The organism is Mycolicibacterium parafortuitum, assembly GCF_002086815.1.
Taxonomy (GTDB): Bacteria; Actinomycetota; Actinomycetes; order Mycobacteriales; family Mycobacteriaceae; genus Mycobacterium; species Mycobacterium parafortuitum.
Window position 1 is genome coordinate 1 of record NZ_MVID01000026.1, and the last position, 57,671, is coordinate 57,671.

Below are 57,671 nucleotides of genomic sequence, written 5' to 3' on the forward strand. Positions count from 1 at the left end.
AACAGCCACCCCGGCACACCCCCCACCGACTCCGATGGTGACGGCTACAGCGACGACGACGAGAACGCCGCCGGCACCGACCCCTGGAACTCCGGCAACTACCCCGGCTCAGCCGACTGGTACTACGGCGACTCCGACGGCGACGGCTACACCGACGACCAGGAATACCTCGCCGGCACCGACCCCAACAACTCCTGGAACTACCCCGGCTCAGGCGGACCCAACTACACCGACTCCGACAACGACGGCTACACCGACGGCGACGAAAACACCGCCGGCACCAACCCCTACGACAACACCAACTACCCCGGATCCACCCCACCCGACAACGACGGCGACGGCTACAGCGACACCGACGAAACCCTCGCCGGAACCGACCCCAACGACTCCGGCAGCTATCCGGGCGCTCCCGACTACACGGATACCGACGGCGACGGCTACACCGACAGCGACGAGAACGGGACCGGCACCGACCCCACCGACGCGTCCAACTATCCCGGCTCTCCCCCACCCGGAAGTGACGACAACCCGACCGGCCCGGTGGCGGAAGAGCCATTGCCTGGCCCCGATCCGACGGACGGATCGAGCGATCCACCCCCGCCTGGTCCAGCCGATCCCACCAGTGCGGACCCGAGCGATAACGACGGCGTTGACGAGGTCCCGGACGGCCCAGCACCGCAGGATCCGACGGACACCCCGGCCGACCCGTCAGAGGATCCGGTCACGGCGCCGGAAGACTCCGAGGAGTCCCCGCCCAGCTTCTTCGAAAGCCTTGCCGCCTCGTTCCGGGAGGCCGTGACGCGCACCGTCGCGTGGGTTTCGAGCCTGGTGTCGATGTTCCTCAGCCTGTTCGGCATACGGTCGGGCACGGGAAGCTGGTGGAACTGACGGCACGGTGGCTCCGCGGAGCTAGGTGCGCACCCGCATCCACGGCCCGGCGAGGTCCGCGATCCAGGCTTCGGCCGCGATCGGGTCCGCCGGCGGTCCACCGAGCAGCACCAACTCGTCGATTCCGGCGTCGGCCAGCCGAACCGCGTCGGCGGGTACCGGGTCCTGCAGCGACACCGCCAGGCGAAGTTCTGTCGGATCCCGTCCGGCCTCGCGGCACAACGACCGCAGCGTCGCCGCCCGCGACGCCGCCTCTTCGACATCGGCCAGGTTGAAGCCGTACCAGCCGTCGCCCCACTGCGCGACATGACGCAGCGCGGCATCCGAATTGCCGCCCAGCACGATGGGGATCGACCGGCCGCGCGGTTTCGGGTTCACCCTGATCCGGTCGAAGGACACGAACTCCCCGTCGAATGAGGCGACGTCGTCGCGCCAGACCGTCCGCATCGCCGCGACGTACTCGGCCAGGCGGCGCCCGCGGCCCTCGAACGGCACCCCGAGCGCGTCGTACTCCTCGCGGGACCATCCCACCCCGACGCCCAACGAGAGCCGACCGCCCGTCAGGCGGTCCAGTGACGCGGCCTGTTTTGCGGTGATGACCGGATTGCGTTCAGGCAGCAGTAACACGCCCGTGGCCAGGCCGATGCGATTGGTCGCCGCCGCGGCGAAACTCAACGCGATCAGCGGATCCAGCCAATCCACCTGCGGCGAGATCGCGATCTTGCCGTCGTCGCTGTAGGGATAGTGGGACTCCACGTCGTCGACCATCACGACGTGCTCGCCCACCCACAGCGTCGCGAAACCGGAACGCTCGGCGGCTGCGGCGACGGCGTCGATCACGGTGCGCTGGGCGCCCGCGGCGATGCCGAGTCCGTGCAGACCGAGCCTGATCATCCGGCGATCATGGCAGGCCTGACGATCATCCTGAGCGACGAACGGGTTGCGGTACGGCAACGGTCCTTCGCCTCGGCGCTGGCAGGGCACAGCCTGGCCATCCCCGCAGCGTGACCAGGGACGGTGGTTAGGCTGTGCCGCATGGCTGCTGAGATCGTGCCCATCGGGCTGACGCTGACCAAGGGCGACGTCTACACGCTGTGGGCGCCGCGGTGGCGCGCGGACGGCGACGAGTGGGAGGCCTTCCTCGGTAAGGACGAGGACCTCTACGTGCTCGAATCGGTCGCTGACCTGGCCGCATTCGTCCGCACCAACAAGGACAACGACCTGGTCGACCATCCGGCGTGGGAGAAGCTGACCCAGGCCAACGCGCACCGGTTGTCCCCGACGCCGGACCACACCCACGATCTGGTGGTCCTGGAAGAGCTGCTGGCACAGAAGCCGTCGGAGGACGGTGTGCGCGCCCTCCACGGCGCGCTCGCGGTGGTGTCGTCGATCGGGTCGGTGTGCGAGCTGCCCGCGGTCACCAAGTTCTTCAACGGCAACCCGGTGCTGGGCACCGTCGGCGGCGGCGTGGAGGTGTTCTCCGGGCGGGCCGGCCGCAAGCGCTGGGCCGAGATCGAGAAGATCATCGCGAAGGGCTGGGACAACGTCATCGCGGCCCTCGACGAGGTCATCACCACCCCGGAGGTCGACAAGGCCGCGTCCGAGAAGGCCCAGGCCGAACTGGACGCCGACGCACCGGAGCTCGACGACGAGCTGGTGATCGACGACATCGTCGACACCCCGGAGGAGTCCGACGAGCTTGCCGCCCAGGCCGAGACGAAGGTGCTCGGCAGCGACAAGGACTTCTGGGAGCGGGTCGGCATCGACCCGATCCGCATCATGATGACGGGCGGCACCTACTTCACGCTGCGCTGCTATTTCGACGACCGGCCCATCTTCCTGGGCCGCAACGGCCGGGTCAGTGTGTTCCCGTCCGAGCGTGCGCTCGCCCGTTACCTCGCCGACGAGCACGACCACGACCTGTCTGATCTGGCCACCTATGACGACATCCGCACCGCCGCCACGGACGGGTCGCTGAACGTCGAGGTCACCGACGAGAACGTCTACGTGCTCACCGACATCGTCGACGACCTCGCCGAAGGCCCGGATGCGCTGGACCACGATCAGATCGAGCTCGCGGTCGAGTTGCTGCGCGACATCGGTGACTACTCCGAGGAGACCACCGTCGACACCAAGCTGGCGCCCACCACCGCGCTGGGCCGGGTCATCGGCCATGTTCTCGAACCCGACAAGGTCGCGCGTCCGAGCGCTCCGTTCGCCGAGGCGGTGGCGCAGTGGGAGTCGCTGGAGCGTTTCGTGGAGTCCCGCCTGCGCAGCGAGTCCTGACGTCAAAGCTCTCGGGTCAGCGCGGCGTGTGCAGCCGCCGCATCGAACCGAGGACCAGCCTGTCGGCGGCCAACTCGTAGGCCTGCGCCGTCGAGAGGGACTCGACCGAGTGCAGCATCCGCTTGATCTCGGTGTGTACCCGCGGCTCGGCCGCCAGCAGCGTCTGCACCTTGTCCTCGATCACGGCATCGAGTGCTGCGACATCGTCGACGACCTCGTTGAGCAGCCCGATTCGTACCGCGTCGTCACCGGAGATGCTCGCTCCGCTGGCGGTCAACCAGAACGCCGCGCGCCGGCCGACCATGTGGGGCAGCCACGCCAGCACCAGCGCCGGGGCGAGGTTGATGCGAACCTCCGGGAAGCTCAGCCGCGCCGCACGGGTGCCCACGGCGACGTCGCACAGGGCGGCCAGCCCGACGCCGAATCCTGCGGCGTCGCCCTGCACCCGGGCCACCGTGACCAGACGCGTCGCCGCGAGCGCATCGTTGACGGCGATGAGCCGGCGGACCTCACCGGGCAGGTCGTCGGGAGTTGCCGCCGTGCGCTCCCGTCCCGCGCAGAACGTGTCGCCGTCGGCGGCCAACACCATCACGTGAGCGCCGTCGGGGGGTGAGGTCAGCACCTCGGCGAGCGCATCGCACATCGCCATCGTCATCAGGTTGCCGTCTGCTCCGTCCAACGTGACTCTGAGGACGGCGCCGTCGAGGTCGAACCTCAGTCCCTCGACCCGGGATGGTTCCTGCGTGATCGTCATTCAGTTGAGCCTTTCCAGTGCGATGCCGCCGTACCAGTCCACGTCGTCGGGCGCGGTGCGCACCGTGACGGCACGTACATGGCTGAAATCGTTGAACGATTCCCAGCCGCCTTCCCGCCCGTGCCCGCTGTCGCGCACGCCGCCCCACGGCGAGCACGGATCGAGCCGGTGGTGGTCGTTGATCCAAACGATGCCGTGCTCGAGCCGCGACGCGACCCGGTGCGCCCGGGCGACGTCCCTGGTCCAGATCGACGATCCCAATCCGTAGGGCGAATCGTTGGCGATGGCGATGGCATCGGCCTCGTCGGCGAACGGAATCACCACCAGCACAGGCCCGAAGATCTCCTCGCGCGCCACCCGCATCTGGTTGGTCACGTTCGACAGCACGGTCGGCGCGACGAAATAGCCGTCCAGTCCCGGGACCTGAGGAACGGTCCCGCCGGTCGCCAGCGTCGCTCCTTCGGATACGCCGATTTCGACGTAGTTCAGGATGCGCTGTCGGGCCCGTTCGGAGATCACCGGTCCCAGCTGCGTCTCGGGCTGGCTCGGATCTCCGATGCGGATACGCTCGGCCTGAGCCGCCAGGGCAGCGACGAAGTCGTCGTAGATGTTCTCCTGCACCAGGATCCGGGTGCCGGCGATGCAGGTCTGGCCCGCACCGACGAATCCCCCGAATGCCGCACCACGCGCGGAGACCTCGACCGGCACGTCGTCGAACACCAGTACCGGCGTCTTGCCGCCCAGTTCGACGGTGGATTTGGCGAACCGCGACGCCGTCGCCACCGAGATGCTGCGCCCCACCTCGGTTCCGCCGGTGAACACCACCTTGTCGACGAGCGGGTGTTCGGCCAGACCGGCACCGGTGACAGGTCCGAGACCGGGGATGACGTTGAACACACCGGGCGGCACACCGGCCTCCAACGCGAGCTCGCCGATCAGCAGCGCCGTCAGCGGCGTCTGCTCGGATGGCTTGAGCACCACGCTGTTTCCGGTCGCCAACGCCGGCGCAACGCTCTTGGAGGCGATCATCAGCGGGTGGTTGAACGAGGACAGGGTCGCGACGACACCGAGCGGGAACCGTGAGGTGTATGCGTGGTACTGCCCTGACATCGGCACCACCGCGTCGCGGCTGGCGAGCAGCAGCGCGGCGTTGTACCGGTACCACTCCGGGAGCCGGGTGATCTGTGCCTTCGTCTCGGTGATGGGACGGCCGTTGTTGTCGGTCTCCAGGCGGTAGAGCTTGTGCATGTCACGCTCGAGCAGGTCGCCGAACCTGTTGAGTATGCGGGCCCGCTGGTGGATCGGCATGTGCGACCAGACCCCGGAATCGAACGCCGCACGCGCGGACCGGACCGCGTGGTCGGTGTCCTGCGCGTCGGCGCTGTGGCAGCGGGCGAAGACGTGACCGGTCGCCGGGTTGACCAGTTCGAGCACCTCACCGCCGCCCGCTCGTACCTCGCCGTCGATCAGCAGGCCGTGGACATGGTCGCCGTTGACGGCGAGGTTCGACCCAGCGGTGGTCACAACCGTTTCAGACATGAGACTTCTTTCGTTCAGGGCGGGATCAGGCACTTGCGGCGACGGAGTGCTGTTGTCGCGCAGTGGATTCGAGATCCTCGAAGCGACGAAGGATGGACGACTCCAGCACGGCCACCTCGGTGTTGGACGCTTTGCGCGGGCGAGGAAGGTCCACCGCGATGTCCTCGTGGATGGTGCCGCCCGGGGCGAGCATCAGGATGCGGTCCGACAGTTCGGCGGCCTCGCTGACGTCGTGGGTGACGAACACGACCGTCTTGCGGGTCTGGGCCCACAACTCCTGTAGGTGCTCCCGAAGGCCACGGGCGGTGATGGCGTCGAGATGGCTGAAGGGTTCGTCCATCAGCAGCACGTCCGGCTCGATCGACAGCGCACGGGCGATGCCGACGCGCTGCTGTTGGCCACCGGAGAGCTGGCCCGGCCACTTCTTCTCGGCGTGCCCGAGACCGACGCGCTTGAGGGCCTCGTGAACCCGGTCCGCGGCGGCGGCGTCGCGGACCTTCTGTACGTACATCAGGTTGTCGAAGATCGACCGCCACGGCAGCAGCCGGGGCTCCTGGAAGACGTAGGCGAGCTTGGCCTGCTGGCCGGGGGCGCCGACGGTCACGGTGCCCGAGGTCGCGGTCTCGATGCCGGCGATGATGTTGAGCAGCGTCGTCTTACCGCAGCCCGACGGACCGACGAGGGAGACGAACGAACGGTCGGCGATCTCGAAATTGATGTGGTTGATGACCGTCTGCGGGCCGGTGGGGGTGGTGAACACCTTGAGCAGGTCGGTCACGGTGACGTTGGCCATGAGTTCTCCTTGATTGGGTCGAGGGTCAGGCGGCGGCCGCGGCGGGATCCTTGGCAGCCGAATCGCCGTCACGCCAACGGAAGGCGCGTCGGGACAGCCGCTCGAGGAGGACCCGGTCGGTCAGCACCATGAACAGGATGAAGAAGGCGATCCACGCCACGAAGCCTGGAAGCTGATTGGCGTCATACCAGTAACGGGCGCGGTGGCCGACGCCGTCGGCGGATCCGAACCACTCCGAGAGCAGCAGTCCGTTCCAGCCCGACATCACCCCGAACCGGATGCCGGCGACGACATATCCGGTGACGGCGGGCAGGACGGTGTGCCGCAGCCGGCGCGCAGGGGACACGTCGTAGGACTCCGACATGTCGAGCAGCTCGGGCGGCACCGATCTGGCACCGGCCGCGACGTTGACGACGATGAACGGCACCGCCGAGAGCACCACCGTCACGATCGGTGCGGTGTCGGAGAAACCGAACCACATGGCGCACAACAGCGCCCAGATCACAGCGGGAATCGCCAGGCCGACGAGGTTGACGTCGCCGAACAGATTGTCGAAGATCCGCGACGAGCCGATGGCGATACCGATCGCCAGGCCGAGCACGATGGAGATCAGCATCGCGATCGCGAAGCGCTGCATGCTGATCGCGAAATTGAAGAAGAACTCCCCTCGTTCGATCTCGGCGATCGCGGCGCTGACGACGGGACCCGGCCCGGGGATGCGTTCGCTGACCATCCCGAACACCTGCCAGGCCAATAGGAACACCACGGCGGCAGCCACGCTGGCACCGAGTGGTCCTGTCAGCCAATGGGTCCCGGACCTGCGGTCACTTCCTGCGCTTTGACGATGCGTCACGGGTGCACTCATGTCAGCGCCCCCCTCTCCATGCGAAGAACCGGCGTTCCAAACCGGCGAGGAACACTCGCTCGATCAGCAGGATGAAGATCACGAAGAACCCGGTCCAGGCGAGCACACCGGCCACCGAGAACTCCTGATAGGACTGGCGGATCATGAACCCGATGCCGCTGCGTCCACCGAACACCTCGGTCAGCGCCTCGACCTTCCAGGCCATGGCGAAGCCGTACCGCAACGCGGCGAACAGGAACGGCATCACCGACGGCAGGAACACCGATCGGGTGATCTCACCACGGCCGATCCCGTAGACGGCGCTCATGTCCACCAGGCGCCGATCCACCTCTTCGACGCCCTGGGCGACGTTGAGCGCCACGTAGGGCAACGCGACGAACGCGACGACGACGACCGGACCGATGGCGCCGATGCCGAACAGGATGAGCGCGAACACCGCGAAGGCAAGTCCGGGAACGTTGCCCAGCACCAGCAGCGGCTGTTGCCAGAAGTACTTCTGGTAGCGCACCCGGCCCATCAGCAATCCCAGCGGAACACCGAACACCGTGCCGATCGCGAACCCGAGCGCGATCTTGACGATGCTGGAGCCGAATTGGACGAACGCGGTGCCGTCGGCGGCCAGGTGCCACATCTCGGCGCCCACGGTCCACGGTGCCGGCAACACGTACTCGGTGAACAACACCAGCGAGCAGAACGACCAGACGGCGAGCAGGAAGCCGTAGCCGACGAGCGGCAGACCCACCCGGCGCAGCACAGCCGAGCCGGGCCGGGCGGGCGCCACGTGGTCAGCCTGCGGAGCGCTCTCGGGGCCGGCGGGCTTGTGCGTGGTCACGGTCACGAAGCGCCACCGCCCTCAGAGGGGCGGAACTTCGGCAGGGCCTGGTCCTGCTCCATGAACCCGGTCTCCTTGAGCAGCGTGAACACCTGAGATTCGTTGTCCGCCCACGTCTGATCGAACCGGATGTCGCGGACGAACCAGTCGTGGTCACCGACGTAGTTCTGGACGAACGCGATGTCCTCGGGGGACTCGACCGCGAAGTGCTGCGGGTAGGTCTCGATGATCTTGGCGTTGTTGGCCTCCCATTCGCTGAGGCCGCGCTGCCACACGTCGAGGAAGAACTCGACCTTGTCGGGATTCTCCTGCGCCCATTCCGAACCGGCGAGGAACACGTTGATCATCGGGCCCTCGTGGTCTTCGACGACCAGCTCGCTGTACATGTCCGACGACGCCTTGCCGTCGTAGAGGACCTTCAGTTCGCCGCTGCGCAGGCCGGGGGTCGCAAACTCGGGCAGGCACACGCATGCCGCGACTTCGCCCCGTTCGACCAGATCCGCCTGTTGCTGCGGATCCGACACGATGATGTTGTAATCCCCTCCACCGGAACGGAAGTCGACGTCGTGGAGCTTCTTGGCGTATGCGCCCCACACCAGCGTCGCCGAAACGGCGGTGAACGCGGAGATGTCCTGCCCCTTGAGGTCGGCCAGGGTGTTGGCCGGGTTGTCCGCGCGGGCGATGATGACGCTGCGGTCCATGTTGTACTTGCCGATGACGACGGTGTCGCGGCCGGTCTCCTGCTCGATCACCGGAACCTCGTAGGACGCCGAGGAGACGATGTCGGCGTGCCCGCCGGCGAAGACACCGAACTCGTCCCAGGTCGAGGAGGCCTCGATCTTGATGCCGGATTCCTCCTCCATCTCGGCGAGGATCCCCTGGTCGGTGATGTAGTCCCACACCGGATCCGGGGCGAAGGTGAACCGGATGACTCCACCTTCACCGCCGCCTGAGTCGGGCCGGGAGACGCACCCGGACATCGCGACCGCGGTGGTTGCGGCGATCAATGCCGCCGTCAGCCGACGTCCCAAACCGTTCACGATTTCGTTCCCTTCACTTGGGCGCCCCGCGGCTTCGTCGCCGAGGGTGCGGGCTCTTGGTGACCGCGCTCGTGGAAACTGATGACGTCATCAGCACCGGTCGCAGTCGGGTTCTCCAGCAGGTAGGACAGGATGAAGTCGTGTGAGGTGGCCAGGTGCTCGCGCGTCAGGGACGCGGCCAGCGCCGCATCGCCGCTCTCCACCGCGCTGAGAATCGCCGCGTGTTCGGCGTGCAGATGCTCGGTCTGACCGATGACTTCCAGATGCATGTACAGGTAGCGATCGGTGAGCCGACGCAGCTGCTCGACCAACTCGATCATGCGCGGCCGGCTGGCCCGCTTGTAGACCGAGGCATGGAACTCTGCGTTGGCCGCCAGCCAGATCGGCGCTTCGTTGCTCGACTCCATCAGCTGCATCTGCTTGCGCATCGACAGGATGTCGGCCCGGCCGACGTTGGGCACGGCGATCTGGGTGGCCAACGGTTCGATGGCCTCACGCAGCTCGTAGAGCTCCTGGAGTTCGGGCACCGACATCCCGGTGACGATGGCCGTCGCCTTCGAGGTCGGATGGAGCAGACCCTCGCCCGCGAGTAGCTGGATCGCGTCGCGCACCGGGATCCTGCTCACCCCGAACCGCTCCGCGATGCTCAGCTGCGACAGCCGCGACCCGGGGGCCACCTGTCCGTGGAGGATCTCGGTCCTCAACACAGCCGCGATGCGACTCGCCGCACTTTCGTATGCCATTTGGCCTCCATGTCTACGTATGGACATGAATGTATACATTTGAATGTGTGGCGTCAATCACCAAGCGAGGTTCGTGCGAGGCAGACCACACCCGGGCTCACCGCGCGACGCGCGCGGATGCTGGTGGGTGCGGGCGTTACCGCGTCAGCCGACGAGGACCACGTAGCGCGGCTTGATCACCTCGTCGATGATCGCCAAGCGCTCGGGGAACGAGATGAAGGCCGACTTCATCGCGTTGATCGTGAACCGCTCCAGATCGCTCCATCCGTAGCCGAACGTCTCGACCAGACGCGCCATCTCCATGCTCATCGTGGTGTCGCTCATCAACCGGTTGTCGGTGTTGACGGTGACGCGGAACCGCAGCCGGGCCAGCCGGTCGAACGGGTGCGCGGCGATGCTCTCCACCGCCCCGGTCTGCACGTTGGAGCTCGGGCACATCTCGAACGGAACCCGCTTGTCCCGCAACAGGGATGCGAGCCGGCCGAGCTTGGGTTCGCCGTCGGGGCCGATCTCGATGTCGTCGACGATGCGGACCCCGTGCCCGAGCCGATCGGCGCCGCAGAACGCGATCGCCTCGTGGATCGACGGCAACCCGAACGCCTCCCCGGCGTGGATCGTGAAGCGCGCGTTGTTACTTCGCATGTACTCGAACGCATCCAGGTGCCGGGTGGGCGGGTAACCGGCCTCGGCGCCGGCGATGTCGAAGCCGACGACGCCCTTGTCCCGGAACCGGATCGCCAACTCGGCGATCTCGCGTGACCGTGCCGCATGGCGCATGGCGGTGACCAGGCAGCGCACCGTGATCGCGCGCCCGGCGGCGGCCGCGGCCTTCTCGCCGTCGGCGAACCCGGCCAGCACCGCGTCAACGACGGCGTCCAGTGACAGCCCTTCGTTGATGTGCAGTTCGGGTGCGAAGCGCACCTCGGCGTAGACGACGTTGTCGTCGGCGAGGTCTTCGACGGCCTCACGGGCCACGCGGTGCAGCGCGTCGGGGGTCTGCATGACGCCGACGGTGTGCGCGAACGGCTCCAGGTAGCGCACCAGCGACCCGCTGTGCGCGGCGGTGCGGAAGAAGGTCGCCAGCTCGTCGGCGTCATCGGCGGGCAGGTCGTCGTAGCCGTACTGCTGGGCCAGTTCGAGCACTGTGGCCGGGCGCAGCCCGCCGTCGAGGTGGTCGTGCAGCAGCGCCTTGGGCGCGCGTCGGATGTTCTCCAGCGTCAACGGCGTGGGCACGGCGCAACCTCCTACATGCTGATGCGGTCGATGATCATTGGGCGCGTGGGCGGTGGCTCGTCCCCGACGCTCCACGCGCCGTCGAGTTCTGCCGCGGCGGCGGGGAGGCGCTGCGGGGTTTCGGTGTAAAGCGTGAAGAGCGGCTCACCGGCTGCGACGGGCTCGCCGGGCTTGCGATGGATCCGGAGCCCGGCGCCGGCCTGCACCTGCTCGCCCGGCATCGTGCGGCCCGCCCCGAGTCGCCACACCGCCAGACCCACCGCCATCGCGTCGATGTCTCCCATCGTGCCACCGCGCGGTGCCCGCACGGTCTCGATGTGCGTACCGATAGGCAAACGCTCAGCCAACAGCGAGTCCACGTCCCCGCCCTGCGCGGCGACCAGGTCACGGAACCGGTCCATCGCGGTCCCGTCCCGCAGCGTCTGCGCCGGGTCCACCCCGTCCAAGCCGGCGACGTCACACATCTCGCGGGCCAGTGCCAGCGTCAGTTCGACGACGTCGTCGGGCCCCCCGCCTTCGAGCACCTCGAGGGATTCGACGACCTCGATGGCGTTGCCCACGGTGCGGCCCAGCGGCGCGTGCATGTCGGTGAGCAGCGCGCGGGTGCGCACCCCGTGTTCTTCGCCGAGTTCGACCATCGTGCGGGCCAGCTCCCGCGACTCGGCCTCGGTGTCCAGGAACGCCCCGGAGCCGACCTTCGAGTCGAGCACCAGCGCGCGGGTGCCTTCGGCGATCTTCTTGCTCATCACCGAGCTCGCGATCAGCGGCAGCGACTCCGTGGTCGCGGTCACATCGCGTAGCGCGTAGATCTTGCGGTCGGCGGGCGCGAGTTCCCCGGCGGCGAAGATCGCCGCTCCCAGGTCGCAGAGTTGTTGGCGGATCTGGGCTTTGGTGAGCTCGGCGGTGAATCCGGGGATGGACTCCAGTTTGTCCAGCGTGCCGCCGGTGTGGCCGAGTCCGCGCCCGGCCGCTTGGGGCACCGCACCGCCGCAGGCCATCACGATCGGCACCAGCGGGATGGTGATCTTGTCGCCGACGCCACCGGTGGAGTGCTTGTCCACCAGCGCGAGCGGCTTGCCATCTCGGCGCAGGTCGGTGAAGTCGAGGCGCTCCCCCGAGTCGATCATCGCCGCGGTCCACCGTGCGATCTCACCGCTGGTCATGCCGCGCAGGAAGATCGCCATCAGCAGCGCCGACATCTGCGCGTCGGCGATCCGGCCGTGGGTGTAGGCGTCGATGACCCAGTCGATGGCCTCATCGGACAGCACGCCGCCGTCGCGTTTGACCCGGATGACCGACGGAGCATCGAGATGCGACCCAGATACCGCGGCGTCGAAGCTCACGGCTTCTCCTCCACCGTGTGAGCCCGGCGGTCAAGATCATCGGGCCCGAACGCATCTGGCAGCAGTTCCCGCAGCGGGCGGGGCCCGCGCGGATGGTCGATCAGCAGGTCCCCGCCGCCGTGTTCGAGCAGCACCTGCCGGCAGCGTCCGCACGGCATCAGCACCGCCCCATCGGGGCCCACGCACGACAGTGCGACCAGGCGTCCCCCGCCGGTGGAATGTAGGGCGCAGACCACCGCGCACTCGGCACAGAGACCTAGACCATATGAGACATTTTCCACATTGCATCCGGTGATCACCCGACGGTCGTCGACGAGGGCCGCGGCCCCCACCCGGAACCTCGAATACGGCGCATAAGCGTGCCCCGAGGCATCAATCGCCTTGCGCCGCAACAAATTCCAGTCGATCTCAGTGGTCATCGGCCGCCACCCGAGTTGAGTCTGAATGCATTCCGAACACCTCGTCCCGTGACCCGAAGTCCCAGATAGGGCACCCTAACTTCTACTCTGGAAGACGGGCATACCGCCTCACGCTAGTTCGTTCAAGGGTACGAAGGGCACTAGAGTCGCCCCGAGGTTTTGGGGCTCCGGTAAGCAGGGCCGAGCTCCAGGCGTCCACCGATGGCGTTGGAGGGTCACATGAGTACGGCGACACCAGCCGATACCGATATACCGGCACCGCGATCAAAGCCGACGCGCCGCCGCACGTTCTACCGCGGCGACCCAGGCATGTGGTCGTGGCTGCTTCACCGCATCTCCGGTGCGACGATCTTCTTCTTCCTGTTCGTCCACGTGCTCGACACCGCGCTCGTCCGGGTCAGCCCGCAGGCTTACAACGAGGTCATCGAGACCTACAAGACCCCGATCGTCGGCCTGATGGAGATCGGCCTCGTCGCGGCCGTGCTCTACCACGCGCTCAACGGCATCCGGATCATCCTGATCGACTTCTGGTCGGAGGGTCCGCGGCATCAGCGCAAGATGCTGTGGGGCATCGCGGGGATCTTCATCGTTTTGTTCATCGCAGCCCTGGGAGTGATCGGCATGCACATGGCGGAGAGGTTCTTCTGATGGCAGAGAACCCCTACGACCACATCTCCGACCGCGGTGGGCCCGCGCCGGTCATGCAGCGCAGCTTCGACCGTCCGGCAGGTCTGGACAACCCGCGCGCCCCGCGCCGCGCCGGCGGGATGCCGAACTTCGAGAAGTACGCCTGGCTGTTCATGCGGTTCTCGGGCATCGTGCTGGTCTTTCTCGCACTCGGGCACCTCTTCATCATGCTGATGTGGGAAAACGGCGTGTACCGCATCGACTTCAACTACGTCGCCGAGCGCTGGTCGTCGCCGTTCTGGCAGACCTGGGATCTGCTGCTGCTGTGGCTGGCCCAGCTGCACGGCGGTAACGGGATGCGCACGATCATCGCCGACTACACGCGCAAGGACTCCACGAAGTTCTGGCTGAACACGCTGCTGGCGCTGTCGATGGCGTTCACGCTGGTCCTCGGGACCTACGTGCTCCTGACGTTCGACGCGTCGATTTCCTGAAACGGAGAAGCCCAATGATTGTTGAACACCGCTACGACGTCGTCATCGTCGGCGCAGGTGGAGCGGGCATGCGGGCGGCGGTCGAAGCCGGTCCCCGCGTCCGTACCGCGGTCCTGACCAAGCTCTACCCGACGCGCTCGCACACCGGTGCCGCGCAGGGCGGCATGTGCGCCGCGCTGGCAAACGTCGAGGAAGACAACTGGGAGTGGCACACCTTCGACACCGTCAAGGGTGGTGACTACCTCGCCGACCAGGACGCCGTCGAGATCATGGCCAAGGAGGCCATCGACGCGGTGCTCGACCTGGAGAAGATGGGGATGCCGTTCAACCGCACCCCCGAGGGCCGCATCGACCAGCGCCGTTTCGGCGGGCACACCCGCGACCACGGCAAGGCCCCGGTGCGCCGCGCGTGCTACGCCGCCGACCGCACCGGCCACATGATCCTGCAGACGCTGTACCAAAACTGCGTCAAGCACGACGTCGAGTTCTTCAACGAGTACTACGCGCTCGACATCACGCTGACCGAGACGCCCTCGGGCCCGGTCGCCACCGGCGTCGTCGCCTACGAGCTCGCCACCGGTGACATCCACATCTTCCACGCCAAGGCGATCGTGTTCGCCACCGGCGGCTCGGGCCGGATGTACAAGACCACGTCGAACGCGCACACGCTGACCGGCGACGGCCTCGGCATCATCTTCCGCAAGGGACTTCCCTTGGAGGACATGGAGTTCCACCAGTTCCACCCGACAGGCCTGGCCGGCCTCGGCATCCTGATCTCCGAGGCCGTGCGCGGCGAGGGCGGGCGTCTGCTCAACGGCGACGGCGAGCGGTTCATGGAGCGCTACGCCCCGACCATCGTCGACCTCGCGCCCCGCGACATCGTCGCCCGCTCGATGGTGCTGGAGGTCCTCGAAGGCCGCGGCGCCGGGCCGAACAAGGACTACGTCTACATCGACGTGCGCCACCTCGGCGAGGACGTGCTCGAAGCCAAGCTCCCCGACATCACCGAGTTCGCCCGCACCTACCTCGGTGTGGACCCGGTCAAGGAACTCGTGCCGGTGTACCCGACGTGCCACTACGTCATGGGCGGCATCCCGACCACCGTCAACGGTCAGGTGCTCTCGGACAACACCACCGTCGTCCCCGGCCTGTACGCCGCCGGCGAATGCGCGTGCGTGTCGGTGCACGGCGCCAACCGGCTGGGCACCAACTCGCTGCTCGACATCAACGTGTTCGGCCGCCGCGCCGGCATCGCCGCGGCGAACTACGCCCTCGGACACGACTTCGTCGACCTGCCGGAGAACCCGGCCGGGATGGTCGTCGACTGGGTCGGTGACATCCTCTCCGAGCACGGCAACGAGCGTGTCGCCGACATCCGCGGCGCGCTGCAGCAGTCGATGGACAACAACGCCGCGGTGTTCCGCACCGAGGAGACCCTCAAGCAGGCGCTGACCGACATCCACGCGCTCAAGGAGCGCTACTCGCGGATCACGGTGCAGGACAAGGGCAAGCGCTACAACAGCGACCTGCTCGAGGCCATCGAGCTGGGCTTCCTGCTCGAGCTCGCCGAGGTCACCGTCGTCGGTGCGCTCAACCGCAAGGAATCCCGCGGCGGACACGCCCGCGAGGACTACCCGAACCGCGACGACACCAACTACATGCGCCACACCATGGCCTACAAGGAAGGTTCGGACCTTCTGAGTGACATCCGCCTGGACTACAAACCCGTCGTCATGACGCGTTACGAGCCGATGGAACGGAAGTACTGATGAGCGCGCCTGTTCTGGACAAGCAAGACACTCCCCCCGTGCCCGACGGCGCGGTCATGGTCACGCTGAAGATCGCCCGGTTCAACCCGGAGTCCCCGGACGACGCGGGCTGGCAGAGCTTCCGGGTGCCGTGCCTGCCGTCGGACCGGCTGCTGAACCTGCTGCACTACGTGAAGTGGTACCTGGACGGCACGTTGACGTTCCGCCGCTCCTGCGCGCACGGCGTGTGCGGTTCGGACGCGATGCGGATCAACGGCGTGAACCGGCTGGCGTGCAAGGTGCTGATGCGCGACATGCTGCCGAAGAACCCGAACAAGCAGCTGACCATCACGATCGAACCGATCCGCGGCCTGCCCGTGGAAAAGGACCTGGTCGTGGACATGGAGCCGTTCTTCGACGCGTACCGCGCGGTCAAGCCGTACCTGATCACCAGCGGCAATCAGCCGACGCGCGAACGGATTCAGAGCCAGACCGACCGCGCCCGCTACGACGACACCACCAAGTGCATCCTGTGCGCGTGCTGCACCACGTCGTGCCCGGTGTACTGGAGCGAGGGGTCCTACTTCGGGCCGGCCGCGATCGTCAACGCCCACCGGTTCATCTTCGACTCGCGTGACGAGGCCGCCGCCGAGCGCCTCGACATCCTCAACGACGTCGACGGGGTGTGGCGCTGCCGCACCACCTTCAACTGCACCGAGGCCTGCCCGCGCGGCATCGAGGTCACCAAGGCGATCCAGGAAGTCAAGCGCGCGTTGATGTTCGCGCGCTAGAGCCCGCGGATCGTCAGGCGCCCGCCGGGCTCAGGTCCAGTTGCGCACCGACGGCGCGTAGCCGCTGGGTTTGTCACCGACCTTGATGCCGGGGTTGATGAGCTGCTCCTGGTAGCCCGGCGTAAACATCCTGTACAGCGACGTCGGAGGAATCGCGCCGGCCTCGTCGAGTGATACCCGCAGTTCCGCAGGGATCTCGACGTCCAGGGCCTGCATTGTCGATGTCAGTTGCGCCGCGCTGCTGGCACCCACGATCGCCGACGCGATACCCGGCTGGGTGGCCACCCAGTTGACCGCCACCTGGGCCATGGACACCCCGAGTTTGTCGGCGGTCTCGGCCAGCGGGGTGAGCACCTGCCAGCTGCGCTCGGTGAGTTCGAGTGCCGCCGTACCGGTCACACTCAATCGTCCCGACCCCGCGGCCCCCTGGTCGGAAGCGTGGTACTTACCGCTGAGAAAGCCCTGTGCGAGCGGACTCCACGCGGTGACACCGAGACCCAGGGTCTGCCCCATCGGCACATGCTCGGTCTCGATCGCCCGATCGATCAGTGAGTAAGGGAGCTGGACGTTGATCAAGGGCCGCAGGTGGTTGGCGGTGGCGAACGTCTGAGCTGCGGCCGCGAACCACGCCGGGGTGTCAGAGATTCCGGGATAACGGATCTTGCCGGCGCGCGCCAGATCGTCGAAGGTCTGCATCACCTCCGCGATCGGTGTCAGCCGGTCCCACGTGTGCAACAGGTAGAGGTCGACGTAATCGGTGCGCAGTCTGCGCAATGAGTCCTCCAGCGCGCGCACCATGAACTTGCGGCCGTTCCCGCCGCCGTTCGGGTCCCCCTGGTACATCGCATTGGTGAATTTCGTCGTCAGCACCACGCTGTCCCGCGCGCCGGTCTCGGCGAGCAGCTGACCGAGAATGGTCTCGCTCTCCCCGTCGGTGTAGAAGTCCGCCGTGTCGATGAAGTTTCCGCCGGCGTCCAGATAAGTCCGCAGGATCGGCCGGGACTCGTCGAGCGTCTTCCCATACGGCGCGTGGTAGCCGCGCGTGCCGAAATTCATCGTTCCCAGCGCGAGCCTGCTGACCCGCAAACCCGAACGGCCGAGAAGGTAGTACTCGTCAATCGCCATCATCAAGCTCCTTGTGTCTCGTCTGCACTGTCAACGCCTCGGCGGACGGACTCATTCACAAGTCTGCGATCGACGCCCGCTGAAGCGGCCGTGCCCGTCCGGCGTTTACAGGCGCATGGGAACCTATGTGCTCGTCCACGGAGCCAGTCATGACGGCAGCGCGTTCGACGAGGTCGTCGATCGGCTGCAGCGGCTGGGCCACAATGCTTACGCTCCAACTGTTGCCGGGCACGGCAAGAACGCAGAACGCGACGTCGGCCTCGCCGCGGCCACCGCATCGGTCGTTGAGCAGATCGTGGCGCACGAGCTCGACGACTTCGTGCTCCTCGGTCACAGCTGGGGTGGCGTTGTCATCGCCAAGGTCGCCGAAGCCCTGCCAGAGCGCATCCGTCGGTTGATCTTCTTCAGTGCCATGGTTCTTCGAGACGGTGAGTGTGCGATGGACGTGTGGCCGCCGCAGAACCGCGGTCTCATCACAGACCTCGCCGCCGCGTCGACCGACAACAGCGTGATGTTGCCGTTCCCGTTCTTCCGCGACGCGTTCATGAACGACGCCGACCTCGCCACAGCCCGCAGCGTCTACGACAAGCTGTCCCCTGAGCCGTACCGGCTGCTCTCCGAGAATGTCGATCTGAGTCGCTTCGAAACCCTCGACATCCCGCGCAGCTGGCTGATGGGTACGGAGGACATCGTCATGCCACCCGGCGAGTGGGGTTGGCATCCGCGGATGTCGAGCCGGCTCGGCCTGTACCGGCTCGTGCAGATGCCCGGCGGTCACGAGTTGATGTACACGAACCCTGCGGGACTGGCCGCGAAGATCGTCGAGGCCGGACGCGACTGAGTCGGCCGGCGAAGGAAAACCACCGCGGGCCGCGTTGTCGTCTGTACAGCTATCGAGAGGATCCCACGTGCTCACTCGTCGCGCCTTCGCCGCAGGCATCGGACTCGCCGTCGCGGCCACATCCCCCAGTGTGCCCGGGGCAGGACCTCCGCGGGCCCCGGCCGCCCCGTCGTCGTTCGCCAGTCTCAAGAACGTCGAGGCGGGTGATCTGAGTATCGGGTACGCCGAGGACGGTGCCGCCGACGGACCCGCGGTGATCCTGCTGCACGGCTGGCCCTACGACATCCACAGTTACGCCGACGTCGCCCCGCTGCTGGTCGCCAGGGGCTACCGGATCCTGGTCCCGTACCTGCGCGGATACGGCAGCACGGTGTTCCGCTCAGTGGACACGATGCGCACCGGCCAGCAGGCCGCACTGGCGCAGGACGTCGTCGACTTCATGGACGCGCTCGGAATCGACCGTGCGGTGATCGGCGGAGTCGATTGGGGGGCAAGGTCGGCCGACATCGTGGCGGCATTGTGGCCGGAGCGATGCAAGGCGCTGGTGTCGGTCAGCGGATACCTGATCGTGAATCTGTCGGCCAACCAGCGCCCCCTGCCACCGGCCGCCGAGCACGGGTGGTGGTACCAGTACTACTTCGCGACCGAACGCGGCGCGCACGGGTACACCGCGCACACCCGCGATTTCAACAAGTTGATCTGGCGGGAGGCCTCCCCGTCGTGGAATTTCAGCGACGCCACCTACGACCGGACCGCCGATGCCTTCGCCAACCCCGATCATGTCGCGGTCGTGATCCACAACTACCGCTGGCGGCTGAGCCTGGCCCCCGGCGCGCCCCGCTACGACGATCTCGAGCGCCGTCTCGCCGCCAGTCCGCCGATCACCGTCCCCGCGATCACGATCGGCAGCGACTTCGACGGTCCGAACAAGAACGGGGCCGCGTATCGATCGATGTTCACCGGACCGTATGCGCACCGGGTGCTCGACGGCATCGGGCACGATGTTCCCCAGGAAGCACCCAGGGAGTTCGCCGACGCCGTCATCGCGGCGGACCGATTGTGAAGGGGTTGATTTCGTGTCGATACTATCCCGGCCGCCGGTCGCCGACGCGATCGCCCGGTTGTTCTCTCGCGCAGTCGATCCCGCGCCACGTCCAGAGGTGACATTCCCCGACGTTCCCGGCGATCGCACCACCGGCATCGTCACCACCCGTCACGGTCCGGCACCGGTGACGGTCTACCGGCCGCCGGAGAACGTCGGCCGTGCCGCGGTGTACGTCAACGTGCACGGCGGTGGTTTCGTGGTCGGCCATCCCGAGCAGGACGATCCGTGGTGCCGGTATCTGGCCGCGCGGGCCGGGGTCGTCGTCGTCAACGTCGACTACGTGCTGGCGCCGGGACACCGGTTTCCGGCCGCAGCACAGCAGCTCCTCGACGTCGCCCGGTGGGCCGCCGACCCCGGACGGGACTGGGACGGCGGCCGGCTCTGCATCGGCGGCCAGAGCGCCGGGGGCAACCTGTCGGCCGCCGTCTGCCGGATGGCACTGGACGAGGGTGGGCCGCCGATAGCACTGCAGGTGCTGCACTACGCCCCGTTGGATCTGGTGACACCGACCTCGAGGAAGTCGTCGCCTCTGGGTAGCCGCGCGATCCTCAAACCGTGGATGGGTGAGGTGTTCGACTCGGCGTACATCCCGGCGCGCGGCGACCGCTCGCACCGGTTGGCGTCGCCCGCCTGGGGTTCGAATGCCGACGGCATCGACGGCATCGCGCCCGCCCTTGTCATCACCGCCCAGTACGACCGCTTGCGAGACGAAGGTGTGCGCTACGCGGCGAAGCTCGCCGACGCCGGTTCGCTGGTGCACCACTACGACGTCGAAGGCGTCGATCACGGCTACAACATCATGAGCGGCGACGTCGAGGTGACGCGGCGCATGTACGACGTCATCGTCGCAGCGGTACGGCGGGCCACGACGCCTGGTCCCTGAGTCTGCGGCCGGCCTCAGGTGCGAATGGATGCAGAAGGGCAGCGTTTCGCAGATGATGGAGGGATGGCCACCGACGGGCTGCTGGGCCGCCACGTCGAATGCGAGGTGCTCGACCACATTCTCGGCGATATCCGGGAAGGGCTGAGCCGCACACTGGTCCTTCATGGCGAGCCGGGCATAGGCAAGACGGCACTGCTCGGCTATTTCGGCGCTCAGGCGGCCGGTTGCCGGGTCATTTCCGTGGTGGGCGTCGAATCCGAGATGGAACTGGCCTATGCCGCATTGCAACAGCTGTGCGCGCCGATGCTCGACGGTCTCGCCTCGTTGCCGGCCCCGCAGCGCGCGGCGTTGACCACTGCCCTCGGCATCGGCGTCGGACCGGTGCCGGACCGATTGCTCCTCGGACTGGCAGTCCTGGCGTTGTTCGCCGATGCCGCCGCCGAACGACCACTGGTGCTGCTCGTCGACGATCTGCAGTGGGTGGACGAGTCTTCGGTCGCGGTACTGGCGTTCGTGGCACGCCGATTGGCCGCGGAATCCATCGCGTTGGTGATGGCCAGCAGGGTGTTGCGACCCGACACCGCTACTCTTCCGACGCTGGAGGTGCGTGGCATCAAGCCCGCAGAGGCTCGCGCACTGCTCGATTCCGCGCTGCTCGGACCGCTGGACGCCGAGGTCCGAGATCAGCTGATCGCCGAGACCCGAGGCAACCCGTTGGCCCTGCTCCAGCTACCGCAGCGGCTGTCGGTGCTGGAGTTGGCGGGCGGCTTCGGCCTGCCGGTCGCGGAACGACTCTCGGAAGCGGTGGAGGACAGCTTCCGCCGCGCCGCGGAGTCACTGCCCGAGTCCTCTCGCCGACTGCTGCTGCTTGCGGCCGCCGAACCGCGCGGAGATTCTGCGCTGCTGTGGCGCGCCGCCGCACGGCTCGGCGTTCCGCCAGACGCGGCCGCCCCGGTGATGGAGGCCGGTCTCGCCGAGTTCGGCACCCGGGTCAGGTTTCGGCACCCGCTCGTGCGCTCCGCGGTCTACAACTCCGCTGCGCTGACGCTGCGGCAGCAGGTGCATGCCGTGCTCGGCGATGTCGTTGACGCCCGATCGGACCCTGACCGGCGCGCCTGGCACCGCGCCCGCGCCACTGCCGGACCCGACGACGAGGTCGCCGAAGAGTTGGAACGGTCCGCCGAAAGAGCCTCTGCCCGTGGCGGACTCACCGCGGTAGCGGCTTTTCTGGAACGCGCCACGGCCCTGACCGCCGACCCCGGCGTCCGCACCAGACGAGCGCTCGCCGCGGCGGAGGCCAACCTTGAGGCGGGCGGCTTCCAGGCGGCGACCGAGCTCATCACCGTGGTAGAGCGCGGCGAACCCACCGCCGGCGATCGGGCTCGTGTCGATCTCATCCGCGCCCAACTCAATTACATGACCGACCGAGGACGAGACTCCCCGGCGCTACTGCTGGCGGCCGCACGGCGTTTGGAGTCCATCGACCCGGTCAGATCCCGGGCGACCTACCTGGAGGCCTTCTCGGCCGGCATGTTCGCGGGCAGGTTCGCGGAGGGATGCTCGCGCTCCGACATCGCGCGCGCTGCGCGGGCATTCGACCGGCCCCGCCTCGGCGACACCGACGATCTGCTCCTCGATGGGTTCGTCGCGCTCTATCTCGACGGAAACGCCTCCGCGACAACGCCCTTGCGTCGAGCCGTCGATGCCGCCGCGGACGAGGCAGCCCCTGACATCCGGTCGCTCTGGCTCGCGCATGTCGCGGCGGTGCAGATCTGGGACGATCGCGGCGCCGAGGAGTTGGCACTGCGGCGCCTCATGCGCGCCCGTTCCTCCGGCGCACTGGGCGGACTGCCGGCGGCACTGAATTCGGTCATCGTGTGGCGGACCTTCAGTGGTGTGCCGGCCGAAGTCCCGGCGCTCCTCCAGGAGTTCGAGGCGGCCACCGGTGACACCGGCGGTGGCCTGGCGCCGCACGGAGCGTTGATCGCGGCCGCCTTCCGCGGCGACCGAAGCGAGTTCAGCTCGTTGGCCGCCACCGCGAAAGCCGATGTCATCCGACGCGGTGAGGGTGTCGGCCTGACGATCTGCGAGTACGCGCAGGCCGTCGTGCACAACAGTGAGGGCGATTGGCCGGCGGCGATGGCGACCGTACGGGGCGCAGCCGAAACCCTCGAAGACATCGGGGCGTCGGCGTGGGCACTTGGCGAGTTCGTCGAAGCCGCAGCCCGATGCGGCGCCATCGATGCTGCCGCCCATGCGGTCGAGAAGCTGTCCGAGATGACCGGCGCCGCAGGCACGGACTGGGCGCTGGGGGCCGAGGCCCGGGCACGAGCCCTGGTCAGCGACGGTGACGACGCCGACAGCAGATATCAGGAGGCGATCGAACGCCTTGAGCGGACCACCATGCACGCCGATCTTGCGCGCACGCATCTCCTCTACGGGGAGTGGCTGCGGCGCGCGCGTCGGCGCACCGACGCGCGTACGCACCTACGTGCCGCTCACGAACGGTTCGACGCGATGGGGATGCGGGCGTTCACCGACCGGGCTGCACGGGAACTGAAAGCGGCCGGGTCCTCTACCCCAAAGCGGGTCGGCACCGTCTCGCCTGACGGGCTGACCCCGCAGGAGGCCCAGGTCGCGATGATGGCCCGCGACGGGTTGGCCAACATCGACATCGCCGCACGCCTGTTCCTCAGTCCGCGCACCGTGCAGTACCACCTGCGCAAGGTGTTCACCAAGCTCGGCATCAGTTCGCGTACCCAACTCCACAGGGTACTGCCCGACACCGGCGACTAGCCATTTGGCGGATGCGGCAGACGGCTGCGCTCAGGGATGGTCAAAAGGTTGATTCATCCCGCCCGCAGACCCGAGGAGCGCCATGCCTGAGGGCACCGACGAACTGCATGCCCGATTCCTGCGTGAAGCGGTTCCGCTGGCCGACCGTCTGGCAGCAAGGGCGCTCAGCCTCACCCGCGACCGACATGATGCCGAAGACCTGCTCCAGGAGACGATGCTGTTCGCCTACAACGGATTCCACTCTTATCAGGACGGCACCAATCTGAGGGCCTGGTTGATGCGCATCATGCACAACAGGTGGGTGAGTCAGTGCCGCAGACGCGCGAGCCGGCCCGAGACGAGCGTCGGAGACTTCACCGACGACTCGTGGGGCGATGCGGTCGCCGTCCCATCGGCCGAGACTTCAGCGATGGCAGCAATGTTCGACGGCGACCTGCACACCGCGCTGATGGGCCTGCAAGACGATACGCGCACGGTTGTCTTCTACGTGTACTTCGCGGACCTGCCGCATCAGCAGGTCGCGCGGCTGCTGGGCGTGCCCGCCGGAACGGTGATGTCGCGGGCTCACCGGGGGCGCCGCCAGTTGCGTGCCACGCTGGCGGACCTCGCGCGCAGGGTCTCCGCCGCTTAAGGCAGTCACGAAGGTCTCACCGGACTGGTCGGCGCTGTGGACGTTGGCTGCCCAGCAGATCACCCGCCGCCGAATCACATTCGCCGGGAAAGGAAGTCGCGGATCAACTCGGTCACTGCGGCCAGGTCGCTCTCCAGCAGGAAGTGGCCGCCGTCGCGCAGGTGGATCTCGGCGTCGGCCGCGTCCTCGGCGAACGCCCGCGCACCGTCGGGACCGAAGAACGGGTCCTTGTCGCCCCACACCGCAAGCACCGGAACGCCGCTCGCGCGCAGGTAGTCGTGCAGCGCCGGGTAGATCTTCGGGTTGGTCGCATAGTCGAGGAACAGCTTGAGCTGGATCCTGTCGTTGCCGGGCCGCGACAGCAGCGCGTAGTCATGGTGCCAGGTGTCGGGGCTGATGACGGACTCGTCGGGCACCCCGGTCAGGTACTGTGCGCGGGTCGCCTCCAGCGTGAGGAACTGGCGTAGCGCGGTTTCGGTCTCCGGTGTCTGCTCGCGCTGGTAGTTCCATACCGGCACCCAGCCGTCGGTGACGAAGCCGGCGTCGTAGCCGTTGCCGTTCTGCGTGATGATCGCGGTGAGGGCCTGCGGGTCGCGCAGCGCCAGCCGCCAGCCGACCGGGGCGCCGTAATCCTGCACGTAGATGGCGTACCGGGTGACGCCGAGCTGGGCCAGCAGACCCGCGACGGACTCGGCGAGTGCGTCGAAGGTGTAGTCGAACTCCTCGACACTCGGCGCGTCGGAGTACCCGAAGCCCAGAAAATCCGGGGCGATGACGCGGTAGCGGTCCGCCAGCTCGGGGATCAGGTTGCGGAACATGAACGAACTTGTCGGAAACCCGTGCAGCAGAACGACGACCGGAGCATCGGGTGCGCCCGACTCCCGGTAGAAGACCTGGCGGCCGCCCACGGTGGCGAAGCGGTGGTGCACGTCGACCATGACTAACTTCCTTTCATAGTTTTACTGGTTAGTCACAGTGAACGCCCGATCGTGTAACCTGTCAATAGCCTTTTGGAGGTTAGACATGGATGTGTGTGTGACGACCGTCGAAGACGACGCGTTCCTGCTCGACCTGCTGAACACGACGCCGGTGATCGACGGGGTGCCGACCGACCTCCTGCCCGACCGCGCGACCGCCGCCGAGTGGATGTCCGCGCACGGTCTGACGACGAGCACCAAGGAGTGGTCCGCGCTGGTCGAGGCCCGGTCGGCATTGCAGGCGGTGGTCCGCGGCGAGGAGACCGCGCAGGTGCTCCAACCGTTCGTCGCCGGTGTGCGGCTCACCCCGTCGGTGACGCCGGACGGGCTGGACTGGACGCTGGAGCACACCAGCGGCGCGGCGCGGGCGGTCCTGGCGTGGGACGGTCTGCGCATCCACAGCCCGGGACGCCTGCGGCCGTGCGCCAACACCGAATGCCAACTGTTCCTGATCGATCGCAGCAAGCCGAACACTGCGCGCTGGTGCTCGATGTCGCTATGCGGGAACCGGATGAAGGTGCGCCGTCATTACCGGCGCAGTCGCGGCTGAGGTCCGGGTCAGGGCGCGGCGGCGTTCTCCCCGGCCTGTTCGGCGACCTGCTCGCCGTAGTAGCGCAGCACCACCGCGACCGTCGCGGCGACCGGAACCGCGAGGAACGCGCCGATCACCCCGAACAACGACGCCCCCAGCATGACCGCCAGCAGCACGATCACCGCGTGCAGCTTCATCGACTTCGACTGCAGCCACGGCTGCAACACGTTGCCCTCGAGCTGCTGCACGGCGAGGATGATCGCCAGCACGATCAGCGCGTTGACCGGGCCGTTCGACACCAGGGCGATCAGCACTGCGAGACCGCCGGCGACGAACGCGCCGACGATCGGGATGAACCCGCCGATGAACGTGATGATGGCCAACGCGTACGCCAACGGCACTCCGAGGATCACCAACCCGATGCCGATCAGCACCGCATCGACCAGGCTGACCAGCGCCTGGGTCCGAATGAAGCCCCCCAGCGTGGACCAGATCCGGCCGAGTACTGAGCTCAGGTGCGGACCCGAGGGCTCTCCGACGGTGCGCCGCAGCCACGGCAGGAACCCCGGGCCGTCCTTGAGGAAGAAGAAGACCACGACGATCGTCGTGAACAACGTGACCAGCGCCGACGTCGCGGCGCTCACACCGGTGAACACCCCGGCCGCGATCTGCGCGCTGCTGGAGCTGAGCCGGTCATTGATCGCCGCGACCGCCGAATTGAGTTGTTCCTCACCGATGTTCAGCGGCGGCCCGCCGAGCCAGTCCCGCACCTGCACCACGCCGGCGGATGCCTGCTGGGCGAGTTCACCGGACTGCCCGATGATCGCGGGCGCGACAGCGGCGACCGCGCCGGCCACCACCCCGACGGCGACCAGCAGCACCAGCAGCGTCGCCGCGGCGGGCGGCACGCCTTTGTCGCGCAGCCAGCGCACCGGTGGCCACAGCACCGTACACACGACCAGACCGAGCACCAGCGGAAGAACGACCACCCACGTCTTGCCGACCACCCAGGCGAGGATCCACAGGGCCGCGGCTACCGCGACGAACTGCACCGCCACCACCGCAGACGAGCGCAGGTGGGCGGCGAAGATCGTCCCGCGGCGGGGTTTCGACTCGGGATTCGACTCGGAATCTGACCTGGTCTGGGCGTCCACTCCCCCTTGATACCCGTCGCCGACCGATTCCACTGTCACGTTTCGTCGGCGCGTCTCGTCTTGATGACATGACGACGACAACACGTATCGAGCCCGTATCCCCACAGCGCGCCTCACTGATGACCCGGTTGATGTGGCGCTACGCCAAGCGCCGCTTCGGCGAGGTGCCCGAGCCGTTCGCGATCTACGCCCATCATTCGGGCGTGATGCTCGCCGGCGCGATGCACGAAGGTGTGCTGGAGAAGGCCTCCACCACGCTGCCGGCGAGCGTCCGCGAGCTCGCGGTGTACTGGACCGCCCGCCAGATCGGCTGCTCGTGGTGTGTCGACTTCGGCGCCATGCTGATGCGGCTGGAGGGTCTGGACATGGCGCGGCTCAGGGACATTGACGACTACGCGTCATCGCCGAGGTTCTCCGACGACGAGCGCGCCGCGATCGCCTACGCCGAGGCGATGACCACCGACCCGCACACCGTCACCGACGACCAGGTCGCCGATCTGCGCCGGCGCTTCGGCGACAAGGGTGTCATCGAGTTGACCTATCAGATCGGCGTGGAGAACATGCGGGCCCGCGTGAACGCCGCGCTGGGGATCACCGAGCAGGGCTTCAGCTCCGGCGACGCGTGCCGGGTGCCCTGGGCATGACTTTGACCGCGCGAGCGTGCGGGAAGTCCGACGTCGGCGCGGCGTGTTGCCCGCCGACACGCACGCTCGCGGACAAGGGGGGTCAAGGGGCGAGCGGCGACGCGGTGAACTTGTCCGGGTTGGCGATGTCGTAGATCGCGACCACCTTCCCGTCCCGCACGCTCAACGCCTGGATGCGGGGCATGATCGGGGGCGCGCCGTCGGTCGCGTCCGCACCCGGCGAGTACACCCCGAGTTCGCCGTTGACCAGACCGAGGGTGCCGCTGGCGAGCAGCCGTTGCGCGCCGTACTTGGCGCCGAGGCCGAGCAGGAAGCGCGCGACCTTGTCGGCGCCGTGGATGACCCGTGCCGCCGTCGGGGCCCGGCGGTTCGAGTCGCCGGTGAACGTGACGTCGGGGTGCAGCAGGGCCACCACCGCCGACAGGTCACCGGAAGCCATGGCGGACAACAGCTTTCCGACGACCTCGGCGTGATCCTCGGCCGGTGGCGGCGCGTCCGACACCGCGCGGCGGGCCCGGGAGGCCAGTTGCCGCGCCGCCTGCGGCGTCGCCCCGAGGACGTCAGCGATCTCGGAGAACGGCACCCCGAAACCGTCGTGCAGCACGAACGCGACCCGCTGATCCGGTGTCAGGTTCTCCAGCACCACCATCGCGGCGAACCGGGCGTCCTCGTCGGCGACCAACGCTGCCAACGGGTCAGCGCCGTCGAGGCCGGTCACCACCGGTTCGGGCAGCCACTCCCCGACGTAGGTCTCGCGCCGATGCGCCGCCGAACGCAGCCTGTCCAGCGCCAGTCGGCTCACCACCGTCGTCAGCCATGCCTTGAGATCACGGACCCCGGTCGCGCGGTTGGTCTCCCACCGCAGCCACGCGTCCTGGACGATGTCCTCGGCGTCGGTGACGGTGCCGGTGAGACGGTAGGCAACCGACAGCAGATACGGACGCATCTGCTCGAACTCCTCGACACGCGTGCTCGCGGTCATGGGTCGAGTGTAGATTCCGCCGTGCCGCGCCGGACGGAACCGTATATTGCGCAAATGGCGATCAAGGGGGACCCACCGGCGCCCGCCGTTGGCGGAAAAGGCCTGCAGGCGGGTGCGCTGGGCCTGGTCGGCAACGTGGTCATCGGCCTCGGCGCGGTGGCGCCGGCATACAGCCTGGCCGCGACCCTCGGCTATGTCGTCCTCGCCGTCGGGGATAAGGCGCCGTCGATGTTCGTGCTGGCGTTCATCCCGATGCTGCTGGTGGCGTTCGCGTACAAGGAACTGTCGCAGGACACCCCCGACTGTGGCACCACCTTCACGTGGGGAACGAAGGCCTTCGGCCCGTGGATCGGCTGGATCGGCGGGTGGGGGCTGGCGGTGTCGGCGATCATCGTGCTGGCCAACGTCTCTGAGATCGCCGCGATCTATCTGTACAACTTCTTCGGGTTGCACGACCTCGCCGAGAGCGTGCCCGCCACGGTGGCGCTGGGATGCTTCTTCATCGTCGCGATGACGCTGGTGTCCGCGCGCGGAATCGTGGTCAGCGAGCGGGTGCAGAACGTGTTGATCGCCATCCAGTTCGGCGTGCTGATCACCGTCAGCGTGATCGCGCTGATCCGGGTGTTCACCGGCACCGCCGGCGCCCAGGCCGTCACCCCGCAATGGTCCTGGCTGTGGCCCAGCGGGCTGGACGTGTCGTCGATCGCCGCTGCGGTGATCCTGTGCATCTTCATCTACTGGGGCTGGGACGCCTGCCTGGCCGTCGGTGAGGAGACCAAGGATCCGGGCAAGACGCCCGGTATCGCCGCGCTGGTCACCACCGTCATCCTGGTGTGCACGTATGTGCTGGTCGCCTACGCGTTGCAGTCCTTCGCCGGATTCGGTTACGTGGGGATCGGGTTGAACAACCCGAACAACACCGACGACGTCCTGACGGTGCTTGGAGAGCCGGTGGCCGGGGCGATCGCGGCGTCGGCGCTGCTGTTGACGGTGTCGGTGTCGGCGCTGTCGTCGACGCAGACGACGATCCTGCCGACTGCTCGCGGCACGCTGTCGATGGCGGTGTACGAGGCGATTCCGAAGCGGTTCGCCAGCGTGCATCCCCGGTACATGACGCCGGCGTTCGGCACGATCGTGATGGGGCTGTCGGCGCTGTTCTTCTATCTGGTGCTGAAGATGTTGTCGGAGAACGCGTTGCTCGACTCGGTGGCCTCGCTCGGGTTGGCGGTGGCGTTCTACTACGGCATCACCGCGTTCGCGTGTGTGTGGTACTTCCGCAGGACGCTGTTCAGCTCGGTGCGCAACCTGTTCTTCCGCGGGATCTTCCCGCTGCTCGGTGGCCTGTCCATGGTCGCCGCGTTCGGGATCAGCGCCAAGGACATGCTCCAGCCCGACTACGGGTACACCGCCTTCGGGCCGATCGGCGGAGTGTTCGTCCTCGGCGTGGGGATGCTGGTCCTGGGTATCCCGTTGATGCTGGCGTGCTTCGCGTTCGGGACCAAGCGGTTCTTCCGCGGTGAGACGTTGAACGCCGAAACCGAAGTCAAGGTGCCTGATACGTTCTAAAGGGAGAGTGCGGCAATGCATTTCACAGTCGGCTACCTCGCCACCCCGACCGGCGACGACGGGATCGCGCTGGCCAGCGCACTGGCCAAGACCTTCGGAGCCAGCGTGGACGTCGTGCTCGTCGTGCGGGAGGAGCTGCCCGACGGGCATCCCGGCCACTTGCAGTACCAGCAGATGCTTGTACGCCGCGGCGAGGAGTGGGTCGCCAAGGCGGTGGAGACGCTGGCCGTCGACGGAGTCAGCGCCGGGTCTGCGGTGATCGTCGGGGAGTCGTTCGCGCAGACACTGGTCGAATTCGCCGAGTCCAAGTCCTCGGATCTGATCGTGGTCGGCGGCGCCCGCGACGGGTTCTTCGGCAGGCACACCATCGGGCCGGTAACCGGTGCGCTGCTGCACATTTCGCCGATCCCGGTGGCGCTGGCGCCGCGCGGATACGCCGAGGATCCCGACGACAAGATCGAGGCACTGACCGCGGCCATCCCGACGCGGCCCGGCGACGACAACCCGCTGCCGTTCACGATCCGATTGGCAGCGCTGGCGGCGCTGCGGGTGCGGATGCTGTCGCTCGTGTCGGCGGAGAACCTGGCCGAGGCGAGCAGTGCGCGTGAAGTTCGGGGGCTGCAGCGTGCGGCCGCCGAAGAGAACCTGGCGGTGGCGGCGCGGGCGCTGCCGGACGCGCCCGAGATCGAGTCGTTGGTGGCCGACGGGATGACGCTGGAGTCGGCGTTGAAGAAGCTCAAGTGGGACGACGGGGACCTACTCGTGGTCGGCTCGTCGCGGTTCGCGGCACCGAAGCGGATCTTTCTCGGATCGACCGCGTCGAGGATCCTGGCGGGGGTGGATGTGCCGGTGATTGTGGTGCCGCGGGAGGGATAATTTTGTTTGTTACTGCAAACACCTGACCCACATCCACCGTCGTCCGAACGTATGAATTTGCATTCTCTAGCCGTAAACCTGCAGGTCAATGCGCCAGAACAATTTACGTTCGAGATAATTGAGGTATCGATCCGGCCAGTATGGACTGTTGCTCCCTGTTAACGTCTGCCCCGAATTGACCGCGGTGGGTCACGTCAATGGGGGGCATTGGCCATGGGTTATGCGAAGTATGTCGGCCGGGTTGGGGCATTGGCGCTGGCGTTGGGTATCGGGACTGCGGTCGCCACGCCGGCATGGGCCGAGTCGCCCAACAGCAACGAATCGACCGCCGCGGAGAGCAAGTCTCCACAGAAGCCACTCCAGCGGCGCGGCGGCACGGCTCCGGACTCCAGCGCGCCTGCGGATGATCGCTCCGACACAGCCGGGACCTCCGACAGTTCTGGCACTTCGGATGCCGACGACTCCGCGGGATCGGACAACGAATCCGCCGACGTCGAGACCGAGCTCGATGACATCGACGAGCTGGTGGACGAACCGGACGAGGTCCTCGTCGAGGAGTTCGACGAATCCACCGGAGCACGCCCCGAATCATCCTCGACCGACGTAGAAGCGGGCGCAGAGACACCCTCCGAGACCGCGGAAGCGACGGCATCCACCTCGCCGGATCCCGAACCCACCCCGCCGGCCGACGCCGCCGGCAACCACAACGACGGCGACGGCGACGGCGACGGCGACGGCGACGGCGACGACGAAGCCTCCGCCGTTGCCTACGCAGTCACGGGCGCCACCCCGCCGGCAGTCGTCCCCGCCCCCACCTACCTAGCGCCACAGCCCAAGACGCCCGTCGGCGTCATCCTTGGCGGGCCTGTCGCGCTGCTGGACATCGCCGCAAAAGCGATCAACATGCTGTTCAACCCCGACCCAACGCTTCCCGGTGACTCCCCTATCCTGCTGGGCGTACTCGCGTTCGTCCGCCGCGAGATCCAACGCACGTTCTTCAACAGCTCCCCCACCGCCGCCGACGACACCGCCACCACCACCGAAACAGTCCCTACCCGGATCACGGTGCTCGACAACGACACCGACCCGAACCCGGGCGATATTCTCACCATCACCAGCCACACCCAAGCCGCCAACGGCGCCGTCACCCTCAATCCCGACGGCAGCTTCACCTACACCCCCAACACCGGCTTCAGCGGCACCGACACCTTCACCTACACCCTTTCCGACGAAGCCAGCGCATGGCACGTCCACGGACTGGCCAGCCTCCTCAAAGGCCACAAGTCGATCGCGACCGTCACCATCACCGTCACCGCAGCCCCGGTGAACGAATCACCCTCAGCCACCGATGATTCCGCTATCACCGCCGAAGATGCCGTCGTAGTGATCGATGCGGTGGCCAACGACGCCGATCCCGACGGCGATGACATCTCGATCTCCGATGTCGGCACGCCGGCGCACGGAACCGTCGCCATCCTTGACGGCAAGATCACCTATACCCCCGAGCCGGACTTTCACGGCACGGACAGCTTCACCTACACCATCACCGACGGCAGCCTCACCGACACCGCTACCGTGACCGTCACCGTCACACCGGTCAACGATGCCCCGGTCGCGGTCAGCGACACCGTCACCGTCGCGGGCAACTCCAGCGGCAACGCCATCAACGTGCTCGGCAACGACACCGACCCCGACACCACCGACTCGCTGACCGTGACCGTGCTGGGAGCTCCCAGTCAGGGCGGGACCGTCGCGATCAACCCCGACAAAACGATCGCTTACACCCCCGCCACCGGCTTCTCCGGAACCGAGACGTTCACCTACACGGTCTCCGACGGCACCGCAGTCTCCGTCGGGACCGTCACCGTTACCGTCACTCCGGTGGTACCGGTCAACAAACCACCGGTCGCCAAAGACGACACCTTCACCATGCCGCCCGGAGCTGCCTCGGCCACGGTCAACGTGGTCGCCAACGACACCGATGCTGACGGCGACACCCTGTCGGTCACCGCAGTCACGGGCGCGACCAACGGCGCCACCAGCTTCGCCGGCGGCACCATCACCTACACCCCCACCGAAGGCTTCGCCGGCGCCGAGGTGCTGACTTACACGGTGTCCGACGGAACCGCCACCACCACTGCGACCCTGACGATCACCGTCCCCGCCGTTACCCCGATCAACCAAGCGCCGATCGCGGTCGACGACACCGCCACCACAGTCGAGGCCACCCCGGTGGTGATCGCGGTCCTGGCCAACGACACCGACCCGGACGGCGACACGTTGACGATCACCGAAGTCTCTATCCCGAACCACGGCGCCGCCAACATCGCTGACGGCACCATCACCTACATACCCGCGGCGGGCTTCTCCGGCACCGACACCTTTACCTACACCGTCACCGACGGCGTACTCACCAGCACCAGCACCGTGGCCGTTTCCGTCCTCGAACTGCCTCCCACATCGTCGGAGGTGACACCCGTCGGCCTCGTTACCACGGTTGAGGCAGCCGGCCTCTCCGGTATTTATGGGATCGCGGGTGCGCCGGACGGCTCGCTGTTCGTGACGGCCATCGACACCGACGGGAATTTCATTCTGGGACGGGTAGCGACGGACGGGACAGTCACCAAGTTAGTGGACCTGCCCGGGATGTCGATCGGCATAGAGATCGGACCTGACGGCCGTGTCTACATCGCCGGCCTGACGAGTAAGACAGTGACAGCGTTCGATCCCGACAGTTTCGAATCCGAGCAAGTTGCCGAATTCGACGGTTACACGGTCGGACTCGCGTTCGACACTATAGGCAATCTTTACGTCAGTACGGCGAGAGTCGATGAGACCACCTCAGACACAACGGACAGTTCGCTTGTCATTATCAGGACAAACGGTTCACGGGAAACGATTGGAATACAGGGGCTATCCCCGGATGTGCACGTAGGTGCCGACGGACAGGTATACGCCAGCTACGTCAGCGGCTCCAACCCCAGCGCAGATGACTTCGTTGCTGGTGTCCTCACCGTCAATAGCGACGGCACCTTTGAACTAACACCACTACCCGGCTTCGGAATCCTTTACGGCGTTCAGTCTGGCCCAGACGGAACGCTGTTCATCGGCGACAGCAACAACAGCCTAAACATTCTGTACCCCAATGGAATCACCCGCGCCCTCTATCTTGGCACCCCAACGTACGGAATGACGTTTGGACGAGACGGCTGGCTGAACATTGCGAGCCCAACAACAAACGTCATCACGAAACTGCAGCCCGTCTATAACCCGACCAACAGTCACGCCCCCGTGATCCTGCACTCGGAATGGGAAGACTCTGACGAAGGCGGTCAGTCTGGTTTCGTCACCGCTGAGGACGCCGACGGCGACGTCCTCACCTATACAGTTGTGTCAGATATCGATCCGGCTATCGGCACGGTCGAAATCGAATGGGCACAGCACGTCGATCAGTCCACGACGGCTGGCGTATGGCGCTTCACGCCCACCCGGCAAGCGCGCATCGACGCATGGGCGGCACGCAACGACTCTGACGCCGAGAACCTCACGGTCACTTTCACGATCGCCGTCTCTGACGGAGAACTGAGCGACGAAATCTCGGTCACGGTGGAGATCAGCCCGTATGAACCGTTCCAGCTTTCGGACCCCGCCTATACCGTCTATTTCGATACCGAGACAGGGACCTTCACCGGAACAGTGAACGTCATCGCCGACGACAGCTATGGCGTTCGGTACGTACTGCGCGATACCCCTAGTTCCGCATCCGGCCAGGTGGTAGTCGATTCTTCCACTGGTTCGTGGGATTTCACTCCGAGCACAGCAGCATTGGTAGCCGCTTACAGCAACGCAGCACCAGTGGTGGCAGAGTTCACCATCGAGGTGACCGACGGCAGAACAACTATACCGGTACGCGTGCCCGTGTCCGTGCCCGTACCCGTGTCTGCCGATGCCCTGGTAGGGCTGCTCGCGCAGGACGGCAGCCGGCCCTCTGGTGTGGCCGTCGCTGCTGACGGCACCGTTTACATCATCAACTCCGGCGCGAACACGCTCTCGGTTCTCAGTTCAGACCGCTCAGCGATCGCCTCGACCATCCACGTCGGCGCCTCGCCAAGTGCTGTCAGCGTGGCACCCGACGGCCGAGTCTGGGTCGCCAACGGCGCCGACGGTACCGTCATGGTGCTGGACCGTACGGGCACCGTCGTCCTTACCACGATCGACGTGGGTTCGGCCCCAACAGCTCTCACTCACGGTCTAGAAGGCGCGGTGTACGTGGCGAATGCCGGCGACGGCACCGTCAGCGTTATCGACTCGACCACTGACCAGCTCGAGCGCACAATTACTGTTGGGGGCACACCGATCAGCATCGCTGCCGGACCAGATGGACGCATTTACATTGCCGATTTCAGCGGATCGGTAGTCACGGTAGTTAACCCCGCCCATGCGGATGCTGCACTCACATCGATCGACACGGCAGATGCGAACCCTTTCGGCATCGCTGTGGCCGCTGACGGCACTGTCTACGTCACCCATCCGCTCGACGGCACTGTCAGGGTGCTCACACCAAGCGCTGGAGGTTATATCGCCCGGACTCTCACGGTGGGAGCCGTTCCCTCAGCGATCGCGCTCGGCGTCGACGGTTTCATCTACGTGATCGACCAAGAGACCAACGCCGTCACCGCAATCGACCCTCGAACCTTCGCCACCACGGTCATCACCACAGGCATCGAACCGAATGGTATTGCAGTCGGGCCCAACGGAGACCTGTACGTCACCACGGGGACGTCGAACACCTTGGACATCATCACCGTCCAAGATTTTTCAAGGGCAAGTGTCCCCGTAGAGGTAAGTCCCAACACAGTAGAGATCGACGCCTACGGCAACATCAGCGTCACCAACAACTACGACAACACCGTCTCGGTAATCATCCACCCAACCACCGGTACCGCTACCTCCGCCGCATGGCTCCCTGCGCACTTAAGCACGACAACCGGAACAGTAATCGCGGGCGAGCCCATCAACGTGACCGCCACAGCTACCGGCTACACGCTCACCAATTGGGACATCAACCGCGTCATTTCCAGCCCAGATAGCCAATACGCCTACTTCGACTCATACGAGGGCTGGGTTACGGCCATTCACCTCGCCACCGGTACTGGAGCGACATTCGCCGGCTGGCGCACGGAATCGATCGTGCTGATCAGCCCCGACGGCAGCTACGCGTACCTCCAGAACGATGACGGCGACGTGCTCGTAATCAACCCTGCCTCCGGCACCGGGTTGACCTTCGACGCCGGCCTTGTCGACATCAAGCGGCTTCATGTCAGCCCCGACGGCAGCTACGCCTTAATCATGAATCTATGGAATGACATGCTGATGATAGACGTCGCCTCCGGCACCGCAACGACCTTCAGGTTCCAGCAACCCGTCTATACCCTTTTCGGAGACATGGCGATCAGTCCCGATAGCCGCTACGCCTACGTTCGTACGGATTACGAAATTCTTCTCGTTGACACCGCATCTGGCACCGCGGCGACCATCGAAGATCCGGATCTCGTCGGGAGTTATACCGTCGGGGGGAGCTGGAAAACCATGGCTATGATCAGCCCCGACAGCCGCTACGCCTACGTCGCTTCATCTGGTGGGGTTATGGTCATCAACCCCACCACCGGCACTCACACCAAAATCCCCACCGATTCATATCCGGGAAGGATTGTGGTCAGCCCTGACAGCCGCTACGCCTACGCCCTTCTCGACAACGGTGGGGTTACCGTCATCAACCCCACCGCCGGCACCGCCGTCACAATCCCCACCATCGGCAATCGCTGGGATACGTCCCTCGTGATCAGCCCCGACAGCCGCTACGCCTACATCGCTTCACCTGGTGGGGTTACTGTCATCAACCCCACCACCGGCACTCACAGCAGAATCACCGAATACTCAGGGTCAGTCGTGGTCAGCCCCGACAGCCGTTACGCCTACGTCCGTTCACCCGAGGGCGTTATTGTCTTCAACCAAACCACCGGCACTCACACCAAAATCCCCACCGATTCATATCCGGGAAGGATTGTGGTCAGCCCCGACAGCCGCTACGCCTACGCCGTTTCGGGCAATGGGGTTACTGTCATCAACCCCACCACCGGCACCGCCCTCACAATCCCCACCGGCTCAAAACCGTTCAGCCTCGTGGTCAGCCCCGACGGGCCCGACAGCCGCTACGCCAGCCGCTACGCCTACGTTCGCTTGGAAAACGGATCGGTCATTGTTATCAACCCTATCGCCGGGACCCATACCACAATCTCAAACACTTACCACCGCTTTCCGTGGGCCGTCGAGATCAGCCCCGACGGCCACTGGGCCTACGTCAATACGCAGTGGGGCGTAAAGGTCTTCAACCCGTTCAGCGACTCAGCGGACGTAATCTATCTTCCCGATTCCGCAGGATCGGCGAGTGACCTCCAATCATACGTGCTCAGTGTTCAAGACAGCCGCTACGCAATTGTCATAGCGAGGTGGAACGGCGGGTGGAACGAGGGAGCAGCAATCGTGGACCCCGTCCGAGGGGTCACCGTCAAATTACCCGGCGAAGATAATGCCCGACAGTGGACACTGGTAAGCCCGGACGCTCGGTACGTCTACAGCTTCGTGGCCGATCGGCCCGCTGGTATTTCTGGCACGTTGCATGTGATCGATGTCGAGAAAACGCTTTTCCCGGAAGGAGTAATTGCCCCGTCTTATGGAACGTATACCACTGTAGATACCTCGATCGCCTTTGACCCCACAGAAGACGCCTTGGGCGGTTCCTACCATACGCATCCGGACTCGACGGTCATAGCCATATCCGCACCCAGTAACGGTACCGCCGTTCTCAACGGCTCTGAAATCACGTACACGCCTAACGCTGGCTACATCGGAAAGGACAGCTTCACCTACACCGCCGCATACGGGCCTACTACCGAGACCTCCACTATTTCCATAGACGTCAGGCCGAAGTATGACCCCCCCGTCTACGAGTCATACGATCGCGGACCGACCGGAATGGAGGACCTCTACACCAGATTGCGGGAAGCGATGGACGGAAAGAATGGCAAATCGCTCACGCACGGTATCTACACCGAACATGTTGTCGTTGATGGCCAGAAAGCCCTCATTGTGTACATCGCCGGCACCAAAGAGCGCTGGTTTGAGGGCGACCAGTCCAAAATAAGGAACCTGTCATCCGCATTGGGCATTGTGGACTGGGATCAGGTTGACGTCATTACCGCTGCGATGACAAGTCCAACGGAACCAATTCTGCTGGTGGGCTATAGCCAAGGCGGCATGGACGCCCAGAACATTGCGTTTAATGCAAGGGTGCTCGGCCTCAACCTGAAGGATCAGATCAAGGCAGTCGTCACTTTCGGGTCACCAGTTATCCAATACACCGGATACGGATACCCGACAGTACATCTGAGGGACCTGCTAGACCCCGTCCCCGCGATGGTTCCCCCCGTAGGGGCCTCGCTCCTACCAAACATTTTCACCTTGTTCAAGAGAGACGTCTATATCGCCACCAGCACAAATACTTTCGACTGGGGAGTTATTACCAACCTCGGCACTATCGGCGTCCACGGGGAGCTAAACACATATCAAGAAATCGGGAGGCAATTCGACTTCGATAAGTCATCACACTGGAATAAGCTGCGTAAAGCTTTAAGCGCCTTTCTTGACGGTCGAATCGCTTCCTGAGGACAGGGCGCTGCTGCCGATCGTGGACGCGACGGACCGCACCTACGGATTGCTGGACCCGTAGACATGCCAGATCGTGCAGCAGAAACAGGCGCCGCGGGAGGGGTTCGAGGTCTCTGAGCGCCGCACCTGCACGGTTGTAGACCCGTAGCGTTCCACGAGGTGCCTGCAGCTACCCGGCCGTCGCAACGACCGTTGTCAATTCGACCAGGGACTGTTCATGTTCACGCCCTCACGGGCCGTGCGCGACGCAGCCAGCACTACAACCGAATTCACGTTCGTCATCGACGCGGGTGACGATGATCCAGGTCACCGTCACTGCGCTGGCGGACGTCGCCTACGCCTAGCGCTTGGTGAAAATCGTCCTGTGCCAGTCCTTGTCGACCACGCCGGTGATGTCGCTCATCACGTGTTTGATCGACAGGTACTCCTCCAGCGAGTACTGGCTCATGTCCTTGCCGAAGCCCGACGCGCCGAAACCACCGTGCGGCATCTCCGAGATGATCGGAATGTGGTCGTTGATCCACACACAGCCGGCGTGGATCTCGCGTGAAGCCCGTTGCGCGCGATACACATCCCGCGTCCACGCCGACGCCGCCAACCCGTACTTGGTGTCGTTCGCCTGCCGGATCGCATCGTCATCATCGGTGAACGCTCGCACCGTCAACACCGGCCCGAAGATCTCGTCACGCCAAACCTCAGACGTCTCAGCCACATCCGCAATCAGCGTCGGCCGGTAGAACGACCCCGGGCCCTCCGGCGCGACGCCGCCAGTCACCACACGCCCGCCCTCCCCCGGCGCGCGCTCTACCATCCCGGCCACCTTCGCCCGATGCACAGCAGAGATCAGCGGACCCAGATCGGTGTCCGGATCGGCAGGGTCTCCGAGGACGATCTTCGACATCACCTCGGCGACGCCCGCCACGAAGTCGTCGTACAAACCCTGGGCGACGATCGCCCGCGTCGCCGCCGTGCAGTCCTGCCCGGTGTTGATCAACGCTCCGGCCACGGCCCCTTGGATCGCGGCGTCGAGGTCCGCGTCGTCGAACACCACGAACGGTGCCTTGCCGCCGAGTTCCAGCTGCGTGCGGTGCCCGTGCTGCGCCGCCGCCAGCATCACCCGCCGCCCCACCGGGGTCGACCCGGTGAACGTCACCATGTCCACGTCCGCGTGCCCGGCCAGCGCGGCGCCGACGTCGGCACCCGAACCGGTCACCACGTTCAGTACCCCGTCGGGCAGGCCGGCGTCGGCCGCCAGGCGCGCCAGCGTCAGCGTTGTCAACGGTGTGATCTCGGCAGGCTTGATCACCACCGAACAGCCCGCCGCCAGCGCCGGGATCACCTTCCACACCGCCATCTGCAGGGGATAGTTCCACGGCGTGATCGTCGCGACGACGCCGACGGCCTCGCGGCGGATCGACGACGTGTGGTCAGCGGAGTACTCCGCCGACGCCTTCCCCTCCAGGTGCCGGGCCGCGCCCGCGAAGAAGTCGATGTTGTCCACGCTGCCCGGGACGTCGAACTCGGTGGCCAGCCGCACCGGCTTGCCGGTCTGGCTGACCTCCTCGGCCACCAGCTCCGAGGTCGCGTCGTCGGCGAGTTTCGCCAGTTTGGCCAGCACCGCCGAGCGCTCGGCCGGGGTCGCCCGCTTCCACCCGGGCAGGGCCGCGCGCGCTGACGCGACGGCCCGGTCCACGTCACCCGGCTGTGCCAGCGCGAACTCGGCGACGGCCTCGCCGGTCGCGGGGTTGATCACGGTGTGTTGGGCGCCGCCGGTCTTCACCAGGGCGCCGTCGATCCAGCTGCTTGCGACAGTCATGCGCCAAACCTATCGCGCCTCGCCGCCGGAGGCTACGCATTACGGCACCGTCAGCGACCCCGAACAAGTGATTTCGCTGTCATGGTTGCCTGCCACGACGAATTCCGTGCACAATCTCTGCATGGCCAACCCCGGGTTACCGCATGCCGTCGGTCCCGTCTCCTTCCGCGTCAACGAGTCCCGCCCGGGCGCCGCGTTCCAGCTCGACGAACTGTCGAAGGCGATCATCGAGAAGCTCCAGCAGGACGGTCGCCGCTCCTACGCCGGTATCGGCAAGGCCGTCGGGCTGTCGGAGGCCGCGGTGCGCCAACGCGTCCAGCGCATGGTCGACGCCGGGGTCATGCAGATCGTCGCGGTCACCGATCCGATGCAGCTCGGGTTCGCCCGCCAGGCGATGATCGGCATCAAATGCACCGGCGACACCACCAAGGTCGCGCAGAAGCTCGCCGAGCTGCCGTCGGTCGACTACGTCGTGCTGACCGCGGGCTCGTTCGACGCGATCATCGAGGTTGTCTGCGAGGACGACGACAGCCTGCTCGAACTTCTCAACACCCAGATCCGCGCGCTACCGGGAGTGATATCCACCGAAACCCTTGTCTATCTGAAACTTGTTAAGCAGCAATACAATTGGGGTACACGATGACCATCATTTCCGAAACCGATCAGACCACCGCGTCCGATCTCGGCGCCAAGGCCAATCGCCACCTGTGGGGCCACTTCGCCCGCCACGGCGCCGGCATCACTCCGCCGATCATCACCCGCGGCGAGGGCGTGCACATCTACGACGACAAGGGCAAGCAGTACATCGACGGACTCTCCGGTCTGTTCGTCGTGCAGGTCGGCCACGGCCGTAAGGAGCTCGCCGAGGCCGCCGCCAAGCAGGCCGAGCAGCTGGCGTTCTTCCCGCTGTGGTCCTACGCCACCCCGACCGCGGTCGAGCTGGCCGAGCGCATCGCCGGCTACGCCCCCGGCGACCTGAACCGGGTGTTCTTCACCACCGGCGGCGGCGAGGCCGTCGAGAGTGCCTGGAAGCTGGCCAAGCAGTACTTCAAGCTGACCGGCAAGCCGGGTAAGCACAAGGTGGTGTCCCGCTCGATCGCCTACCACGGCACCCCGCAGGGCGCCCTGTCGATCACCGGCATCCCGGCGTTCAAGGCCCCGTTCGAGCCGCTGGTGCCGGGCGGCTTCCGCGCCCCGAACACCAACTTCTACCGGGCCCCCGCCGAATACGCCCACGACGAGAAGGTTTTCGGCCGCTACTGCGCCGATCGCATCGCCGAGGCCATCGAGTTCGAAGGTCCCGAGACGGTCGCCGCCGTCTTCCTGGAGCCGGTGCAGAACGCCGGCGGCTGCTTCCCGCCGCCGCCCGGATACTTCGAGCGGGTCCGCGAGATCTGCGACGAGTACGACGTGCTGCTGGTCTCCGACGAGGTGATCTGCGCCTACGGCCGGATCGGATCGATGTTCGCGTGCAACGACTTCAACTACGTGCCCGACATCATCACCTGCGCCAAGGGCCTGACCTCGGGCTACTCCCCGATCGGCGCGATGGTCGCCAGTGACCGGCTCTTCGAGCCGTTCAACGACGGGTCCACGGTGTTCGGTCACGGCTACACCTTCGGCGGGCACCCGGTGTCCTCCGCGGTCGCGCTGGCCAACCTCGACATCTTCGAGCGCGAGGGCCTCAACGACCGGGTCAAGCAGAACGCCCCGGCGTTCCGCGCGACGCTGGAGCAGCTGCTGGACCTGCCGATCGTCGGCGACGTCCGAGGTGAGGGCTACTTCTACGGCATCGAGCTGGTCAAGGACAAGACCACCAAGGAGACGTTCAACGACGAGGAGTCCGAGCGGTTGCTGCGCGGGTTCCTGACCCCTGCGCTGTGGGACGCCGGCCTGTACTGCCGCGCCGACGACCGTGGCGACCCAGTCGTGCAGCTGGCCCCGCCGCTGATCAGCGGGCAGGCCGAGTTCGACGCGATCTACGACATCCTGCGCAACGTGCTCACCGAGGCCTCGGCCCGGATGTAGGTGTCGAAACGACCCGTCGACCCGGTGCGCTGGCACGCACCGCCCGTCGACCCGCTCCCTGAATTCAGCGCAGCCGCACTGACATTGGTGCCGATACCGGGCGGTGAACCCGAGGACGTCGTCGTCGACGCCGACGGCTACCTGTGGGCCGGGGCGCTCGACGGGTCGATCGTGCGGTTGCGTCCCGACGGCACCGCACCCGAGATCGTCGCCAACACCGGCGGCCGGCCGCTGGGCCTGGGCTTCGCCCGGGACGGCCGGCTGCTGGTGTGCGACAGCCCGCGCGGACTGCTGGCGCTGGACACCGCCACCGGCAGGTTCGAGACGCTGGTGGCCTCGATCGACGGGCGGCCGCTGCTGTTCTGCTCGAACGTCACCGAAACCGCCGACGGCACGGTGTATTTCACCGAGTCGACGAGCGCGTTCACCATCGACCAGTACCTCGGCGCGATCCTGGAGGCCCGCGGCCGCGGCGCGCTGCACCGGCTCGACACCGACGGCCGGGTCACCACCGTGCTGGACGGGCTGTACTTCGCCAACGGGGTCACGCCCACCGTCGACGGGTCGGCGCTGGTGTTCGCCGAGACGCAGGGGCGCCGGCTGTCGAAGTACTGGCTGACCGGTCCCCGGGCCGGCACGGTGACGCCGCTCGCGGTGAACCTGCCCGCGATGCCCGACAACCTGTCCACCGGTGCGGACGGCCGGATCTGGTGTGCGATGGTCACCCCGGCCAACCCGCTCGCCGACCGGCTGGCGGCCGGACCGCCGGTGCTGCGCAAGGTGATCTGGCGGCTGCCCGCACGGCTGCAGCCCAAACCCGAGGCCGTCGTCTGGGCGGTCGCGTTCGACCCCGACAGCGGCGCGGCCGTCGCCGGCGTGCGGATGACGCATCCGGAGTTCAGCATGGCGACCGGGCTCGTCGAGGCCGGCGGCCGACTCTGGCTCGGCAGCATCGGAAGCCCGCACCTCGGGTCGGTAAATCTGGCCGCGACCGCGTTGTAGGCCCGTTCGCCGAGATTGCGTCCGCGCAGCGGAATGTCGAGAGAAGCCCTGCTGGAATGCAATTTCGGCGAGTGGCCGGGGGTTAACCCCCGGAGCGATTTCTGCCATCCGGCGATCAATTTCTGCCACGCGAAATCAATCTGCCGTGTGAAGGGTTTAACCCAGCAGGATCGCAACAGGGAAGAGCCGAAAATGAAGAACATCACCATCGCCACCACCGCCGCCGCGGCTTTCGCCGCCGGACTGTTCGGACTCGCCGCACCCGCCGCCGCAGCCCCCACCGGCGGCGACGCCCAGGACACCATCGCCGCGCTGGAAGCCGAAGGCCACCGGGTCATCGTGCACCGGCTGTCGGATACGCCGCTGTCCCAGGCGACGGTCGTGGGTGTGAACCCCGGCGCCGACATCCGCTCGACGGTGCAGGACTACGCCAACAACCGCACGTATCAGAACACGGTCACGGGCAAGATCTACTACGTCAACGTCCGCTAAGCGGTAACCCCGAAGACGTCCGCTTCCCCCGGCGGACCGTGTGGAACCCGAAGGGGCACCTCCTATCCCCCCGCTGGAGGTGCCCCTTCGCCATGTTCAGGGGATGAGACGCAGCCGGCGCGCCTTCGACACCGACTCGTAGCGGGTGTGGGTGCCCAGTTTGGTTGCCGCACTGCGCAGGTAGCTCTTGACGGTCTCGGTTTTGAGCGAAAGGCGCTGCGCGGCTTCGGTGTTGGTGCAGCCGAGTGCGACCTGGCCCAGTACGTCGAGTTCCCGCGGTGTCAGCACCGGGGTTTCGGCGTCGTCGGTGGCACCGATCAGGGTGTCGGCCAGCGCCCGCAGCCGGTCCTGCAGCTCCGGCGGGGCGGTGACCGCGAGCAACCTCAGCTCTGCGTGCACCTCCCGGATCTGCTCTGCGCCGACCTGCCCCGCGTTGACCTGATGGGCTTCGCGCAGCCGCAGCCGACGATCCACCTCGTCGCGGATGCGGAACTCCTCGCTGAGCCGGCGCGCCGATTCGACCACCAGATCGGCGGCGCGCCCACCGAACGGCGCGCCGGTGCGGTAGGCGCCGTAGAGCATCGCCCGGGCCCGGCCGTCGACGAGCACCGGCACCGCCAGCACCGACTGGATGCCTTCCGAGAGCACCGGGCCGTCGTAGTCGTGGGTGATCGACGCGGCGTTGCGGTAGTCGGCGACCGCCAGTGGCCGGCCCGCGACCATGCTGGCGCCGCCGAGACCGGAGTTCGACCGCACCGCCAGCCCGCGCAATCCCCCGGTCCTCAGACCGTGGTACTCGCTGATCAGCAGCGTGTCCTCGTGCACCTCGCCGCCGAACAGCACCGGAACGCCGCCGAGGGCCGCCACCCGCCGCAGTTCCGCGCGTAACGCATCCCCGTCGCGGGGTCGCAGCAGCGGCGATACGGCGGACATCGGGCGGTACCCACTTTCGGGGGTAGTGGACGGACGAGTGTGACCTAGATCCTATTAGGCATGGCGAGCAACACCGATCTCCTCGACACCCTCCGCAGCGCCCGCGACCACCTGGTCACCGTCATGGCCGACTACGACAAGGCCGTGGAGACCTTCGAGTGGCCGCGGGTCACCGGCCCGTTCAACTGGGCCACCGACTGGTTCGACGCGATCGCCCGCGGCAACGACGGCGTCGCGCTGTGGATCGTCGAGGAGGACGGCCGCGAACTGAAGGTCACCTTCGACGAGATGGCCCGCCGCTCGGACCAGGTCGCGACCTGGCTGGGCGGCCTCGGCGTCGGCAAGGGCGACCGGGTCATCCTGATGCTCGGCAACCAGGTCGAGCTGTGGGAGTCGATGCTCGCGGTCGCCAAGCTGGGCGCGGTCATCATGCCGACGACCGGCGCGCTGGGCCCGGCGGATCTGGCCGACCGGATCCGCCGCGGCGGGGCCGGGTTCGTGATCGCCAACGCCACCGACGCGCCGAAGTTCGCCGAGGTGGACGGCGACTACGTCCGCATCGCCGTCGGCGCCCCGGTCGACGGCTGGCGTCCCTACAGCGACGCCGACGCCGCCGAGGCCCGCCCCCACGCTCCGCAGACCTGCACCGACGACCCGCTGCTGGTGTACTTCACCTCCGGCACCACCAGCAAGCCCAAGCTCGTCGAGCACTCCCAGATCAGTTATCCCGTCGGCCATCTGACGACGATGGCGTGGATCGGCGTGCGGCCCGGTGACGTGCACCTGGCGATCAGCGCTCCGGGGTGGGCCAAGCATGCCTGGAGCTGCTTCTTCACACCGTGGATCGCCGAGGCGACGATCTTCGTCTACAACTACGCGCGCTTCGACGCGGCCGCGCTGCTCGGGCAGCTGCGCCGGGCCGGGGTCAACACGTTCTGCGCGCCGCCGACGGTGTGGCGCATGCTGATCCAAGCCGACCTCGGGGAGCGGCCCGCCGGGCTGCGTGAAGTGCTCGGTGCGGGCGAACCGCTCAACCCCGAGGTGATCAGCGCGGTGGAACGTGCGTGGGGGCTGACCATCCGCGACGGTTTCGGCCAGACCGAGACAACGCTGCAGATCGGCAATACCCCGGGCCAGCCGGTCAAAGCCGGTTCGATGGGCCGCCCGATGCCCGGGGTGCCGGTGGTGCTGGTGGACCCGCTGACCGGTGAGCTCGCCGACGAGGGCGAGATCTGCCTCGATCTCAGTCGCAAACCGCTGAACCTGATGACCGGTTATCTCGGTGACGACGAACGCAACGCGCAGGTGATGCACGGCGGCTACTACCACACCGGCGACGTCGCGAGCCGCGACGCCGACGGCTACATCACCTACATCGGCCGCACCGACGACGTGTTCAAATCCTCGGACTACAAGGTGTCGCCGTTCGAGCTGGAAAGCGTGCTGATCGAGCATCCCGCGGTGGTCGAGGCCGCGGTGGTCCCCCAGCCCGACGACACCCGGCTGGCCGTTCCGAAGGCCTACGTCGCGCTGGCCGACGGCTGGTCGGCCGACCGGGACACCGCGAAAGCGATCCTGGAGTACGCCCGCGACCACCTCGCCCCGTATCTGAAGGTGCGCCGTGTCGAATTCTTCGACCTGCCCAAGACCATTTCGGGCAAGATCCGTCGTGTCGAGCTCCGTGAGCGCGAGGAATCCGCGCATCGGACCGGCCAGGGCATCGACACCGAATACCGCTACGAGGACCTGGTCTGAGTAAGGAGACACCGTGACCGAGTCCTACGACGCAGGCCCGACCGACATCCCGATCCTCGAGGAGACGATCGGGGCGAACTTCGAGCGCATCGCGCGCACCCACCCCGACCTCGACGCGCTCGTCGACGTCGCCACCGGCAGACGCTGGACCTACGCCGAACTCGACGCCGAGATCGACGCGGTGGCCAAGGGTTTGATCGCCCTCGGGGTCGACCGCGGCGACCGGGTCGGCATCTGGTCACCGAACTGCCCCGAATGGGCGCTCGCGCAGTACGCGACGGCGAAGATCGGGGCGATCCTGGTCAACATCAACCCGGCCTACCGCACCCACGAACTGCGCTACGTGCTGGAGCAGTCCGGCGTCTCGACGCTGATCTCGGCGACGCAGTTCAAAACCTCCGACTACGTCGCGATGGTCGACGAGGTCCGCCCTGACGTCGACACCTTGGCGACGGTGTTGTTCATCGGCACCGAGGACTGGGACACGCTGCGCGCGCGGGGATCCGACGTCGACGACGCCGAGTTGCGGCGCCGCGGTGCCGCGCTGTCCAACGACGACCCGATCAACATCCAGTACACCTCCGGCACAACGGGATTCCCCAAGGGCGCGACGCTGTCGCACCGCAACATCCTCAACAACGGGTTCTTCGTCACCGAACAGATCCGCCTGCGGGCCGGGGACAAGCTGTGCATCCCGGTGCCGTTCTACCACTGCTTCGGCATGGTGATGGGCAACCTCGGGTGCACGACGCACGGCGCGACGATCGTGATCCCGGCACCGGCCTTCGACGCCGGACTGACCCTGGACGCGATCGAGAAGGAAAGGTGCGCGGGGGTTTACGGCGTGCCGACGATGTTCATCGCGATGCAGAACCATCCCGATTTCGCCGATCGGGATCTGTCGTCGCTGCGCACCGGCATCATGGCCGGCGCGGTGTGCCCGGTCGAGGTGATGAAACGCTGCGTCGAGGACATGAACATGGCGGAGGTGTCGATCGCCTACGGGATGACCGAGACGTCCCCGGTGTCATGCCAGACGCTGTTCGACGACGACCTCGAACGCCGCACCTCCTCGATCGGGCGGGTACATCCGCACGTCGAGATCAAGATCGTCGACCCGGAGACCGGGGACGTCGTCGAGCGCGGCACCCCCGGGGAGTTCTGCACCCGGGGCTATTCGGTGATGCTGGGTTACTGGCGCGACGAGGAGAAGACCGCCGAGGCCGTCGACGCGGACGGGTGGATGCACACCGGAGATCTGGCGGTGATGCGCTCGGACGGTTACTGCAACATCGTCGGCCGGATCAAGGATCTGGTGATCCGCGGCGGCGAGAACATCTACCCCCGCGAGATCGAGGAGTTCCTGTACACCCATCCCGACATCGAGGACGCCCAGGTGGTCGGCGTGCCCGATGAGAGGTACGGCGAAGAGCTGTGCGCGTGGTTACGGATGCGGCCGGGTCGGCGCCCGCTGGATGCGGCCGCGGTGCGCGAGTTCGCGACCGGCAAGCTCGCGCACTACAAGATCCCGCGCTACGTGCACATCGTCGACGAATTCCCGATGACGGTGACCGGCAAGATCCGCAAGGTCGAGATGCGCGAGGAGAGCGCCCGGCTGTTCGGGTGAGGACACACAAGAGGGGCGCCCCCACCACCAGGAGCGCCCCCCGTGCCGCGCGGCTACACCACCTGAAGAGGCGGCGTCATCACGCGGGATTGGTAGGACGGGTGCCGGCGCATGGCTTCTTCGAACTCTCGCGAACGGCGGTCCGGCGCATGGAAGGCCGGATGGGTGTCGAGTCGAATAACAACGGCGCCTGTATTCGTCGTCATCATCAACGCCCCTCTCATGAACCGAATGTGTTCTTCAAGAGTCCTGCCCGCGCCTGAGCGTGGAGCTCAGCGCAGTCCGTGAAGTTGCTGAGAAAATGCCCACCCGGAAGCGCGGCTAAACGTCGATCGCCGGTTTCAGCGACAACACACTGATATCGGGCGGCGCACCGATCCGCAGCGGCGGACCCCAGAACCCCGCGCCGCGCGTGACGTACAGCTGGGTGTCCCTGACCTGCGACAATCCCCCGAGCGACGGTTGTGCGAGCTCGACGAGGTAGTGGAACGGCCACATCTGGCCGCCGTGGGTGTGACCCGACAACTGCAGATCCACCCCGCGGTCGGCGGCGTCGGCGACCTGGATCGGCTGATGGGCGAGCAGGACGGTCGCGCTGGTGGGGTCCACCCCGGCGAGTGCGGCGTCGAAGTCGGGTGGATCCGAGCGCGACGCACCCGCGACGTCGTTGACGCCGGCCAGATCGAACGCGGCGCCGCCGCGGGAGATCCGGGTGTTCTCGTTGCGCAGCACGTTCAGCCCGAAGCGGTCCAGTTCACGCAGCCACTCCGCGGTGTCGCCGACGAAGTACTCGTGGTTGCCGGTGACGAAGAAGGAGCCCTCGCGCGACACCAGGTCCTTCAGCGGTTCGGCGGCCGAGCCGAGTTCCTCGACGGTGCCGTCGACCAGATCCCCGACCACGGCGACGAGGTCGGGCTCGGTTTCGTTGATCATCCGCACGATCCGCTCGGTGTGCGCGCGGCCGAGCAGCGGTCCGAGGTGGATGTCGGACACCACCGCGATACGGAACCCGTCGAACGCCGGGTGAAGTCGCGGCATCCGCACCGGAACCCGCAGCACGTCCGGTGCGCCCAGCGCCCGCGCGGCCCCGAAGCCGGTCAACCCGACGGCGGCCGCGCCGGCTGTCACCGCCGCGGTGCGCGCCAGGAACAACCGGCGGTCCGGCGCGGGTGGGTCCACCGGCGGCTCGTCCGCCGGCGGTCCATCTACCGGCGGCTCGTCGGCCGGTATCCGCCTGCGCAGTATCAGCCGCACCGGTTCGAGCACGAGCAGCGCCAGGACCAGGTAGAACAGCAGGCCGAACCACAGGTAGCCGGGCCACGCCACCCAGCGCGATGCGGTGACGTCGGCGACGCGTGGCACCACCAGCGCCGCGATCAGCAGGAGCAACAGCGCGACGAGCAGACCCGATGCCAGCAGGCGGGCCCGGCCCCGGGTGGTGTCCTTGACGGTCCGCTTCCAGACGTACAGATGCATCAGCGCGAGGATCGAACCGAGAACAAGGAAGAACATTCCAGTCCTAACGCCGGGAGGGACCCAGCCTAGCCAGTCCAGCCGAGTCACAGCTGAAACTCTGACCCCAGCTGTCACCGCGTGGCTCCCCGCCCCGACCCGTTCGATCGCTTAATCTGCGCAGATCATGGCGACCATACGCACAGCCCTTCTGCGCGCATCTGCGCTGGTCACATCGTCGATGCTGGTTCTGGCCCCGGTCGCGGCCGCCCAGCCCGACCCCGCCGTGGCCCCCTGCCCGTACCGGGTCACGACGCCACCCGCGGTCGACGCGTCAGAGGTGCCGAAGCCGGGTGACCCGACGCCCGGACCGCTGCCCGTGCCCGCCAAGCCGATGGGCGGCGACGCGTTGTCCGGCTGCGGCGTCATCACCGCGCCCGGCGCCCCGCCGGTCCCCGGGGACGTCTCGGCGGAGGCCTGGCTGGTCGCCGACCTCGACACCGGCGACGTGATCGCCGCCCGCGATCCGCACGGCAGGCACCGGCCCGCGAGCATCATCAAGGTCCTGACCGCGATGCAGGCGATCCGCGACCTGCCGCTGATGAAGACCGTGCCCGGCACCCCCGAGGACGCGGCGCAGGAGGGCACCAAGGTCGGTGTCGGCGAGGGCGGCGTCTACACCGTCAACGACCTGCTGCACGGTCTGATGATGTACTCGGGCAACGACGCGGCCCACGCGCTGGCGATGCAGATGGGCGGCATGGACACCGCCCTGAACAAGATCAACTCACTGGCCGGCAAGCTCGGCGCACGCGACACCCGCGTCGCCACCCCGTCGGGTCTCGACGGCCCGGGAATGAGCACATCGGCCTACGACATCGGGCTGTTCTACCGCTACGCGTGGCAGAACCCGGTGTTCGCCGACATCGTCGCGACCCGATCGACGCAGTTCCCCGGCCGCGACGGCGCCGGATACCCGATCGAGAACGACAACAAGCTGCTGGCCAACTATCCGGGCGCGCTCGGCGGCAAGACGGGCTTCACCGACGACGCCGGGCAGACGTTCGTCGGCGCGGCCGAGCGCGACGGCAGGCGTCTGGTCGCGGTGCTGCTGCGCGGTACGCGGCAGCCGATCGCGCCATGGGAGCAGGCCGCGCGACTGCTCGACTACGGGTTCACCACCGCGCCGGGCACCAAGGTCGGCTCTCTGGTGGAACCGGATCCGTCGCTCGGGGGCACCGTCGAGGACCCCGCGGCCGCGACCCTGTCGAAGAACAATGCGAGCGCGGTGCTGCCCGACGTCGACGCGATGCCGGTACGGGTCGGGGTCGGGGTGATCGGCGCCGTCATCGTGTTCAGCCTGATCATGGGCGCCCGGGCACTGAACCGCAGGCCGGTGCGTTAGCGGCGGCGCCGCGAGAAGCTCAGCGCGCCAAGTGCTCCCGCCGTCGCCGCCGCGACCACCTGCCAGATCTGCAGTCCCGGACGGGCGATCACGCGGTTGTTGATGACCGCCGGTGGCGGAGCGGGGATCTCCTCCTCGCGCATGTTCTCCGGAACCGTCGCCGCCCAGCACGTCGAGAACAGGATGAGCCGAGACGTGATGTACGCGAACACCATCAGGCCGAGCACCGGACCGAACGTGGCCCCCGCCGGCCCGGTCAGCACCGAACGCAGGTAGATCGAACCGACCAGCTTGAACACCTCGAACGCGACCGCCGCGATCAGCCCCGCGCGCACACTGCTGCGGAAGCTGAGCGACTCGCGCGGAAGCCGGGCGATGATCCAGGTGAACAGCAGCCACGACACCAGCACCGACACCGTGATCGACGACAATCGCAGCACCACCGTCAGCACCGGCGAATCGGGAAAACCCATCCAGTTCAACACGTTCTCCAGCACCGAGGAGTTCCCCAGCGCCGACAGCACGAGCGTGACGAGGATCGCGGCGAACGTCGTCACCAGGGCCACCAGATCCGACAGCTTGGTCTTGACGAAGCCGTCGGCCTCCTCGCGGAACAGCCCCCACATCTGGCTCAGCGCCTCACGCAGATTCGCCATCCAGCCCAGCCCGGCCCATGCCGCGGTCGCCAACCCGATGATGCCGACGGCGCCGCGCGACTCGATCGCCGAATCCATCAGGGTGACGAGCTGCTGACCCAGCTCACTGCTGAACGTCGACCTGATCCGGTCCTCCACCTGCTGCAGCAGCTCGGGCTCGTTGGCCAGCACGAAACCGCCCACCGAGAACCCGAGCATCAACAGCGGGAACAGCGCGAAGATCGTGAAGTACGTGATGCCCGCGGCGTAGAAGTCGCCCTTGGCGTCGTTGTAGCGCTGCTGGGCGCGCATCACATGGTCGAACCACGGCATCCGGGCCCGTAACCGGTCCACGAAGCCCGGTTTCTCCTCGGGGTCGGCGGTGGCGGGCTGCGCTGTCATCCGACCCCCTTATGTGGCTGTTCCTATGGAGCTATCGAGACGCAGCTATTGAGACGCTAGGAACCCTAACCGGTCGTATACCCGGCGCAACGTTTTCCCAGACACCTCGCGGGCACGTTCGGCGCCGCGGGCCAGCACCCGCTCCAGTTCCGCCGGATCGGCGAGCAACTCGTCGACCCGGGTCTTGATCGGGGTGACGAACTCGACCACCGCCTCGGCGGTCTCCTTCTTCAGGTCCCCGTAGCCGCGCCCGGCGTACCCGTCGACGAGCGTGGCGATGTCGGTGCCCGTCACCGCCGACTGGATGGTCAGCAGGTTCGACACCCCGGGCTTGGCCTCCCGGTCGAAGCGGATCTCGCGCTCGCTGTCGGTGACCGCCGAGCGAATCTTCTTGGCCGTCTTGGCCGGTTCGTCGAGCAGGCTGATCAGCCCGGCGTCGGATTCGGCGGACTTGCTCATCTTCGCCGTCGGGTCCTGCAGGTCGAAGATCTTCGCGGTGGCCTTCGGGATCATCGCCTCCGGGATCACGAAGGTGTCCGGGAACCGGGCGTTGATGCGCTGCGCGACGTCGCGCGCGAGCTCGAGGTGCTGCCGCTGGTCCTCCCCGACCGGCACCAGTTCGGTGTCGTAGAGCAGTACGTCGGCGGCCATCAGCACCGGGTAGGTGAACAACCCGACCGTCGTCGAGTCCGCACCCTGCTTCTGCGATTTGTCCTTGAACTGCGTCATCCGCGACGCCTGCCCGAATCCGGTGAAACACCCCAGCACCCATGCCAACTCGGAGTGGCTCGGCACATGGCTCTGCACGAACACCGTCGCCCGGTCCGGATCGATCCCCAGCGCCAGGTACTGCGCGGCGGTGACGAGCGTGCGCTTACGCAACGTGGCGGGATCCTGCGGGACCGTGATCGCGTGCAGATCGACGACGCAGAAGTAGGCGTCGTAACCGTCCTGCAGGCTCACCCACTGGCTGACCGCTCCCAGGGCGTTGCCCAGGTGCAGCGAGTCGGAGGTGGGTTGCGCGCCCGAGAAGACGACGGGCCTGGCTGAGTTGCTCATGGTGACACCCATCTTCTCAAAGCCTCAATCCCGGGTGTTCGCGTGCCGCCCGGCTACCATTCCGGCGAGTCATTGATCTTGATCAGGGGGTCCCGTGCGCTACTCGCCCGTCGGTGCCATCGTCCTCGCCGGCGCGATGCTGGCGTCCATGGTCGGCGCCGGAACCGCCCACAGTGCACCGCAACCCGCGGGCCGCGCGGTGGTCGTCGTGTCCGGAGGCAATGCGACCAGCCCGTTCACCACCCCGGAGCAGTCGTGCGCGTCGGGGCTGGCCGCCGGTAACACCGACACCGCGCTGCGCCGGGATCTGCTCGACCACGGCTACCGGGTCTTCACCTCCCCGGCGATGGCCGGCCGCGGCCCCGTCGTGGACCAGGACGGCTTCGGCGCGTTCGGCGACTGCCCGGTCACATTGCCGGAGAACATGACCGTGAACTCGACCGGCAGCATCGACACCGCCGGTGAGCACCTCGCCCGATTCCTCACCTATCTGCGCGACACCCACGGCGTCACCGACATCGACGTAGTCGGCCACTCGATGGGCGGGCTCTACTCCCGGGCGGCGTTCCGCGTGCTGCAGAGCCTGGGCTCGCCGCTGCGGATCCGGTCGCTGACGACGGTCGGCACCCCCTGGCAGGGCTCCTACCTGTCCGATTACGCCAACGGCATCACCCCGAAGTCGGACTGCCTCGGCGACCGGTTCTGCGAGGTCGCGATGGACGGGATGAAGGCCGAAGTGACCCGGCTGATGTCCGGCTCGGGGCGCGAGGTCAACCAGGCCTACCTGATGGGACCCGACGGCTGGAACGAATACCAGGCCGGCGTGCTGGACGGGATCCCGGTGACCCTGATCGCCGGTGACCGGTTCAGCGCACCCGCGGCCGGGGCGAACCCGACCGTGTGGCCCAACGACGGCATCGTCGCCGCGACCAGCGCGCTGGCGGTCGACGTCAGCGACCGGGTGCTGCCGCACCGGCAGTGCTTCACATTCGCCGACACCCACAGCATCTACGTCTCCAACGAGGCCGGACTGCCCTGGGAGACCGGCCTGACCTGGGATCCGCGCGTGCACGACGTGGTCCGCGGCGCGATCGACGGCGCCGCCGATGGCGCCCCGAACCGGCAGGGCTGCTAGCCGTAGCAGACCGTGACCGGGCAGTGGTCCGACCAGCGCAACGCGTAGGCGGCGGGGCGCTCGGTGAATACCGACGAGGCACGGGCGGCCAGGCCGGGTGTGGCCAGGTGGTAGTCGATGCGCCAGCCGGCGTCGTTGTCGAACGCCTTGCCGCGCCAGGACCACCACGCGTACGGACCCGCCTGGTCGGGATGGGCGCGGCGCACCACGTCCACCCAGCCGGTGCCCAGCAGCTCGGTCAGCCACTGCCGTTCCTGCGGCAGGAACCCGGCCTTCTTGACGTTGCCCTTCCAGTTCTTGATGTCGTTCTCGGTGTGGGCGATGTTCCAGTCGCCGCACAGCACCGCCTCGACACCGTCGGTGGACGCGCGGCCCAGCAGCGTCGCCATCCGGTTCGAGACCGCGACCATGAACCGTTCCTTCTCCAGCTGGCGTTCGGTCTCGGCCTCGCCGGTCGGGAAGTAGACGCTGGCCACCGTGATCCCGGCGGTGTCGACCTCGACGTAGCGGCCGTGGGTGGCGAACTCGTCTGCCCCGCAACCGATCCGGACGTCCTCGAGCGGGAATCGGGACAGCACCGCGACCCCGTTGCGGCCCTTCATCGACGGCTCGGCCGACGCCAGCTGCCAGCCGTCGGCGAGCACGGGCGCCAGCGCGTCACGCAACTGCTCGTCGTCGGCGCGGGTCTCCTGCAGGCACACCACATCCGCGGCGGTCTCCTTGAACCACGGCAGCATCCCGAGGTTCTCCGGGGAGCGCTGCTTGACCGCGGCGCGGATGCCGTTGACGTTGATGGTGCTAACCGTTACGGGACGCGTCACGTCCGCAGACCCTAACGGAGCCGGGTGACTCGTTCCTTGCGGTACCGGCGGTATCGCCTTATCGTCGGCGGGATGGCACCACGAGAGCCGATCCACGCCGGTTCCGGCGAACCCGTCCTTTTGCTGCACCCGTTCCTGTGCTCACAGAACGTGTGGCGTTCGGTGGCCGCCCAGCTGGCCGGCACCGGCCGCTTCGAGGTGTACGCGCCCACGATGCTCGGCCACCATGGCGGGCCCAAGTCCCCGACCTGGATGCTGCACACCCAGATGCTCGTCGACGACATCGAGCAGCGCATGGACCAGCTGGGATGGGAGACCGCGCACATCGTCGGCAACTCGCTCGGCGGGTGGGTCGCCTTCGAGCTGGAACGCCGCGGACGGGCCCGCACCCTGACCGCGATCGCGCCGGCCGGAGGGTGGGGCCATCACTCGGTGTCGAAGTACGAGACCGTGCTGAAGTTCGTGATGGGCGGTCCCGCGCTGATCGCCGCACGGTTGCTGGGACCGCGCATCCTGCGTCTACCCGGCGCCCGGCGGCTGGCCACCCTGCCGGTCAGCGGACCGGCCGACGGGCCGACCGACGCCGACCTGGAGCTCCTCGTCGAAGACGCCACCCACTGCAGCGCCTACGTGCAACTGCTGGTCAAGACCCTGCGGCTGCCCGGACTCCTGGAGCTCGCCCGCCTCGGCGCCCCGACCCAGCTCGTGCTCTGCGAGAAGGACCGGGTGTTCCCGACCCCGCGCGGCAACCGCTACTTCCTGACCCACCTGCCGAAAGACACCCGGGTGGTGCGGCTCGACGGGGTCGGCCACATCCCGATGCTGGAGACCCCGGACACCATCAGCGAGTTGATCGCCGGGTTCGTCGACCAGCACGCCTCGAAGCCTGGTGGCAGCGTCGGCGCTGGGTGAGATACAGTTCGTTGCGGTCATGAGTGCCAGCGACAAGCCCCGGCTAGCTGGCCGGCAACCCTCCAACCGCGGTGGGGTGCCCCGGGAGACGACCAGGTTGAGTAGCCGACGACGGCTATAAGGCAAGCGCGGGTCCGCCGTGAAACGGGCCCCAGTTTCATGGAGGAGCACGTCGATGACCGAACCCGACCGCAGTGCCGCATGGGCTTTCGAGACCAAACAGGTGCACGCCGGGCAGACCCCTGACATCGCGACCAACGCTCGGGCCCTGCCCATCTACCAGACCACGAGCTACACGTTCAACAGCACCGACCATGCCGCCGCACTGTTCGGGCTGGCCGAACCCGGCAACATCTACACCCGGATCATGAACCCGACCACAGACGTCGTCGAGCAGCGCATCGCCGCGCTCGAAGGCGGTGTGGCAGCGCTGTTCCTGGCCTCCGGGCAGGCCGCCGAGACGTTCGCGATCCTCAACATCGCCAACAACGGCGATCACATCGTGTCCTCACCGCGGCTCTACGGCGGCACCTACAACCTGTTCCACTACACGCTGCCCAAGCTCGGCATCGAGGTCTCGTTCGTCGAGAACCCCGACGACCTGGACTCGTGGCGCGCCGCGGCCCGGCCGAACACCAAGGCGTTCTTCGCCGAGACGATCTCGAATCCCCAAATCGACATCCTCGACATTCCCGGTGTCGCAGGCGTCGCGCACGAGGTCGGCGTCCCGCTGATCGTCGACAACACCATCGCCACGCCGTATCTGATCCAGCCGCTGAGCCACGGTGCCGACATCGTCGTGCACTCGGCCACCAAGTATCTGGGTGGGCACGGGTCCGCGATCGCCGGCGTGATCGTCGACGGCGGCACCTTCGACTGGACCAACGGCCGCTTCCCCGGCTTCACCGAGCCGGATCCGAGCTACCACGGTGTGGTGTTCGCCGAGTTGGGCCCGCCGGCGTACGCGCTCAAGGCCCGCGTGCAGCTGCTGCGCGACCTCGGTTCGGCCGCAGCACCTTTCAACGCGTTCCTGATCGCCCAAGGCCTGGAGACGCTGAGCCTGCGCATCGAACGCCACGTGCAGAACGCCCAGCGGGTCGCGGAGTTCCTGGAGGCCCATCCGGACGTGGTGTCGGTGAACTACGCAGGCTTGCCGTCGTCTCCGTGGTACGAGCTCGGAAAGAAGCTGGCCCCCAAGGGGACCGGTGCGGTGCTGGCGTTCGAGCTGAGCGGAGGCATCGAAGCGGGCAAAGCGTTCGTCGACGCCCTGAGCCTGCACAGCCACGTCGCCAACATCGGCGACGTGCGCTCGCTGGTGATCCATCCGGCATCGACGACCCATCAGCAGCTCTCCCCGGACGAGCAGCTCGCCACCGGTGTCACCCCGGGCCTGATCCGTCTGGCGGTCGGCATCGAAGGCATCGACGACATCCTCGCCGACCTCGAGCAGGGCTTTGCCGCGGCGAAACCCTTTGCCGCCAAAGCGGACCCGAGCGCCGTTGCGTCGTTCTAGGGATAGCGTTCGTGACCATTGTGGATCTGATTCATAGCGACCGTGTGGCGCTGCCGCCCGAAGGGCAGATCGGCATCGTCGAGATCGGTCGGTTGACCCTCGAAAACGGAGAGGTCATCGAGGACGCGTTCATCGCGGTGCAGCGCTGGGGTGAACTGTCGCCCGAGCGCGACAACGTCGTCGTCGTGCTGCACGCCCTCACCGGCGACTCGCACGTCACCGGGCCTGCCGGACCGGATCACCCGACCCCCGGCTGGTGGGACGGCGTCGCGGGCCCGGGGGCGCCGATCGACACCGACAAGTGGTGCGCGATCTCGACCAACGTGCTCGGCGGCTGCCGCGGATCGATCGGCCCCAGCTCCATCGCGCCGGACGGGAAGCCGTGGGGCTCAAGATTTCCCGCCATCTCGGTACGCGACCAGGTGGCCGCCGACGTCGCCGCGCTGGAA

General features: G+C 67.0%; 48 protein-coding genes, 1 pseudogene and 1 riboswitch (1 of these 50 running past the window's edge). Of the genes and pseudogenes, 27 read left to right on the forward strand and 22 right to left on the reverse strand.

What is annotated here, in order from left to right; genetic code table 11:
• Positions 1–888, forward strand: a pseudogene (locus BST38_RS29440) (hypothetical protein); the annotation flags it as partial.
• 21 nt (positions 889–909) lie between these two features.
• Here BST38_RS29440 and BST38_RS22750 read toward each other — a convergent pair.
• Entirely contained in the window at positions 910–1,779 is an 870-nt protein-coding gene (locus tag BST38_RS22750) for an LLM class F420-dependent oxidoreductase (RefSeq protein WP_083145841.1), read from the reverse strand.
• A 144-nt stretch (positions 1,780–1,923) separates the two neighbouring features.
• Between BST38_RS22750 and satS the strand changes: the two genes are divergently transcribed.
• Entirely contained in the window at positions 1,924–3,174 is a 1,251-nt protein-coding gene (gene satS, locus BST38_RS22755) for a protein export chaperone SatS (RefSeq protein ID WP_083145758.1), read from the forward strand.
• Between the two features lie 16 nt (positions 3,175–3,190).
• Here satS and BST38_RS22760 read toward each other — a convergent pair whose 3' ends face one another.
• From BST38_RS22760 to BST38_RS22805, 10 genes are all read right to left on the reverse strand, one after another.
• Complete coding sequence (locus tag BST38_RS22760) at positions 3,191–3,928, reverse strand: enoyl-CoA hydratase/isomerase family protein (RefSeq protein ID WP_083145759.1); 738 nt, start codon at positions 3,926–3,928, stop codon at positions 3,191–3,193.
• Positions 3,929–5,467 (reverse strand): aldehyde dehydrogenase, encoded by a 1,539-nt coding sequence (locus BST38_RS22765; protein WP_083145760.1) that lies wholly within the window; start codon positions 5,465–5,467, stop codon positions 3,929–3,931.
• A 25-nt stretch (positions 5,468–5,492) separates the two neighbouring features.
• A complete protein-coding gene (locus tag BST38_RS22770) occupies positions 5,493–6,260 on the reverse strand; it encodes an ABC transporter ATP-binding protein (RefSeq protein WP_083145761.1) in 768 nt (255 codons plus the stop codon).
• A gap of 25 nt (positions 6,261–6,285) precedes the next feature.
• Entirely contained in the window at positions 6,286–7,038 is a 753-nt protein-coding gene (locus tag BST38_RS22775) for an ABC transporter permease (RefSeq protein WP_236644981.1), read from the reverse strand.
• A gap of 88 nt (positions 7,039–7,126) precedes the next feature.
• Complete coding sequence (locus BST38_RS22780) at positions 7,127–7,963, reverse strand: ABC transporter permease (RefSeq protein WP_083145763.1); 837 nt, start codon at positions 7,961–7,963, stop codon at positions 7,127–7,129.
• On the reverse strand, positions 7,960–8,997 hold the full coding sequence (locus BST38_RS22785; RefSeq protein WP_083145764.1) for an ABC transporter substrate-binding protein: 1,038 nt from the start codon (positions 8,995–8,997) through the stop codon (positions 7,960–7,962). The genes BST38_RS22780 and BST38_RS22785 overlap by 4 nt, the downstream gene beginning before the upstream one ends.
• Entirely contained in the window at positions 8,994–9,740 is a 747-nt protein-coding gene (locus tag BST38_RS22790; RefSeq protein WP_083145765.1) for a GntR family transcriptional regulator, read from the reverse strand. The genes BST38_RS22785 and BST38_RS22790 overlap by 4 nt, the downstream gene beginning before the upstream one ends.
• 144 nt (positions 9,741–9,884) lie before the next feature.
• Positions 9,885–10,973 (reverse strand): adenosine deaminase, encoded by a 1,089-nt coding sequence (locus tag BST38_RS22795; RefSeq protein ID WP_083145766.1) that lies wholly within the window; start codon positions 10,971–10,973, stop codon positions 9,885–9,887.
• 11 nt (positions 10,974–10,984) lie between these two features.
• Positions 10,985–12,316, reverse strand: a complete 1,332-nt coding sequence (locus BST38_RS22800; protein WP_083145767.1) for a thymidine phosphorylase — start codon at positions 12,314–12,316, stop codon at positions 10,985–10,987.
• On the reverse strand, positions 12,313–12,735 hold the full coding sequence (locus BST38_RS22805; RefSeq protein WP_083145768.1) for a cytidine deaminase: 423 nt from the start codon (positions 12,733–12,735) through the stop codon (positions 12,313–12,315). The genes BST38_RS22800 and BST38_RS22805 overlap by 4 nt, the downstream gene beginning before the upstream one ends.
• 219 nt (positions 12,736–12,954) lie before the next feature.
• Here BST38_RS22805 and sdhC point away from each other — a divergent pair, with 219 nt between their 5' ends.
• From sdhC to BST38_RS22825, 4 genes are read left to right on the forward strand one after another with little or no spacing between them, the layout of a single operon-like run.
• Positions 12,955–13,383: a succinate dehydrogenase, cytochrome b556 subunit gene (sdhC, locus tag BST38_RS22810; protein WP_083145769.1), complete on the forward strand. Its 429-nt coding sequence runs from the start codon at positions 12,955–12,957 to the stop codon at positions 13,381–13,383.
• Entirely contained in the window at positions 13,383–13,856 is a 474-nt protein-coding gene (locus BST38_RS22815; protein WP_083145770.1) for a succinate dehydrogenase hydrophobic membrane anchor subunit, read from the forward strand. The genes sdhC and BST38_RS22815 overlap by 1 nt, the downstream gene beginning before the upstream one ends.
• A 14-nt stretch (positions 13,857–13,870) precedes the next feature.
• Positions 13,871–15,625: a succinate dehydrogenase flavoprotein subunit gene (gene sdhA / locus BST38_RS22820; protein ID WP_083145771.1), complete on the forward strand. Its 1,755-nt coding sequence runs from the start codon at positions 13,871–13,873 to the stop codon at positions 15,623–15,625.
• A complete protein-coding gene (locus BST38_RS22825) occupies positions 15,625–16,395 on the forward strand; it encodes a succinate dehydrogenase iron-sulfur subunit (RefSeq protein ID WP_083145772.1) in 771 nt (256 codons plus the stop codon). The genes sdhA and BST38_RS22825 overlap by 1 nt, the downstream gene beginning before the upstream one ends.
• A gap of 30 nt (positions 16,396–16,425) precedes the next feature.
• Here BST38_RS22825 and BST38_RS22830 read toward each other — a convergent pair whose 3' ends face one another.
• Positions 16,426–17,520: an aldo/keto reductase gene (locus BST38_RS22830; RefSeq protein WP_083145842.1), complete on the reverse strand. Its 1,095-nt coding sequence runs from the start codon at positions 17,518–17,520 to the stop codon at positions 16,426–16,428.
• Positions 17,521–17,533: 13 nt separating this feature from the next.
• On the opposite strand from BST38_RS22830, the gene BST38_RS22835 reads away from it, so the two are divergent.
• The 5 genes from BST38_RS22835 (at position 17,534) to BST38_RS22855 (ending at position 23,776) form a co-directional block, all read left to right on the forward strand.
• The gene (locus BST38_RS22835; RefSeq protein ID WP_237160890.1) at positions 17,534–18,361 is read left to right on the forward strand and encodes an alpha/beta fold hydrolase; all 828 of its coding nucleotides are present in this window, start codon (positions 17,534–17,536) and stop codon (positions 18,359–18,361) included.
• 67 nt (positions 18,362–18,428) lie between these two features.
• Positions 18,429–19,424 carry an alpha/beta fold hydrolase gene (locus BST38_RS22840; protein ID WP_083145774.1) on the forward strand — a complete coding sequence of 332 codons (996 nt, stop codon included), beginning with the start codon at positions 18,429–18,431 and terminating at the stop codon, positions 19,422–19,424.
• 97 nt (positions 19,425–19,521) lie between these two features.
• Complete coding sequence (locus BST38_RS22845; protein WP_083145775.1) at positions 19,522–20,349, forward strand: alpha/beta hydrolase; 828 nt, start codon at positions 19,522–19,524, stop codon at positions 20,347–20,349.
• A 63-nt stretch (positions 20,350–20,412) separates the two neighbouring features.
• Positions 20,413–23,145, forward strand: coding sequence for a helix-turn-helix transcriptional regulator (locus BST38_RS22850; RefSeq protein WP_083145776.1), 2,733 nt, complete (start codon positions 20,413–20,415; stop codon positions 23,143–23,145).
• 82 nt (positions 23,146–23,227) lie between these two features.
• A complete protein-coding gene (locus BST38_RS22855) occupies positions 23,228–23,776 on the forward strand; it encodes a sigma-70 family RNA polymerase sigma factor (RefSeq protein WP_083145777.1) in 549 nt (182 codons plus the stop codon).
• 74 nt (positions 23,777–23,850) lie between these two features.
• Here BST38_RS22855 and BST38_RS22860 read toward each other — a convergent pair whose 3' ends face one another.
• The gene (locus BST38_RS22860; RefSeq protein WP_083145778.1) at positions 23,851–24,714 is read right to left on the reverse strand and encodes an alpha/beta fold hydrolase; all 864 of its coding nucleotides are present in this window, start codon (positions 24,712–24,714) and stop codon (positions 23,851–23,853) included.
• A gap of 85 nt (positions 24,715–24,799) precedes the next feature.
• Here BST38_RS22860 and BST38_RS22865 point away from each other — a divergent pair, with 85 nt between their 5' ends.
• Positions 24,800–25,303 carry a CGNR zinc finger domain-containing protein gene (locus BST38_RS22865; protein ID WP_083145779.1) on the forward strand — a complete coding sequence of 168 codons (504 nt, stop codon included), beginning with the start codon at positions 24,800–24,802 and terminating at the stop codon, positions 25,301–25,303.
• 8 nt (positions 25,304–25,311) lie between these two features.
• On the opposite strand, the gene BST38_RS22870 is transcribed toward BST38_RS22865, so the two are convergent.
• Complete coding sequence (locus BST38_RS22870) at positions 25,312–26,439, reverse strand: AI-2E family transporter (protein WP_083145780.1); 1,128 nt, start codon at positions 26,437–26,439, stop codon at positions 25,312–25,314.
• 68 nt (positions 26,440–26,507) lie between these two features.
• Between BST38_RS22870 and BST38_RS22875 the strand changes: the two genes are divergently transcribed.
• Positions 26,508–27,083: a carboxymuconolactone decarboxylase family protein gene (locus BST38_RS22875; RefSeq protein ID WP_083145781.1), complete on the forward strand. Its 576-nt coding sequence runs from the start codon at positions 26,508–26,510 to the stop codon at positions 27,081–27,083.
• An 82-nt stretch (positions 27,084–27,165) separates the two neighbouring features.
• On the opposite strand, the gene BST38_RS22880 is transcribed toward BST38_RS22875, so the two are convergent.
• Positions 27,166–28,065, reverse strand: a complete 900-nt coding sequence (locus BST38_RS22880) for a sigma-70 family RNA polymerase sigma factor (protein WP_083145782.1) — start codon at positions 28,063–28,065, stop codon at positions 27,166–27,168.
• A gap of 54 nt (positions 28,066–28,119) precedes the next feature.
• Here BST38_RS22880 and BST38_RS22885 point away from each other — a divergent pair, with 54 nt between their 5' ends.
• The 3 genes from BST38_RS22885 to BST38_RS22895 all read left to right on the forward strand — a co-directional run bounded on the left by BST38_RS22885 (position 28,120) and on the right by BST38_RS22895 (position 38,232).
• Positions 28,120–29,631, forward strand: coding sequence for an APC family permease (locus BST38_RS22885; protein ID WP_083145783.1), 1,512 nt, complete (start codon positions 28,120–28,122; stop codon positions 29,629–29,631).
• 15 nt (positions 29,632–29,646) lie between these two features.
• On the forward strand, positions 29,647–30,507 hold the full coding sequence (locus BST38_RS22890) for a universal stress protein (protein WP_083145784.1): 861 nt from the start codon (positions 29,647–29,649) through the stop codon (positions 30,505–30,507).
• Between the two features lie 213 nt (positions 30,508–30,720).
• Positions 30,721–38,232: an Ig-like domain-containing protein gene (locus tag BST38_RS22895; RefSeq protein ID WP_083145785.1), complete on the forward strand. Its 7,512-nt coding sequence runs from the start codon at positions 30,721–30,723 to the stop codon at positions 38,230–38,232.
• Between the two features lie 343 nt (positions 38,233–38,575).
• Here BST38_RS22895 and BST38_RS22900 read toward each other — a convergent pair whose 3' ends face one another.
• A complete protein-coding gene (locus BST38_RS22900) occupies positions 38,576–40,051 on the reverse strand; it encodes a gamma-aminobutyraldehyde dehydrogenase (protein ID WP_083145786.1) in 1,476 nt (491 codons plus the stop codon).
• 121 nt (positions 40,052–40,172) lie between these two features.
• Between BST38_RS22900 and BST38_RS22905 the strand changes: the two genes are divergently transcribed.
• The 4 genes from BST38_RS22905 (at position 40,173) to BST38_RS22920 (ending at position 43,573) form a co-directional block, all read left to right on the forward strand.
• On the forward strand, positions 40,173–40,694 hold the full coding sequence (locus tag BST38_RS22905) for an Lrp/AsnC family transcriptional regulator (RefSeq protein WP_083145843.1): 522 nt from the start codon (positions 40,173–40,175) through the stop codon (positions 40,692–40,694).
• Complete coding sequence (locus BST38_RS22910) at positions 40,691–42,079, forward strand: aspartate aminotransferase family protein (protein ID WP_083145787.1); 1,389 nt, start codon at positions 40,691–40,693, stop codon at positions 42,077–42,079. Before BST38_RS22905 ends, BST38_RS22910 begins: the two co-directional genes overlap by 4 nt.
• The gene (locus BST38_RS22915; RefSeq protein ID WP_083145788.1) at positions 42,080–43,081 is read left to right on the forward strand and encodes an SMP-30/gluconolactonase/LRE family protein; all 1,002 of its coding nucleotides are present in this window, start codon (positions 42,080–42,082) and stop codon (positions 43,079–43,081) included.
• Positions 43,082–43,273: 192 nt separating this feature from the next.
• Positions 43,274–43,573 (forward strand): hypothetical protein, encoded by a 300-nt coding sequence (locus BST38_RS22920; RefSeq protein WP_083145789.1) that lies wholly within the window; start codon positions 43,274–43,276, stop codon positions 43,571–43,573.
• Positions 43,574–43,669: 96 nt separating this feature from the next.
• Here the strand turns inward: BST38_RS22920 and BST38_RS22925 are convergent, their stop codons facing one another.
• Positions 43,670–44,506: a helix-turn-helix transcriptional regulator gene (locus BST38_RS22925; RefSeq protein WP_083145790.1), complete on the reverse strand. Its 837-nt coding sequence runs from the start codon at positions 44,504–44,506 to the stop codon at positions 43,670–43,672.
• Between the two features lie 60 nt (positions 44,507–44,566).
• On the opposite strand from BST38_RS22925, the gene BST38_RS22930 reads away from it, so the two are divergent.
• Both BST38_RS22930 and BST38_RS22935 read left to right on the forward strand, forming a co-directional pair.
• Positions 44,567–46,261, forward strand: a complete 1,695-nt coding sequence (locus BST38_RS22930; protein ID WP_083145791.1) for an AMP-binding protein — start codon at positions 44,567–44,569, stop codon at positions 46,259–46,261.
• 13 nt (positions 46,262–46,274) lie between these two features.
• A complete protein-coding gene (locus BST38_RS22935) occupies positions 46,275–47,888 on the forward strand; it encodes an AMP-binding protein (protein ID WP_083145792.1) in 1,614 nt (537 codons plus the stop codon).
• A 53-nt stretch (positions 47,889–47,941) separates the two neighbouring features.
• Here BST38_RS22935 and BST38_RS29445 read toward each other — a convergent pair whose 3' ends face one another.
• Together BST38_RS29445 and BST38_RS22940 are read right to left on the reverse strand one after the other, a co-directional pair.
• Positions 47,942–48,112 carry a hypothetical protein gene (locus tag BST38_RS29445; protein WP_165761630.1) on the reverse strand — a complete coding sequence of 57 codons (171 nt, stop codon included), beginning with the start codon at positions 48,110–48,112 and terminating at the stop codon, positions 47,942–47,944.
• Positions 48,113–48,209: 97 nt separating this feature from the next.
• Entirely contained in the window at positions 48,210–49,400 is a 1,191-nt protein-coding gene (locus BST38_RS22940) for a metallophosphoesterase (protein ID WP_083145793.1), read from the reverse strand.
• Between the two features lie 127 nt (positions 49,401–49,527).
• Here BST38_RS22940 and BST38_RS22945 point away from each other — a divergent pair, with 127 nt between their 5' ends.
• Entirely contained in the window at positions 49,528–50,745 is a 1,218-nt protein-coding gene (locus tag BST38_RS22945; RefSeq protein ID WP_083145794.1) for a D-alanyl-D-alanine carboxypeptidase family protein, read from the forward strand.
• On the opposite strand, the gene yhjD is transcribed toward BST38_RS22945, so the two are convergent.
• Together yhjD and trpS are read right to left on the reverse strand one after the other, a co-directional pair.
• Positions 50,742–51,782, reverse strand: coding sequence for an inner membrane protein YhjD (gene yhjD, locus BST38_RS22950; protein WP_083145795.1), 1,041 nt, complete (start codon positions 51,780–51,782; stop codon positions 50,742–50,744). The two genes, BST38_RS22945 and yhjD, sit on opposite strands and share 4 nt — an antisense overlap.
• A gap of 45 nt (positions 51,783–51,827) precedes the next feature.
• A complete protein-coding gene (trpS, locus tag BST38_RS22955) occupies positions 51,828–52,841 on the reverse strand; it encodes a tryptophan--tRNA ligase (RefSeq protein WP_083145844.1) in 1,014 nt (337 codons plus the stop codon).
• A 136-nt stretch (positions 52,842–52,977) separates the two neighbouring features.
• Here trpS and BST38_RS22960 point away from each other — a divergent pair, with 136 nt between their 5' ends.
• Complete coding sequence (locus tag BST38_RS22960) at positions 52,978–53,976, forward strand: esterase/lipase family protein (RefSeq protein ID WP_083145845.1); 999 nt, start codon at positions 52,978–52,980, stop codon at positions 53,974–53,976.
• Here BST38_RS22960 and BST38_RS22965 read toward each other — a convergent pair.
• Positions 53,973–54,797 carry an exodeoxyribonuclease III gene (locus tag BST38_RS22965; protein WP_083145796.1) on the reverse strand — a complete coding sequence of 275 codons (825 nt, stop codon included), beginning with the start codon at positions 54,795–54,797 and terminating at the stop codon, positions 53,973–53,975. The two genes, BST38_RS22960 and BST38_RS22965, sit on opposite strands and share 4 nt — an antisense overlap.
• Before the next feature lie 72 nt (positions 54,798–54,869).
• On the opposite strand from BST38_RS22965, the gene BST38_RS22970 reads away from it, so the two are divergent.
• The 3 genes from BST38_RS22970 to metX all read left to right on the forward strand — a co-directional run.
• The gene (locus BST38_RS22970; RefSeq protein WP_083145797.1) at positions 54,870–55,709 is read left to right on the forward strand and encodes an epoxide hydrolase EphH; all 840 of its coding nucleotides are present in this window, start codon (positions 54,870–54,872) and stop codon (positions 55,707–55,709) included.
• Between the two features lie 15 nt (positions 55,710–55,724).
• Positions 55,725–55,844: riboswitch (SAM riboswitch) on the forward strand.
• A gap of 40 nt (positions 55,845–55,884) precedes the next feature.
• Complete coding sequence (locus BST38_RS22975) at positions 55,885–57,222, forward strand: bifunctional o-acetylhomoserine/o-acetylserine sulfhydrylase (RefSeq protein WP_083145798.1); 1,338 nt, start codon at positions 55,885–55,887, stop codon at positions 57,220–57,222.
• Between the two features lie 11 nt (positions 57,223–57,233).
• Positions 57,234–57,671 carry the 5' end (the start) of a homoserine O-acetyltransferase MetX gene (gene metX / locus BST38_RS22980; protein ID WP_083145799.1) on the forward strand. It continues 693 nt past the right edge of the window, so only the first 438 of its 1,131 coding nucleotides appear in the window; the start codon lies at positions 57,234–57,236; the stop codon falls past the right edge of the window.

Excerpts from the sequence above, each read along its gene's own strand:
- BST38_RS22960 (WP_083145845.1), top strand. The coding sequence starts at position 52,978 with ATGCTGGCGTCCATGGTCGGCGCCGGAACCGCCCACAGTGCACCGCAA.
- BST38_RS22975 (WP_083145798.1), top strand. The coding sequence starts at position 55,885 with ATGACCGAACCCGACCGCAGTGCCGCATGGGCTTTCGAGACCAAACAG.
- BST38_RS22910 (WP_083145787.1), top strand. The coding sequence starts at position 40,691 with ATGACCATCATTTCCGAAACCGATCAGACCACCGCGTCCGATCTCGGC.
- BST38_RS22895 (WP_083145785.1), top strand. The coding sequence starts at position 30,721 with ATGGGTTATGCGAAGTATGTCGGCCGGGTTGGGGCATTGGCGCTGGCG.
- BST38_RS22865 (WP_083145779.1), top strand. The coding sequence starts at position 24,800 with ATGGATGTGTGTGTGACGACCGTCGAAGACGACGCGTTCCTGCTCGAC.
- BST38_RS22765 (WP_083145760.1), bottom strand. The coding sequence starts at position 5,467 with ATGTCTGAAACGGTTGTGACCACCGCTGGGTCGAACCTCGCCGTCAAC.
- satS (WP_083145758.1), top strand. The coding sequence starts at position 1,924 with ATGGCTGCTGAGATCGTGCCCATCGGGCTGACGCTGACCAAGGGCGAC.
- BST38_RS22860 (WP_083145778.1), bottom strand. The coding sequence starts at position 24,714 with ATGGTCGACGTGCACCACCGCTTCGCCACCGTGGGCGGCCGCCAGGTC.
- BST38_RS22940 (WP_083145793.1), bottom strand. The coding sequence starts at position 49,400 with ATGTTCTTCCTTGTTCTCGGTTCGATCCTCGCGCTGATGCATCTGTAC.
- sdhA (WP_083145771.1), top strand. The coding sequence starts at position 13,871 with ATGATTGTTGAACACCGCTACGACGTCGTCATCGTCGGCGCAGGTGGA.
- BST38_RS22805 (WP_083145768.1), bottom strand. The coding sequence starts at position 12,735 with ATGACCACTGAGATCGACTGGAATTTGTTGCGGCGCAAGGCGATTGAT.
- BST38_RS22925 (WP_083145790.1), bottom strand. The coding sequence starts at position 44,506 with ATGTCCGCCGTATCGCCGCTGCTGCGACCCCGCGACGGGGATGCGTTA.
- BST38_RS22945 (WP_083145794.1), top strand. The coding sequence starts at position 49,528 with ATGGCGACCATACGCACAGCCCTTCTGCGCGCATCTGCGCTGGTCACA.
- BST38_RS22850 (WP_083145776.1), top strand. The coding sequence starts at position 20,413 with ATGGCCACCGACGGGCTGCTGGGCCGCCACGTCGAATGCGAGGTGCTC.
- BST38_RS22885 (WP_083145783.1), top strand. The coding sequence starts at position 28,120 with ATGGCGATCAAGGGGGACCCACCGGCGCCCGCCGTTGGCGGAAAAGGC.
- BST38_RS22815 (WP_083145770.1), top strand. The coding sequence starts at position 13,383 with ATGGCAGAGAACCCCTACGACCACATCTCCGACCGCGGTGGGCCCGCG.
- BST38_RS22930 (WP_083145791.1), top strand. The coding sequence starts at position 44,567 with ATGGCGAGCAACACCGATCTCCTCGACACCCTCCGCAGCGCCCGCGAC.
- BST38_RS22920 (WP_083145789.1), top strand. The coding sequence starts at position 43,274 with ATGAAGAACATCACCATCGCCACCACCGCCGCCGCGGCTTTCGCCGCC.
- BST38_RS22970 (WP_083145797.1), top strand. The coding sequence starts at position 54,870 with ATGGCACCACGAGAGCCGATCCACGCCGGTTCCGGCGAACCCGTCCTT.
- BST38_RS22905 (WP_083145843.1), top strand. The coding sequence starts at position 40,173 with ATGGCCAACCCCGGGTTACCGCATGCCGTCGGTCCCGTCTCCTTCCGC.
- trpS (WP_083145844.1), bottom strand. The coding sequence starts at position 52,841 with ATGAGCAACTCAGCCAGGCCCGTCGTCTTCTCGGGCGCGCAACCCACC.
- BST38_RS29445 (WP_165761630.1), bottom strand. The coding sequence starts at position 48,112 with ATGAGAGGGGCGTTGATGATGACGACGAATACAGGCGCCGTTGTTATT.
- BST38_RS22880 (WP_083145782.1), bottom strand. The coding sequence starts at position 28,065 with ATGACCGCGAGCACGCGTGTCGAGGAGTTCGAGCAGATGCGTCCGTAT.
- BST38_RS22760 (WP_083145759.1), bottom strand. The coding sequence starts at position 3,928 with ATGACGATCACGCAGGAACCATCCCGGGTCGAGGGACTGAGGTTCGAC.
- BST38_RS22825 (WP_083145772.1), top strand. The coding sequence starts at position 15,625 with ATGAGCGCGCCTGTTCTGGACAAGCAAGACACTCCCCCCGTGCCCGAC.
- BST38_RS22855 (WP_083145777.1), top strand. The coding sequence starts at position 23,228 with ATGCCTGAGGGCACCGACGAACTGCATGCCCGATTCCTGCGTGAAGCG.
- BST38_RS22900 (WP_083145786.1), bottom strand. The coding sequence starts at position 40,051 with ATGACTGTCGCAAGCAGCTGGATCGACGGCGCCCTGGTGAAGACCGGC.
- BST38_RS22875 (WP_083145781.1), top strand. The coding sequence starts at position 26,508 with ATGACGACGACAACACGTATCGAGCCCGTATCCCCACAGCGCGCCTCA.
- BST38_RS22770 (WP_083145761.1), bottom strand. The coding sequence starts at position 6,260 with ATGGCCAACGTCACCGTGACCGACCTGCTCAAGGTGTTCACCACCCCC.
- BST38_RS22790 (WP_083145765.1), bottom strand. The coding sequence starts at position 9,740 with ATGGCATACGAAAGTGCGGCGAGTCGCATCGCGGCTGTGTTGAGGACC.
- yhjD (WP_083145795.1), bottom strand. The coding sequence starts at position 51,782 with ATGACAGCGCAGCCCGCCACCGCCGACCCCGAGGAGAAACCGGGCTTC.
- sdhC (WP_083145769.1), top strand. The coding sequence starts at position 12,955 with ATGAGTACGGCGACACCAGCCGATACCGATATACCGGCACCGCGATCA.
- BST38_RS22890 (WP_083145784.1), top strand. The coding sequence starts at position 29,647 with ATGCATTTCACAGTCGGCTACCTCGCCACCCCGACCGGCGACGACGGG.
- BST38_RS22830 (WP_083145842.1), bottom strand. The coding sequence starts at position 17,520 with ATGGCGATTGACGAGTACTACCTTCTCGGCCGTTCGGGTTTGCGGGTC.